The sequence below is a fragment of the Pandoraea sp. ISTKB genome (assembly GCF_001721285.1).
Lineage (GTDB): Bacteria > Pseudomonadota > Gammaproteobacteria > Burkholderiales > Burkholderiaceae > Pandoraea > Pandoraea capi.
This window is the reverse complement of record NZ_MAOS01000047.1, coordinates 1-57,671: the sequence shown is the minus strand read 5'-3', so window position 1 is coordinate 57,671 and position 57,671 is coordinate 1. Positions and strand designations below refer to the sequence as shown.

The 57,671-nt window shown below is 63.4% G+C and carries 48 protein-coding genes and 1 pseudogene (1 of these 49 running past the window's edge); 33 read left to right on the top strand and 16 right to left on the bottom strand.

Annotated elements, in window-relative coordinates:
* Positions 1-1,068: the 5' portion of an acyl-CoA synthetase gene (locus A9762_RS18365; protein WP_069343454.1), read on the bottom strand. 594 nt of this gene lie to the left of the window's left edge; only the first 1,068 of its 1,662 coding nucleotides appear in the window; the start codon lies at positions 1,066-1,068; the stop codon falls past the left edge of the window.
* A gap of 516 nt (positions 1,069-1,584) precedes the next feature.
* Between A9762_RS18365 and A9762_RS18360 the strand changes: the two genes are divergently transcribed.
* The 3 genes from A9762_RS18360 to A9762_RS18350 all read left to right on the top strand — a co-directional run bounded on the left by A9762_RS18360 (position 1,585) and on the right by A9762_RS18350 (position 4,658).
* Positions 1,585-2,718: an acyl-CoA dehydrogenase gene (locus A9762_RS18360; RefSeq protein WP_069343467.1), complete on the top strand. Its 1,134-nt coding sequence runs from the start codon at positions 1,585-1,587 to the stop codon at positions 2,716-2,718.
* Positions 2,719-2,773: 55 nt separating this feature from the next.
* The gene (locus A9762_RS18355; RefSeq protein ID WP_240493621.1) at positions 2,774-4,009 is read left to right on the top strand and encodes an enoyl-CoA hydratase/isomerase family protein; all 1,236 of its coding nucleotides are present in this window, start codon (positions 2,774-2,776) and stop codon (positions 4,007-4,009) included.
* A gap of 91 nt (positions 4,010-4,100) precedes the next feature.
* Positions 4,101-4,658, top strand: a complete 558-nt coding sequence (locus A9762_RS18350; RefSeq protein WP_069343453.1) for a YggT family protein — start codon at positions 4,101-4,103, stop codon at positions 4,656-4,658.
* Here the strand turns inward: A9762_RS18350 and A9762_RS29105 are convergent.
* Positions 4,632-5,105 carry a hypothetical protein gene (locus A9762_RS29105; RefSeq protein WP_069343452.1) on the bottom strand — a complete coding sequence of 158 codons (474 nt, stop codon included), beginning with the start codon at positions 5,103-5,105 and terminating at the stop codon, positions 4,632-4,634. The genes A9762_RS18350 and A9762_RS29105 overlap by 27 nt on opposite strands.
* A gap of 472 nt (positions 5,106-5,577) precedes the next feature.
* On the opposite strand from A9762_RS29105, the gene A9762_RS18340 reads away from it, so the two are divergent.
* From A9762_RS18340 to A9762_RS18275, 14 genes are all read left to right on the top strand, one after another.
* Entirely contained in the window at positions 5,578-6,903 is a 1,326-nt protein-coding gene (locus A9762_RS18340) for a MurR/RpiR family transcriptional regulator (protein ID WP_371443113.1), read from the top strand.
* Entirely contained in the window at positions 6,900-7,856 is a 957-nt protein-coding gene (locus A9762_RS18335; RefSeq protein ID WP_069343451.1) for an isoaspartyl peptidase/L-asparaginase family protein, read from the top strand. Before A9762_RS18340 ends, A9762_RS18335 begins: the two co-directional genes overlap by 4 nt.
* 98 nt (positions 7,857-7,954) lie before the next feature.
* Positions 7,955-9,841: a dipeptide ABC transporter ATP-binding protein gene (locus A9762_RS18330; RefSeq protein WP_069343450.1), complete on the top strand. Its 1,887-nt coding sequence runs from the start codon at positions 7,955-7,957 to the stop codon at positions 9,839-9,841.
* A 187-nt stretch (positions 9,842-10,028) separates the two neighbouring features.
* Positions 10,029-11,588 carry a glutathione ABC transporter substrate-binding protein GsiB gene (gene gsiB, locus A9762_RS18325; RefSeq protein WP_069343449.1) on the top strand — a complete coding sequence of 520 codons (1,560 nt, stop codon included), beginning with the start codon at positions 10,029-10,031 and terminating at the stop codon, positions 11,586-11,588.
* A gap of 141 nt (positions 11,589-11,729) precedes the next feature.
* Positions 11,730-12,650 (top strand): glutathione ABC transporter permease GsiC, encoded by a 921-nt coding sequence (gene gsiC, locus A9762_RS18320; RefSeq protein ID WP_069343448.1) that lies wholly within the window; start codon positions 11,730-11,732, stop codon positions 12,648-12,650.
* Positions 12,651-12,660: 10 nt separating this feature from the next.
* A complete protein-coding gene (gsiD, locus tag A9762_RS18315) occupies positions 12,661-13,575 on the top strand; it encodes a glutathione ABC transporter permease GsiD (protein WP_083254064.1) in 915 nt (304 codons plus the stop codon).
* Positions 13,576-13,595: 20 nt separating this feature from the next.
* Positions 13,596-14,726 (top strand): P1 family peptidase, encoded by a 1,131-nt coding sequence (locus tag A9762_RS18310; protein WP_069343464.1) that lies wholly within the window; start codon positions 13,596-13,598, stop codon positions 14,724-14,726.
* Between the two features lie 95 nt (positions 14,727-14,821).
* On the top strand, positions 14,822-15,640 hold the full coding sequence (locus A9762_RS18305; protein WP_069343447.1) for a M55 family metallopeptidase: 819 nt from the start codon (positions 14,822-14,824) through the stop codon (positions 15,638-15,640).
* A gap of 363 nt (positions 15,641-16,003) precedes the next feature.
* Entirely contained in the window at positions 16,004-16,957 is a 954-nt protein-coding gene (locus A9762_RS18300; RefSeq protein ID WP_069343446.1) for a DUF4118 domain-containing protein, read from the top strand.
* Between the two features lie 2 nt (positions 16,958-16,959).
* Positions 16,960-17,829: a carboxylesterase gene (locus A9762_RS18295; RefSeq protein ID WP_069343445.1), complete on the top strand. Its 870-nt coding sequence runs from the start codon at positions 16,960-16,962 to the stop codon at positions 17,827-17,829.
* Between the two features lie 305 nt (positions 17,830-18,134).
* Positions 18,135-19,367 (top strand): ABC transporter ATP-binding protein, encoded by a 1,233-nt coding sequence (locus tag A9762_RS18290; RefSeq protein WP_083254063.1) that lies wholly within the window; start codon positions 18,135-18,137, stop codon positions 19,365-19,367.
* On the top strand, positions 19,261-20,574 hold the full coding sequence (locus tag A9762_RS18285) for an ABC transporter substrate-binding protein (RefSeq protein WP_069343444.1): 1,314 nt from the start codon (positions 19,261-19,263) through the stop codon (positions 20,572-20,574). The genes A9762_RS18290 and A9762_RS18285 overlap by 107 nt, the downstream gene beginning before the upstream one ends.
* Before the next feature lie 101 nt (positions 20,575-20,675).
* The gene (locus tag A9762_RS18280; protein ID WP_069343443.1) at positions 20,676-21,551 is read left to right on the top strand and encodes a carbohydrate ABC transporter permease; all 876 of its coding nucleotides are present in this window, start codon (positions 20,676-20,678) and stop codon (positions 21,549-21,551) included.
* Positions 21,548-22,447 carry a carbohydrate ABC transporter permease gene (locus A9762_RS18275; RefSeq protein ID WP_240493620.1) on the top strand — a complete coding sequence of 300 codons (900 nt, stop codon included), beginning with the start codon at positions 21,548-21,550 and terminating at the stop codon, positions 22,445-22,447. The genes A9762_RS18280 and A9762_RS18275 overlap by 4 nt, the downstream gene beginning before the upstream one ends.
* 156 nt (positions 22,448-22,603) lie before the next feature.
* On the opposite strand, the gene A9762_RS18270 is transcribed toward A9762_RS18275, so the two are convergent.
* From A9762_RS18270 to rarD, 3 genes are all read right to left on the bottom strand, one after another.
* Positions 22,604-23,065, bottom strand: coding sequence for a universal stress protein (locus A9762_RS18270; protein WP_069343442.1), 462 nt, complete (start codon positions 23,063-23,065; stop codon positions 22,604-22,606).
* Positions 23,066-23,326: 261 nt separating this feature from the next.
* Positions 23,327-23,581 (bottom strand): hypothetical protein, encoded by a 255-nt coding sequence (locus A9762_RS18265; protein WP_083254062.1) that lies wholly within the window; start codon positions 23,579-23,581, stop codon positions 23,327-23,329.
* 10 nt (positions 23,582-23,591) lie between these two features.
* The gene (gene rarD, locus A9762_RS18260; protein WP_069343441.1) at positions 23,592-24,503 is read right to left on the bottom strand and encodes an EamA family transporter RarD; all 912 of its coding nucleotides are present in this window, start codon (positions 24,501-24,503) and stop codon (positions 23,592-23,594) included.
* Between the two features lie 289 nt (positions 24,504-24,792).
* Between rarD and hisN the strand changes: the two genes are divergently transcribed.
* Complete coding sequence (gene hisN / locus A9762_RS18255) at positions 24,793-25,620, top strand: histidinol-phosphatase (RefSeq protein ID WP_069343440.1); 828 nt, start codon at positions 24,793-24,795, stop codon at positions 25,618-25,620.
* 40 nt (positions 25,621-25,660) lie between these two features.
* Here hisN and A9762_RS18250 read toward each other — a convergent pair whose 3' ends face one another.
* On the bottom strand, positions 25,661-26,992 hold the full coding sequence (locus A9762_RS18250) for an MATE family efflux transporter (protein WP_069343439.1): 1,332 nt from the start codon (positions 26,990-26,992) through the stop codon (positions 25,661-25,663).
* A gap of 215 nt (positions 26,993-27,207) precedes the next feature.
* Here A9762_RS18250 and A9762_RS18245 point away from each other — a divergent pair, with 215 nt between their 5' ends.
* From A9762_RS18245 to A9762_RS18225, 5 genes are all read left to right on the top strand, one after another.
* On the top strand, positions 27,208-27,567 hold the full coding sequence (locus A9762_RS18245) for a YXWGXW repeat-containing protein (protein ID WP_170836274.1): 360 nt from the start codon (positions 27,208-27,210) through the stop codon (positions 27,565-27,567).
* A 663-nt stretch (positions 27,568-28,230) separates the two neighbouring features.
* Positions 28,231-29,919 carry an aspartate-alanine antiporter gene (gene aspT, locus A9762_RS18240; RefSeq protein WP_069343437.1) on the top strand — a complete coding sequence of 563 codons (1,689 nt, stop codon included), beginning with the start codon at positions 28,231-28,233 and terminating at the stop codon, positions 29,917-29,919.
* Positions 29,920-30,026: 107 nt separating this feature from the next.
* Positions 30,027-31,712 carry an aspartate-alanine antiporter gene (gene aspT / locus A9762_RS18235; RefSeq protein WP_069343436.1) on the top strand — a complete coding sequence of 562 codons (1,686 nt, stop codon included), beginning with the start codon at positions 30,027-30,029 and terminating at the stop codon, positions 31,710-31,712.
* Positions 31,713-31,830: 118 nt separating this feature from the next.
* Positions 31,831-33,444, top strand: a complete 1,614-nt coding sequence (locus tag A9762_RS18230; protein WP_069343435.1) for a bifunctional aspartate transaminase/aspartate 4-decarboxylase — start codon at positions 31,831-31,833, stop codon at positions 33,442-33,444.
* A gap of 612 nt (positions 33,445-34,056) precedes the next feature.
* A complete protein-coding gene (locus A9762_RS18225; RefSeq protein ID WP_069343434.1) occupies positions 34,057-35,199 on the top strand; it encodes a ShlB/FhaC/HecB family hemolysin secretion/activation protein in 1,143 nt (380 codons plus the stop codon).
* Here the strand turns inward: A9762_RS18225 and A9762_RS18220 are convergent.
* Complete coding sequence (locus A9762_RS18220) at positions 35,183-35,719, bottom strand: DNA-binding protein (protein ID WP_069343433.1); 537 nt, start codon at positions 35,717-35,719, stop codon at positions 35,183-35,185. The genes A9762_RS18225 and A9762_RS18220 overlap by 17 nt on opposite strands.
* Before the next feature lie 338 nt (positions 35,720-36,057).
* On the opposite strand from A9762_RS18220, the gene A9762_RS18215 reads away from it, so the two are divergent.
* Together A9762_RS18215 and A9762_RS18210 are read left to right on the top strand one after the other, a co-directional pair.
* Entirely contained in the window at positions 36,058-36,507 is a 450-nt protein-coding gene (locus A9762_RS18215; RefSeq protein ID WP_069343432.1) for a hypothetical protein, read from the top strand.
* A gap of 358 nt (positions 36,508-36,865) precedes the next feature.
* Entirely contained in the window at positions 36,866-37,714 is an 849-nt protein-coding gene (locus A9762_RS18210; protein WP_069343431.1) for an EamA family transporter, read from the top strand.
* Position 37,715: 1 nt separating this feature from the next.
* Here A9762_RS18210 and A9762_RS18205 read toward each other — a convergent pair whose 3' ends face one another.
* From A9762_RS18205 to A9762_RS18175, 8 genes are all read right to left on the bottom strand, one after another.
* Positions 37,716-37,949, bottom strand: coding sequence for a formate dehydrogenase subunit delta (locus A9762_RS18205; RefSeq protein ID WP_069343430.1), 234 nt, complete (start codon positions 37,947-37,949; stop codon positions 37,716-37,718).
* A gap of 265 nt (positions 37,950-38,214) precedes the next feature.
* Entirely contained in the window at positions 38,215-41,073 is a 2,859-nt protein-coding gene (gene fdhF / locus A9762_RS18200) for a formate dehydrogenase subunit alpha (RefSeq protein WP_069343429.1), read from the bottom strand.
* A gap of 13 nt (positions 41,074-41,086) precedes the next feature.
* Positions 41,087-42,673 carry an NADH-quinone oxidoreductase subunit NuoF gene (locus A9762_RS18195; RefSeq protein WP_069343428.1) on the bottom strand — a complete coding sequence of 529 codons (1,587 nt, stop codon included), beginning with the start codon at positions 42,671-42,673 and terminating at the stop codon, positions 41,087-41,089.
* The gene (locus tag A9762_RS18190) at positions 42,670-43,137 is read right to left on the bottom strand and encodes a formate dehydrogenase subunit gamma (RefSeq protein ID WP_069343427.1); all 468 of its coding nucleotides are present in this window, start codon (positions 43,135-43,137) and stop codon (positions 42,670-42,672) included. Before A9762_RS18190 ends, A9762_RS18195 begins: the two co-directional genes overlap by 4 nt.
* Positions 43,138-43,636: 499 nt before the next feature.
* Positions 43,637-44,350 carry a GntR family transcriptional regulator gene (locus A9762_RS18185; RefSeq protein ID WP_069343426.1) on the bottom strand — a complete coding sequence of 238 codons (714 nt, stop codon included), beginning with the start codon at positions 44,348-44,350 and terminating at the stop codon, positions 43,637-43,639.
* 29 nt (positions 44,351-44,379) lie between these two features.
* Positions 44,380-44,598, bottom strand: coding sequence for a hypothetical protein (locus tag A9762_RS18180; RefSeq protein ID WP_069343425.1), 219 nt, complete (start codon positions 44,596-44,598; stop codon positions 44,380-44,382).
* 200 nt (positions 44,599-44,798) lie between these two features.
* Positions 44,799-45,245, bottom strand: a complete 447-nt coding sequence (locus A9762_RS29100) for a hypothetical protein (RefSeq protein ID WP_139133285.1) — start codon at positions 45,243-45,245, stop codon at positions 44,799-44,801.
* A gap of 53 nt (positions 45,246-45,298) precedes the next feature.
* Positions 45,299-46,312 carry a 2-dehydropantoate 2-reductase gene (locus A9762_RS18175; RefSeq protein ID WP_069343424.1) on the bottom strand — a complete coding sequence of 338 codons (1,014 nt, stop codon included), beginning with the start codon at positions 46,310-46,312 and terminating at the stop codon, positions 45,299-45,301.
* A 764-nt stretch (positions 46,313-47,076) separates the two neighbouring features.
* Between A9762_RS18175 and oxlT the strand changes: the two genes are divergently transcribed.
* From oxlT to A9762_RS18145, 6 genes are all read left to right on the top strand, one after another.
* Positions 47,077-48,408: an oxalate/formate MFS antiporter gene (gene oxlT, locus A9762_RS18170; protein WP_069343423.1), complete on the top strand. Its 1,332-nt coding sequence runs from the start codon at positions 47,077-47,079 to the stop codon at positions 48,406-48,408.
* A gap of 223 nt (positions 48,409-48,631) precedes the next feature.
* Positions 48,632-50,410, top strand: coding sequence for an oxalyl-CoA decarboxylase (oxc, locus tag A9762_RS18165; protein WP_240493619.1), 1,779 nt, complete (start codon positions 48,632-48,634; stop codon positions 50,408-50,410).
* A gap of 27 nt (positions 50,411-50,437) precedes the next feature.
* Complete coding sequence (gene frc, locus A9762_RS18160; protein WP_069343422.1) at positions 50,438-51,688, top strand: formyl-CoA transferase; 1,251 nt, start codon at positions 50,438-50,440, stop codon at positions 51,686-51,688.
* 242 nt (positions 51,689-51,930) lie between these two features.
* A complete protein-coding gene (locus tag A9762_RS18155; RefSeq protein WP_069343421.1) occupies positions 51,931-52,371 on the top strand; it encodes a PAS domain S-box protein in 441 nt (146 codons plus the stop codon).
* 589 nt (positions 52,372-52,960) lie between these two features.
* Positions 52,961-54,208: a formyl-CoA transferase gene (gene frc, locus A9762_RS18150; protein WP_069343420.1), complete on the top strand. Its 1,248-nt coding sequence runs from the start codon at positions 52,961-52,963 to the stop codon at positions 54,206-54,208.
* A gap of 213 nt (positions 54,209-54,421) precedes the next feature.
* Positions 54,422-55,195 carry a fumarylacetoacetate hydrolase family protein gene (locus tag A9762_RS18145; RefSeq protein WP_069343419.1) on the top strand — a complete coding sequence of 258 codons (774 nt, stop codon included), beginning with the start codon at positions 54,422-54,424 and terminating at the stop codon, positions 55,193-55,195.
* A 160-nt stretch (positions 55,196-55,355) separates the two neighbouring features.
* Here A9762_RS18145 and A9762_RS18140 read toward each other — a convergent pair whose 3' ends face one another.
* Positions 55,356-56,312: a LysR family transcriptional regulator gene (locus A9762_RS18140; RefSeq protein WP_069343418.1), complete on the bottom strand. Its 957-nt coding sequence runs from the start codon at positions 56,310-56,312 to the stop codon at positions 55,356-55,358.
* A 316-nt stretch (positions 56,313-56,628) separates the two neighbouring features.
* Here A9762_RS18140 and A9762_RS18135 point away from each other — a divergent pair, with 316 nt between their 5' ends.
* The gene (locus A9762_RS18135; RefSeq protein ID WP_069343417.1) at positions 56,629-57,003 is read left to right on the top strand and encodes a hypothetical protein; all 375 of its coding nucleotides are present in this window, start codon (positions 56,629-56,631) and stop codon (positions 57,001-57,003) included.
* Positions 57,004-57,045: 42 nt separating this feature from the next.
* Positions 57,046-57,671 (top strand): annotated as a pseudogene (locus A9762_RS18130) (NAD(P)(+) transhydrogenase (Re/Si-specific) subunit alpha); the annotation flags it as partial.

Genomic DNA, 57,671 nt, shown 5'->3' with positions numbered 1-57,671 from the left:
ATGGCCGAGCGCATGGTGATTGCACACGACCATGCCGAGTTCCGTCTGACCGTAATGGTCATGGATGGTCACGTCGAGATGCTCGGCGAACCAGCGAATGACTTCAGGGTTGAGCGGCTCACCTGCGCTGGAAACGGCACGCAACTGTCCTTTGACCGGCGCGGCAGCCTTGTCGCCACCGGCGATCAGCAGACGGAACGCGGTGGGCGATCCGGCCAGATTGGTGATCCCGAGCTTCTTGATGATGCGATAGGTGCTTTCGACGTTGAACGGGCCGTCATAGAACGTGGTGGGAATGCCCATCGCGAGCGGCCCGGTGACCGCGTAATACAAGCCGTAAGCCCAGCCCGGGTCGGCGATGTTCCAGAACGTATCGGTCGGACGCAGATCGACCGCGTCGCGCATGTAGCCCACGAACGCCATGATCGCGCGCAGCGGTACCGCGACCGGCTTTGCCGCGCCCGTCGTGCCGGACGTGAACATCATCAGGAAAGGGTCGTCGGCACGGCGCATGACCGGCGCGAACTCGGCGCCGTGTTGTTCGACTTCATGCCAGAAGCTGAAGTCGCTGCGGTGTACGCCTTCACCGCGTGGCCCGCTGACGGTCACGACCGGCGGGCAGTGCTCCACTTCGTCGAGCTTGCTGCGGTTCGTGGCGTCGGTTATCACGAGCTTGCTCTGGGCACTTTGCAGACGATGCTCGATGGCTTTCGGGCCGAACGCGGTGAAGAGCGGTTGATAAACCGCACCTGCCCGCCACGTGCCGAGAATCGTGATCAGCAACTCCGGGGTGCGCGGCAGCAGGCCGCTCACGCGATCGCCCGGCTGCACGCCCTGTTCGCGGAGGAAGTTGGCAAAACGGGCGGAAAGCGCCTGCAAGTGCTTGAATGTCCAGGTCTGGCTCGTGCCGTCTTTTCCCTCCCAGAAGAGGGCGATGCGCCCGGGAAGCGCATGACGGTCGCAGCACTCGACGCAGGCATTCATGGCGTCGAGGTTGCCGTCGAGCGTGGCGCGTACCGTGGCGTCGAGGTCGAACGCCTCGTAGGCTTGGGCGTAATCCGCAGTCATGGGTTGTCTCCTGTAGTCGGATGCCGGCCGACGGCGCGCCGATGATGCAATGGCCTCGAAAGGCATTGGGCACTCGGCGTGCGATGTCGGCCGCTCCCCGGCGCCGTCTATAAGGAACATCGGACGCGGCGCTCATGGGCAAGGGTGAAAATCATCCTAATGCGGGGCGTCGGCGGCAGGCAATGTCCAAACGGTTCAGAGTTCGTGAGGGATTTATCCACTCCGCAGACAGGGTATTTCGCGGTGCAGCAGAGTGCTCGGGCGCGTTGTCGGATATCGGGGGAACGGCGCAGCCCGCACCAGCAAGGGTTTGTCCTGATCGGAATACAGACGATTCCGATGGCAATTCTGCTCATCCAATTTGCCGTTTTTGGCTATGGTGCCAACGCGCTGCGATCCCTACACTGGATCCATCGACAGGCACAGATGTCGGCGACGCTCGCCGGGGCATTCCTAACGTGTCCGATCGGGTTCGACGAGATTGGGGGCGACGAGATAACGACGCAGGAGACAGATATGGATTTCTATACCGAAGACCAACGCATGATCCGCGACATGGCGCGTGCGTTTTCCTCCGAGCAGTTGGCGCCGAACGCTGCGCAATGGGATCGCGAGTGCGCGCTGCCCGACGCGATGGTCGCGCAGATGGGCGACCTCGGCCTGCTCGGCATGATGGTGCCTGAGCAATACGGCGGGTCCTACACCGACTACACGGCGTACGCGCTCGCGATGGAGGAGATTGCGGCGGGCTGTGCCTCGACGGCGACGATGATGTCCGTCCACAACTCGGTCGGGTGTGCGCCGATTCTGAAATTCGGTACGGACGCACAGCGTGAGCGCTGGTTGCCCGATCTGGCGGCCGGCAAGAAGATCGGCGCATTCTGTCTGACCGAGCCGCAGGCCGGGTCGGAAGCCAACAACCTGCGAACGCGCGCGGAGCGTCGCGGCGACAAGTGGGTGCTCAACGGTAACAAGCAGTTCGTGACGAACGGCAAGCGTGCCGCCGTGGCCATCGTTTTCGCCGTCACGGACCCTGCGGCGGGCAAGCGCGGTATTTCGGCATTCATCGTACCGACGGACACGCCGGGTTTCGAAGTCGGGCATCCCGAACACAAGCTCGGCATCCGCGCGTCGGACACGTGTCCGATCACGCTCGTTGATTGCGAGGTCGGTGACGAGGCCATGCTCGGTGAGCCGGGGCAGGGGCTGAAGATTGCGTTGTCCAATCTCGAAGGTGGACGCATCGGGATCGCGGCACTCGCGCTCGGTGTGGCGCGGGCCGCGTTCGAGGCCGCCCTGCAATATGCGAATGAGCGTCAGCAGTTCGGCAAACCGATTCGGGAGCATCAGAGCATTGCGAACATGCTGGCCGACATGACGACGCGCATCAATGCGGCACGCTTCCTGATTCTTCACGCGGCGGCGCTTCGCACACAGGGGCTGCCGTGCCTGTCCGAAGCGTCGCAGGCGAAGCTCTTTGCCTCCGAACTGGCCGAGTGGGTCTGTACCCACGCGATCCAGATCCATGGCGGCTATGGCTACCTCGAAGACTACCCGGTCGAGCGTCACTATCGCGACGCGCGCATCACGCAAATCTACGAAGGCACCAGCGAGATTCAGCGGCAAGTCATTGCCCGCGCGCTGGACTGATGGCGCGGTCACACGGTTTGACGATGGCCGATCGTTGCGATCAGGAGGAGATAGGGTGAGCTTGCAAAAGAGCGGTATCGATATACGCAGCACGCATGACAGGCATAGCGCACGCGACGTACGAGATTCCCACGACGCCGGAGACGAAGTCCTGTTCGACGTGATCAACGGATTCGGGGTGATCACGCTCAATCGTCCCAAGGCGCTTAATGCCATTACGCATGGCATGGTGCGCGCGATGTGGCAGCAACTCAATGCGTGGGCCGACGATCCTGCCGTGCGTGCGGTGCTGGTCGAAGGGGCAGGGGAGAAGGCGTTTTGCGCCGGTGGCGATGTCCGCGCGCTGTACGAAAGCCGGATAAGCAACGCGAATCACCATCAGGCGTTCTTCATCGACGAATACCGGCTCGATTACCTGATTCACCGATATCCGAAGCCGTATATCGCACTGCTCGACGGCATTGTCATGGGCGGTGGCATGGGCATTGCACAGGGCGCAGCGTTGCGGATCGTGACCGACCGGACACGGTTGGCGATGCCTGAGACCGGGATCGGACTGTTCCCTGACGTGGGTGCCAGTTGGTTCCTTGGGCATCTGGCCCCCACGCTCGCCCGATACCTCGGACTGTCCGGGGTGACGATCACGGCCGCCGACGCGCTGTACTGCGGGCTGGCGGACGTCTGGCTGGAAGGCGATGCCCCGGCACAATTGCGCGAGATGTTGCACCGTTTCGAATGGCCGGACGACATGCCGGACAGCGCGGATCGCTCGATGCCTCACACTGGCATGCGAATCGCGGGCGGTAACACGCAAAATACCGCCGACCTGCTGGCATCGCTTCGCGCCGCCCTCGTGCCGCTGGGCCGCACGTGGACCGACGCCGCGCCGCTCTCCCGTGTCAGAGCCACGCTGGACAGACACTTCAGCGCATTGGACGTGCCGGGCATCGTGGCATCACTAGGAAGTGATACCGACAATGCATGGTCTGCCGAGACACTCGCGCTCTTGAACCAGCGCTCGCCGCTCAGTCTGTGCGTCACGGACCGGCAATTGCAGACAGGTCGCCGTCTGGATCTGGCCGATGCCTTTCGCATGGAGTTGGTGTTGGGGTATCACGCGTTCGCATCGGGTGATTTCGTCGAAGGCGTTCGCGCACTGCTGATCGACAAGGACAAGCAACCCCGGTGGCGCTACGCCGCGCTCGCCGATGTGCCGGCGGCTCAGGTCGATGCCTTCTTCGTGAGTCCATGGCCGCAAGGCGCGCATCCGTTGCAGGACCTCGGGAGATAAGCCAACAAGACGACACACAGGGATTGAACTCGGGCAAACGCATGCGACAATGCCGATCTTGCGGGGCACCGCACAATCCGTTGGAGTCCAGATGCTCGTCGAAATCGCCCGCCTGCTGCTAGATCTTGTTTTCTCGCTATTCGGCGCTTTGTTGTTATTGCGTGTGTGGATGCAGGCGACCCGGCTGCCCCCGCGAAATCCTCTCTCCCAAGGGGTGTTTCAGTTCACCAACTGGATCGTGTTGCCGTTGCGGCGCGTGGTGCCGGGCGTGGGCGGCATCGACTGGGCGTGCGTGATCGGCGCATGGCTGGCCGCCATTCTCTATCTGGTGCTGATCACTGCGGTGGTCGGGGTGTCGCCGGTCACGGTGTTCCCGCGTGGCTTGCTGGTCGCGCTGGTGCTGGTGGCCAAGTGGGGCGCCAATCTGGTGATGTGGCTGACGCTGCTCATGGCGGTGCTGTCGTGGGTGAATCCGCGTGCCACCGCAATGCCGATTCTTCAGCACCTGCTCGATCCGCTGCTGCGCCCCATTCGCCGCGTCATCCCGATGGTGGGCGGCTTCGACCTGTCGCCGTTGGGGCTGTTCCTGCTGATGCAGATTCTGCTGATCGTGCTCGCGCGCTTAAGCCTCTTCTTCGCGATGCTCTGACGGGTCTGACGTCGTTCCCGGGGAACGAATCCCCGAAGCATCCGCAGGCAGCGATGCTGCCTGCTGCATATCGATCGGCCGCGATACGTCGCGGCCGATTTGCATCGTAGCGACAGTTAGCCCTCCAGTGGCGGACGCTGCCACATCGGCAACCGAGCGCTCACTTTCCATTCGTGCGGTCTCAAGCCGCGGGCGTTGGGCTGGCGCGATCGTCAGGTGCGGCGCTTGCGCGCGCTCGCCGCCCGAGCGTTCCAGTCCCAGACGACGCAATACTCGGTGACCGTCTTCGGTCACGCTCACTTTGGTGTGCCCCTCGTCCACCGCCACATGCACCAGACGCGCTTGCTCCAGCGCGGCGAGATCGGGCGGTTCGAGGGCATCGGCATCGATGGGGCCAAGCGAGGCGGCCGCCAGCAACAGCGTGGCGATTTCATGCGGACTCAGCATGGTCAGGCTCCTTGAGGCGAATAGCTTTCACGTCGACGTCGTCAGGGTAAGGGGCAGATGTAAGCCCCTGACTACGCCATGTTTACTGCACGTTACGACTCGCCTCCGACCTAGCCTCCCCAGGCGGTCCCGCCACTCTCGCGTGGCTGTCCAGTGAATCTGCTGCCTGTCTGATCAATGACATCCAATGACTTCGTCGACCGGGCAAAAAAACACCGGGGCGATGTCACCGTACTTCAGCATCGGATCGCAAAGCCTCCGGCAAGTTCGTGCATTCGGGTTTCCCCTAGTATGCCCGTTTTTTGCGTACGACGGGGACCGAACCCCCTTGTTTTGACGGGGTTTGCGGGGTGTGTAAGGGAAATGCGATGGCGATGGCAGATCGCTCGGCAGCATTTGAACTATTTTTTTTCTTTTGACGGGGTGCTGATGAAAATATACTTTCCTTCACTCCGAAGGATGACTGCGATCCATGACTGACGCCGACTCGTTGCCCGCCGACTTGCCGCTCACCGAGCGCATCGTGCGAGCCATGCCCGAACTGACGCCTGCGCAACAGCGCATGGCGGCGTTCGTGCTCGACAACACGTTTCGTGCGGCCACCATGCGTATCGACGAATTTGCCGACGCGGTCGGCGTCTCGCTGGCGACGGTCAATCGCTTTGCCCGCGCGCTGGGCTTCGATGGCTATCCGCAATGCCGCGCTGCGATGGTGCGCGGTTACGAAGCGACGCTCGCGCCGATCGAGAGCCTGCGCACGAGCAAGGCGCAGGCAAGCGCCAGTGCCGATGTGATGGCGGCGTCGTTGGCGCAGGCCATCGAGAACCTGGACTGGACACGTCGGGCGCTCGATGCCGGTACCTGCGAGCGCGCCGTCGAGTCGATCTTGCAGGCGCATCGCATCTACGTGCTCGGCCTCGGCGCGAGTGGCTACCTCGCGGGCTTGTTGCACCACGGCCTCGATCCGTATTGCGAAAACGTGCAATCGGTCGTCGGGGCGGGCGGGTCGACGCATGCCGCACGTCAGTTGTTCAAGCTGCGCGAGGGCGATCTGGTGATCGCACTCGGTTTCCCGCGCTACGTCTCCGACACCGTGACGCTCTGCCGCCGCCTGCGTGGTCGCGGCGTGTCCGTGATGGTGCTCACCGACAGCCCCACGTCGCCGTTGGCGCCTTTGGGGGACATCGTGATCTTCGTGCGGAGCAAACCGCGCCTGTCGAGCAACTCCGAAGCGAGCGTGCTGGCCATGATCGATGCCATTTGCGATGCCGTTGCGCAACGCGCCAAACACGCTGTAGATCGCGCGACCGAACTGACCGACTTCCTGCTGCCGTGGCTTGACTCTGCGTCGTTGACGCTGCCGAATGCGCCCGCCAATGCACCGGCAGGCGCCGCAAGCCCGGTGATGCGCCGTGCCGCAGCATCACAGCGCACCGCAAGCACCGCAAACGCTGCCACGACGAAGACCGCCGCCGTCGCGACCCCGCTCCCCGAGGCACTGGGCGCCACGCTGACGCAGGCGCTGGCCAAAACGGCCAACAAAACGCTTCCCGAGTCGCGGGATACCGCGCTGACCGACGCCATCGTCGGAGCAACCGCCAGCACGCTGGGAACGCCGGGTTCGGCTCACGCAAACCCCGCGAGCCCCATGCATCTACCGAATCATTCGAACGCGTCGGCGGCACCCCGCAACGCCGGTCGTTCCGCCACCTCGGCCACCGCCGCCACCAGTGTTGGCACCGGCACCTCGTCCGGCACGGTGACAGGCGGCAACGAAAGAAAGGACAAAGCCTCATGAGTCATGCCCAACGTGCCGTCATCGCCATTCACGGCGGTGCCGGAACGATCAGCCGCGACACGTCGCCCGAAGAACTCAAGGCGTATCACGAGGCATTGGCCGACGTGCTGCGCGCCGGTCAGGCCGTGCTCGCCGCCGGCGGCTCCGCGCTCGACGCCGTGACCGAAGCCGTGCGTCATCTCGAAGATTGCCCGCGCTTTAATGCCGGTCGTGGCGCCGTGTTCACGCACGAAGGCACGCACGAACTCGACGCTGCGATCATGAACGGCACCACGCTCGACGCGGGTGCCATCGCTTGCGTCCATCGCGTGCGCAACCCGATTTTGGCGGCGCGGTCGGTGCTCGAACACAGCCCCCACGTCCTGCTTGTGGGCGAAGGCGCCGAAGCGTTCGCTGCGGCGAACGGCGCCGAGCTGGTCGAGCCCGAGTACTTCTTCACCGAAGCGCGCTACGCCCAGTTGCAGCGTGCGCTCGCCAGCGCAGCCGTTTCGCTCGATCACGACATGCCGCTCAAGAAAGAGCCCATCGACCCGGACACGAAGTTCGGCACGGTCGGCGCGGTTGCCTGCGATATGCACGGTCACATTGCTGCGGCCACATCGACGGGCGGGATGACGAACAAGGCCGTCGGCCGCGTGGGCGATTCGCCGCTCATCGGCGCGGGCTGCTATGCCAACGACGCGACAGCCGCCGTCTCCGCGACGGGCACGGGCGAAGCGTTCATTCGTGCGGTCGCCTGCTACGAAGTCGGTGCATTGATGGCCTACGCGGGGCTCTCGTTGAAAGACGCCGCCGAGCGTGTCATTCAGGATCGTCTGCCGCGAGTGAATGGCCGTGGTGGTCTGATCGCGGTGGATGCGCAAGGCAACGTGGCGCTGCCGTTCAATACCGAAGGGATGTATCGCGGCGTGGCCCGTGTGGGCGAAACGCCGGTGACGGCCATTCACGAGTAAGACCGAACGTCCCGGGATGCTCGGGCAAGACGGCGCGGGCCATCCCGGCGGCGCGCACCAGTACCAGATTCAGCAAGTGAAGATTAGCGAGGACAGGCGTGGCTGAGCGTAAGACAACCCCTACGATTTCGTTGCCCGACGAGCGCGTGCTCGACGTGAGCGGCATTACCGTGCAGTTCGCGACGTCCGAGCGCGTGGTGACGGCCGTGCGCGATCTGTCCTTCCATGTCGACCGTGGCGAGACGCTCGCCATCGTGGGCGAATCGGGGTCCGGCAAATCGGTGACCTCGCTCGCGGCCATGCGTCTCGTCGAGAACGGCGGCGGGCGGATCACCGAGGGCTCGATGGTCATGCGCCGCCGCAACGGCAAGCTCGTCGACCTCACGCGTGCCAGCGGCCGCACCATGCGCAGTATTCGTGGCGCGGACATGGCGATGATCTTCCAGGAGCCGATGACCTCGCTCAACCCGGTTTTCCCGGTGGGCGAGCAGATTGCCGAATCCATCCGTCTGCATCAGGGCAAGGATGTCGCCGCAGCGCGCGCCGAGGCGCTGCGCATGCTCGAACTCGTGCGAATTCCAGAAGCGAAGCGCGTGCTCGGTCGTTTCCCGCACCAACTGTCGGGCGGCATGCGTCAGCGCGTGATGATCGCCATGGCGCTGTCCTGCAAGCCGGGCCTGTTGATTGCCGACGAGCCGACCACTGCGCTCGATGTGACGATTCAGGCACAGATCCTGCAACTGATTCGTGCGTTGCAAGACGAAATGCGCATGGGCGTCGTGTTCATCACGCACGACATGGGGGTGGTGGCCGAAGTTGCCGACCGCGTGCTCGTGATGCATCGCGGCGACAAGGTGGAAGAGGGCCGCTCGGCGGAAATTTTCGCCGCCCCGCGCGAACGCTACACGCAGGCGCTGCTCTCGGCAGTGCCGCGTCTCGGTTCGATGCAGGGTACCGACCTGCCGGCGCGCTTCCCGCTGCTGCGCTACGACGCCCCGGCGGATGCCAAACCCGTCGCCGAAACCCCGCAACCGACGGTCAAGACGGAGGCCGGTCCGATCCTGCGCGTGAAGGATCTCGTCGCGCGCTTCGACGTGCCGTCCGGTTTCTTTGGCCGTGTGAAGCAGCGCGTGCACGCCGTCGAGCGGGTGAGTTTCGATCTCTATCCCGGCGAGACGCTGGGCCTCGTGGGCGAGTCCGGTTGCGGCAAGTCGACGACCGGCCGTGCGCTGCTGCGTCTGGTCGCCAGTCAGGGCGGCTCCATCGAGTTCGGCGGCAAGCCGATTCACGATCTCGCCGGTCGCGCCTTGCAGACGCTGCGCCGTGATATCCAGTTCATCTTCCAGGACCCGTTTGCCTCGCTCGACCCGCGTCTGACGGTGGGGTTCTCGATCATGGAGCCGCTGCTGGTGCATGGCGTGGCGAGCGGCGCGGAAGCCGAAAAGCGCGTGGCCGAACTGCTCGAACGTGTGGGGCTGCCTGCCGATTACGCGCAGCGCTACCCGCATGAGTTCTCGGGCGGTCAGCGTCAGCGTATCGCCATCGCCCGCGCACTGGCGCTCAAGCCGAAGGTCGTGATCGCCGACGAATCCGTCTCGGCGCTCGACGTCTCCGTGCAGGCGCAGATCATCAACCTGATGCTCGACCTGCAAAAGGAGTTCGGCATCGCGTTCCTGTTCATCTCGCACGACATGGCGGTCGTGGAGCGGATCAGCCACCGTGTGGCGGTGATGTTCCTCGGGCAGATCGTGGAGATCGGTCCGCGTCGCGCGATCTTCGAAAACCCGCAGCATCCTTATACGAAGAAGCTGATGTCGGCGGTGCCGATTGCCGATCCGGCGCGCCGTCACGCCAAGCGGGAGTTGCTGACGGAAGAGATTCCGAGCCCGATCCGCGCGATCGGCGACGAACCGCAGGTGCAGCCGCTCGTGGAAGTCGGGGCGGGGCACTTCGTGGCGCGTCATCGCGTGGCCGGCGCTTATTGAGGGCCGATTGACCGATCCGTCGGCGTTACGTCCGGCACCGGATTTCGCATTCCCCGGGGACTCGCGTTCCCGGCAGTTTCAGGCAGTACCCAAGTTGCACGTCTCGTTGTAGCCATAATGCCCGCCAAGTGGCGCAGTCGAAGGACTGGCCCGCGGCGACCCCGTCAGACCAGAAGGAGAAAGACAGATGTCGAAAAACGTTTTGTTGGGCGCTCGCTGGAAAACCGCGCTCGCGTCCGTCGCTGTGGCGTCCGCCGTGTTCGGTGCAGCCCCGGCGTTCGCCGCCAAGGATGTCGTGATGGCCGTGCAGTCGACCTTCACGACGATGGATCCGTACGACGCCAACGACACGCTGTCGCAAGCGGTCGCGAAGTCGTTCTACGAAGGCATGTTCGGTTTCGACAAGGACATGAAGCTCGTGAACGTGCTGGCCGACAGCTACACGGTCTCGCCGGACGGCCTCGTCTACACAATCAAGCTCAAGTCCGGCGTGAAGTTCCAGGACGGCACGACCTTCGACGCTGCCGCCGTGAAGGCGAACTTCGACCGCGTGACGAACCCGGACAACAAGCTCAAGCGCTACAACTTGTACAAGGAAATCGCCAAGACGGAAGCGGTCGATGCGCACACGGTGAAGTTCACGCTCAAGGAGGCGTTCTCGCCGTTCATCAACACGCTGGCGCACCCGTCGGCCGTGATCATCTCGCCTGAAGCGCTGAAGAAGTACGGCAAGGACATCGCCTCGCACCCGGTCGGCACGGGCCCGTTCGAGTTCGTCGAATGGAACCGCACCGATTACGTGAAGGTGAAGAAGTTCGACGGCTACTGGAAGAAGGGCTATCCGAAGGTCGACACGATCACCTTCAAGCCGGTGGTGGACAACAACACGCGCGCTGCCGTCATGCAGACGGGCGAAGCGGGTTTTGCCTTCCCGGTGCCGTATGAGCAGGCCGACGGTCTGAAGGCCAGCGGCAAGGTCGACGTGATCGCCGGTCCGTCGATCATCCAGCGCTACGTGAGCTTCAACACGAAGCAGAAGCCGTTCGACGACGTGCGTGTGCGTCAGGCCATCAACTACGCCATCAACAAGGAAGCGCTGGTGAAGGTGGCCTTCGCGGGCTACGCCACCCCGGCCGACGGTGTGGTGCCGAAGGGCGTGGACTACGCGGTCAAGACCGGCCCGTGGCCGTATAACCCGGCCAAGGCGAAGGAACTGCTCAAGGAAGCCGGTTACCCGAACGGTTTCGAGACCACGCTGTGGTCGGCCTACACGTACACCACCGCACAGAAGGTGATCCAGTTCGTGCAGCAGCAACTGGCGCAAGTCGGCATCAAGGCGCAAGTGCGCGCGCTTGAAGCCGGCCAGCGTGTCGAGCTGGTCGAATCGGCCCCGGATCCCGACAAGGCGCCGGTGCGCATGTACTACGTGGGCTGGTCGTCGTCGACGGGCGAAGCCGACTGGGCACTGCGCCCGCTGCTGGGCTCGGAGTCGTTCCCGCCGAAGCTCTTCAACACCGCCTATTACAAGAACGAGGCCGTTGACGCCGACTTCAACAAGGCGCTGCTGACGACCGATCGTGCAGAGAAGACCAAGCTGTACACGGACGCCCAACAGAAGATCTGGAACGATGCGCCGTGGGCGTTCCTCGTGACGGAAAAGCTGCTGTACGCACGTAACAAGAACCTGTCGGGCGTGTACACGATGCCTGACGGCTCGTTCAACTTCACCGATATCTCGATGAAGTAATCGCCGGACCCATCGCGCCCCCGTCAATGGTCGGGGGACGGCGATGGCCTGCGAGTGTGATGTTCCCCGCGCCGCCGGCTCCGGCCGACGGCGCGGTCTACCGCAAGACATGGTTTAGGCAAGACGTTCGGCAAGACTGCGATGCTCAATTACTTTCTCAAACGCCTGCTCGGCCTGATCCCCACGCTGCTGATCGTGGCGGTGCTGGTGTTCGGCTTCGTGCACATGTTGCCGGGCGATCCGGCGCGTCTGGCGGCCGGTCCGCAGGCGGACGAGGCGACCGTGGCGCTGGTGCGTCAGGATCTCGGCCTCGACAAGCCGCTGCTGACCCAGTTCACGACCTTCATCACGCACGCGGTGCGCGGCGACTTCGGTCTGTCGATGCGCAGCAAGCAACCGGTCTCGGAGGAAATCTCCAGCCGCTTCATGCCGACGCTGTGGCTCACGCTGGTGAGCATGATCTGGTCGGTGGTGATCGGCATGGGGCTCGGTGTGGCGTCTGCCGTCTGGCGCAACCGCTGGCCCGACCGGCTCGGCATGACTTTCGCGGTCTCGGGCATCTCGTTCCCCGCATTTGCGCTGGGCATGTTGCTGATGCAGATTTTCTCGGTGCAGCTCGGCTGGCTGCCGACCATCGGCGCCGATTCGTGGAAGAGCTACATCCTGCCCTCGATTACGCTGGGCGCGGCGGTGGCCGCCGTGATGGCCCGCTTCACACGCTCGGCGTTCGTCGAAGTGCTGCACGAAGACTTCGTGCGCACGGCCCGCGCCAAGGGGCTCAACGAAATGCGCGTGGTGTTCAAGCATGCGCTGCGCAACGCCATGATCCCCGTCGTCACGATGATGGGGTTGCAGTTCGGTTTCCTGCTCGGCGGCTCGATCGTCGTCGAGGTGGTATTCAACTGGCCTGGACTCGGACGCCTGCTGATCGACTCGGTCGAGATGCGCGACTATCCGGTGATTCAGGCGCTGGTGCTGTTGTTCTCGCTTGAGTTCATTCTGATCAACCTCGTGGTCGACGTGCTGTACGCCGTCATCAACCCGACCATTCGCTACAAGTGAGGCACGCATCATGAGCGCAAGCCAACCGACAACCCAACCGACGACGGCCACTGCGGCGGCCGCCGGCGGCAATCGCGTGCGCACGCCGTGGCGCGAATTCTGGCGCAAATTCAAGAAGCAGCACATCGCGATGGTCGCAGGCGCCTTCGTGCTGGTGCTGGTCGTCATTGCGATCCTCGCGCCGCACCTCGTGCCGTTCGATCCGGAGAACTTCTTCGACTACGACGCCCTGAATGCCGGGCCGTCAGCGAAGCACTGGTTCGGCGTGGATTCGCTCGGACGCGACATCTTCAGCCGTGTGCTCGCGGGCACGCGCATCTCGCTGGCCGCCGGCTTCGGCTCGGTGGCCCTCGGTGCGGTGATCGGCACGGTGCTGGGCCTGCTGGCGGGTTACTACGAAGGCTGGTGGGACCGCATCGTCATGCGTATCTCCGACGTGCTGTTCGCCTTCCCGGGCATTCTGCTCGCCATCGGCGTGGTGGCCGTGCTGGGTAACGGCATGATCAACGTGATCGTGGCCGTCGCTATTTTCTCGATTCCGGCGTTCGCGCGGCTCGTGCGCGGCAACACGCTGGTGCTCAAGCATCTGACGTATATCGAGGCGGCGCGCTCCATTGGGGCGTCGGACTGGACGATCATCATGCGGCACATTCTGCCGGGCACGGTGTCGTCCATCGTCGTGTACTTCTCGATGCGTATCGGTACGTCGATCATCACGGCGGCGAGTCTGTCGTTCCTGGGGCTTGGCGCGCAACCGCCTACGCCGGAGTGGGGCGCGATGCTCAACGAAGCGCGCGCCGACATGGTCAACGCGCCGCACATCGCCATCTTCCCGAGCCTGGCCATTTTCCTGACCGTGCTCGCTTTCAACCTGCTCGGCGACGGCCTGCGCGACGCGCTCGATCCGAAGCTCGACCGGCATTGATGACCCCGCAGGAGCGCGAAATGATCCCCCCGTCAGACTTTCGCGAAGCCTCGTTCGGCGCCCCCCACGTCGGGCTGCTGCCCGCCGGGCCGCGCGATGCCATCTCGGACGTGCCGGGTGTTTTCGTCGGACACGTGACGCTCGCCGACGGGCCGGTACAAACGGGCGTCACCGTCGTCTGTCCGACGCCCGCCACGACAATGGATCCCGGCGGCGCGGCCCCCGGAGCGTCGGCGCCCAGCGCGCAGTGGGATCCGTTTCGCACCAAGATCCCTGCGGGTGCTGCGGTCATCAACGGCTTCGGCAAGAGCGTGGGTCTGATGCAGATCGACGAACTGGGCGTCGTCGAAGCGCCGCTGGCGCTCACCAACACGTTCTCCGTCAGCCATGTCGTACTCGGCCAGCTACGCGCGGCCATAGCGGCGAATCCGGGCATCGGGCGGGGCGCTCCCTCGCTGAACCCCACGGTGTTCGAATGTAACGACGGTTATCTGAACGACATGCAGGCGTTCACGGTTACCGAAGCGGATTACGCGCAGGCGCTGACGAACGCATCGTCCGACTTTGCGCAGGGCGCGGTCGGCGCCGGACGCGGCATGTCCAGCTTCGGACTGAAGGGCGGCATCGGCTCCGCGTCGCGGGTCGTGGAAACGGCCGGGGCCACGTTCACGGTCGGCGTGCTGGTGCTCTCAAACTTCGGCCGCCCGTCACAGTTGACGATTGCCGGGCGTCACGTCGGGCCGGTGCTCGACGAGCGCCTCGCACAGCCCGAGCAAAGCGCGGCGCCCGAGCGTGGCTCGATCATCATGCTCGTGGCCACCGATGCGCCGCTCGACGCGCGGCAGTTGCGCCGTGTCGCCACGCGCACCGGCGCCGGACTGGCGCGCACCGGTTCCGTCTACGGTCATGGCAGCGGCGACGTTGCCCTTGCTTTCACCACCGGCTACACCGTAAGTCACGACGCGATGGGACGGGTGGCGCCAGCGGCGCTGGTCCCCGACGCATTGCTCGACCCCATTTTTCAGGCGACGGCCGACGCCACCGAGCAGGCCATTCTGCACGCGCTGTTTGCGGCCGAGTCCGTACTCGGGCGCGACGGTCATGTGCGGCGCGCACTCGCCGACGTGCTGCCCGACTGGGCGGCGCTGTAACCGGAGGCTGCCATCGGGCGCCGCCACCGTCTGCCCCGTCAGCGCCGGCATGGCGCCGCGCCCGTAGCCCCTTACGACTCTATCGACACGACACTATGCGAATTCTGATCTCCACCGATATCGAAGGCGTCGCGGGCGTCTTCCACGCCGAACAGACACGCGCCGGTAACGGTGAGTACGAACGCGCGCGCCGCTGGATGACGCGCGAAGCCAACGCCGCCGTCGAAGGTGCCTTCGCTGGCGGGGCGACCGAAGTGATGGTCAACGATTCGCACGGCGGCTTTCGTAACCTGTTGCCGGACGAACTCGATCCGCGCGCGCGTCTGGTGCTGGGCAAGCCGCGCTATCTCGGCATGGTCGCCGGGGTGGAAGCCGGGTGTGACGCGCTTTTCATGATCGGCTATCACGGCAAAGCCCAGAGCGCGGGCATTCTGGCGCACACGATCAACAGCTTCGCCTTCGCCCGCGTATGGCTGGGCGGCGTGGAGGCGAGCGAGGCCATGCTGTATGGGGCGCTCGCCGGTGAGCGGGGCGTGCCGATGGTCATGGCCAGCGGCGATGACGTCTTCTGCGAAGAAACGCAGTTGATCTTCCCCTCCGCCCATTTCGTGCAGACGAAGGCGGCGTGGGGGCAGGGCAGCGGCATGACGCTCAGCCCGTCACAGTCGTGCGAGCTGATCCGGGAGGCGGCGAAGACATCGCTCGAAGACTCGCGCAAATGGCATACGTACAAGGTCGAAACCCCGGTCGAAGTGCGTCTGCAAGCCCAGAGCACGGCGCTCGCCGACCTGTTCTGCCAGTGGCCGACGCTCGAACGCGTGGACGGTGTCACCCTGCAATACGTCGCGCCGAGCGTGGAGGCGGCCGTTCGGGTGCTCAACTGCCTGTCCGCCATGTCGTTCATGCTGCGCTGAGCCGGGCGCGTGGCCGCTCGCCAGCGCCCGACGGGGCGCTGAAATCGGCCGTAAGACGGACTTTTGACCCGGCAAACGCGTGCCGGACCCCGCCAAAAGGGCTCTGTAACCTGTTGGTTTGCAGGGTTTTGTCGAGTTTTGTCACCGGTATTTCCCTGTCAACCGAACCGGCACTGCCCGCTTAGCCGCGCCAGTGCTGGATCTGCGTTTTCCATGTTGTTGCGGCGCGACTTTCTCAGGGTTCACCGCGCCAAAACGTCAAGGTCGGACGTGCGATAATCCGTAATATTTTGTAACAGCAGCACCGCACTATGGGTGCCGTAACGGTTTATTGAGCGTCGGCAGCGATGTCGGCGGTGAATCATGGATATCAGAAACGCCCGACGTTGGGCGGAGCCCGGCGCGAAACGCTACGTCGGCGCACTCATGGTGGTACTTGCTGCGTTTCTTGTTCGCAGCCTCCTGCATCCGGTGCTCGATCACTCGATGCCGGGCGTCTTTTTCGTCTGCGCGGCCATCATCGTCGAATTCACCTGGGGGCTGGGACCGGCCATCATGGCGATGATCGTGAGCATCCCGATTTTCGACTTCTTCTTCGTGCCGCCGTTTCGCGACATCGCGGAGCTCGATCGTCGGGACGTGCTGATCGTTACGGGCTTCATGCTCATCACGCCGTTGGCGGTTGCCCTCATCGAACGCCTGCGCCGCGCGCAGTACCGCGCCGAACTTCTCGCGGAAGTCGCCCAGACGCGTTACGAAATGCTGCTGCGCGCCGAGAACGAGCGCATGGTGCTGTCGGATTCGGTGCAGTTGGGCAATGCGCTCATGACCTATCTGACGAAACACCTCGACTCGATCTTCTATCTGGCCAACCCGGCCACGCACTACCAATTCATCGACGAGCATTTTCGTCGCGAGACGGGCGTGTCGCCGGATGTCGTCCAGCGCGACGGGTTGCGCGCGATGTTGCACCCGGAAGACGCGCAACGTCTGGCAGGGTTGTTCTCGGCGGAAGGCGAGCCGCCGCCGCCGGGCGCCTACAACCTGCGGGTGCGCACGCACGATGGCGACTTCGACGTGATTCACTGCGAGTTGCAGCACTTCCGCGCCCATGTCGGCACGTATGTGATCCTGCGTCTGCATGCAGGGCCGACGGTGCGTCCGGTGAGTACGGTCACGCCGTTGCATGCTGCCGTACCGGCAGCGAGTGCGTCCAATACGTCCAACACGTCCGGTGCGTCCAGTACGTCTTCCACGGCCAACGCGGCCAACAAGCTTGAAGTTACGCAGACGTCCGGCGTCTGTGGCGGGGTTTGACCATGTTTCAACAAGACATCTTCTACAAAGGCGGCGAGCATGCCGTGCTGCTGCTGCCGGGGCTCTCGAGCACGCCGCTCGAAATGCGTCCGGTCGCCAAGGCGCTGCATCGCGACGGCTACACCGTGTCGGTGCCGCACATCGAGGGTTACGGCCTCGGTGCGCCGTGCACCCACTGGCGCGAGTGGATCGCCGCGGCGCGCGTGAAATACCGTGAACTGCGCGACACCCATCAGACCGTATCGCTGTGCGGCCTGAGCATGGGAGCGACGCTGGCGCTTGCGGTGGCGGAAGAGGAGCCCGATGTCGCGGCCATCTCGGTGCTGGCCGTCACGCTGGTGTACGACGGCTGGACCATTCCGCTGGCTTATCCGCTGCTCGATTTGCTGTATCACCTGCCGTTCGGCCATCGCTATCGCTATTACGAGAAGGCGCCGTTCGGGCTGAAGAATGAAGCGTTGCGTGCCCGGGTGCAGAAGTCGATGTCGCTGCACGACGCGTCCGAGATCGGTTCGGCGTCGCTGCCCATCGCCCACTTGTATAACGCGCGCCGGCTCGCGTCTCACGTGCGCAACCGGCTCGATCGCGTAACGGCAGACTGCCTGATCGTGCACGCGGTGGACGACGATACGGCCAGCCCGCACAACGCGCGTATCGTCTACCAGGGCGTGTCGTCCGACGTGAAGCAGAAGTGCCTGCTCGGCGAGAGCTATCACATCCTCACGATGGATAACGAGCGCGAGACCGTCGCCGACGAGACGCGCCGCTTCTTCCGCGACGCCGTCGCGCGTCGCACCGGCGGCGCCACGTCTGAAACGCGCATCATCTCCAAGGCGCTGCTGCGCGCCAAGCGTCGTCAGGTCGCTGCCTGAACGGTGCATCTCCAGGGGCGAGGGCGGGTGATCTGTCGCCAGCCTCCCCTGTCTTCCCATGACGTTTTTTCGTGGTCGCGTGATCGCGAGAGAGCGTCGTTCGTATCCCTAAATTCTCATTCTCTGCGAACGACATCGGTATCCGGTCGCCTGACGTCGGCCTGATATCGGACGGCCCTGTGAGCCCCGCCGGTATTGGTGCACACGATGTCATCAAACTGCCATCGATGGCCGGTTAAGGTCTGGGTTTTCCGATCCAGACGTCGATCCGATCACGCTCGGGACGGCGCAGCGCACACCAGGTCATGTCATCGCTCGTCATTGAATCCGTCAGCAAACAGTGGGGAGACACGCACGCGCTTCAGGACGTGAGTTTCACCGCCGACGCAGGCTCGCTCGTGGTGCTGCTCGGCCCGTCGGGGTGCGGCAAGTCGACGTTGCTGCGCATGATCGCGGGTCTCGACACGCCGACAAGCGGACGCATTCTGTTGGGCGCCGACGACGTGACGGCCTTGCCGCCGGCGCGTCGCAAGCTGTCGATGGTGTTCCAGTCCTACGCGTTGTTCCCGCATCTTTCCGTACGCGAAAACCTGCTGTTCGGCCTGCGCGTGCGTCGTGAGCCGACGCGCGACTATCCGCAGCGTCTGGCGCGCGTGGCGTCGCTGCTGGGACTTGAGCCGTATCTGGATCGCAAGCCGTCGCAACTCTCGGGCGGACAGCAGCAGCGTGTGGCGCTGGGCCGCGCGGTGATCGCCGAGACGTCCGTGTGCCTGATGGACGAACCGCTGTCGAATCTCGATGCACAACTGCGTCAGGAGATGCGTCGCGAAATCCGCGCGCTGCAACAGCAGCTCGGCATGACGCTCATCTACGTGACGCACGATCAGACCGAGGCGATGAGCATGGCCGATCAGGTCGTGCTGCTGCGCAACGGTCGCATCGAGCAGCGCGGTGCACCTCACACGCTCTACGCCACGCCGTCGACGCGCTTTGCCGCGAGCTTCATCGGCACGCCGCCGATGCAGTTGCTGCGTCTCGTGCGTCATGCCGACGCGCTCGTACCCGCCGGTCAGACCGGCCCGGCGTTGGCCCCGGCCGGTCAGCTCGACAGCGCATGGCTCGGCCTGCGCCCGGAGCACGTGCGTGCGGTGGCGCCCACGTCCGTGGGTGCCGTGCTCGCCAAGGTGAGCGCCGTCGAATATCTGGGGGCCGACACGCTCGTCGCCTGCACGCTGGGCGACGCGGGCGAGATCGCCACGCGCGTGCCGGGTCACCGGCCATTCCTGCCGGGCGACGCCATCGGGCTCCAATGGGACGCCGCCGATCAGCATCTGTTCGATGCGACGTCGGGCATGCGCATGGCGGATACGACATCGGCCACGGCGCCCGAAGAACACATCACCACCACGCTTACACGGGGAATCCAGGGAAATGCGACGCACGATTCTGAAAACGTTTGCGGCGGGGCTGGCAACGGCCGCCGCAGTGTCATTGGGCGGCCTGAGCAGCCCGGTCTTCGCGCAACAGAAGCCGGTTGAGCTTCAGTTTTACTATCCGGTCGCCATTGGCGGTCCGGTCACGAAGATCATCAACGATCTGGTGGCGGACTTCGAGAAGGATCATCCGAACATCAAGATCAAGCCGGTGTACGCGGGGTCGTATCAGGATTCCGTGGTCAAGGCGCTGACGGCCGCGAAGGCCGGCACCCCGCCGCAACTGGCCGTGCTGGCTGCGGCCGACGTCTTCACGCTCATCGACGAAGACGCCGTGGTGCCGATCGACAGCATTGCGAACACGCCGGCCGACAAGCAATGGCTCGACGGCTTCTACCCCGCGCTGATGCTGAACTCGCGCATCAACGGCCACACGTGGGGCGTGCCGTTCCAGCGTTCGACCATCGTGATGTACTGGAACAAGGACGCCTTCCGCGAAGCCGGTCTCGATCCGGATCACGCACCGGCAAACTGGGACGATCTCGTGAGCTACGCACAGAAGCTCACCAAGCGCGATGCGTCGGGCAACGTGACGCAGTGGGGCATCAAGGTGCCGTCCGTCGGCTTCGCGTACTGGTTGTTCCAGGCGTTCACCACGCCGGCCGGTATCGAGCTGATGAACCCGGCCGGTACGAAGACGTTCCTCAACGCGCCGCAGGCCGTGCAGTCGCTGCAATACTGGGTCGATCTGACGACGAAGTACAAGGTCATGCCGACGGGCTCGATCGAGTGGGGCACTACGCCGAAGGACTTCCTCGAGAAGAAGGCCGCCATCGTCTACACGACGACGGGCAACCTGACCAACATCCGCACCAACGCCACGTTCCCGTTCGGCGTGGGCAAGATGCCGGCCAAGGTGCGCGGCGGCAGCCCGACGGGCGGCGGCAACTTCTACGTCTTCAAGAAGTCGACGCCGGAAGAAAAGCAGGCCGCGATGACGTTCATCAAGTGGGCCACCACGCCTGAGCGTGCCGCACAGTTCGGCATCGACACGGGTTACGTCGCCGTGACGCCGGCCGCGTGGGACACCCCGGCGATGAAGCAATACGTGCAGAAGGTGCCGGCGGCAGCCGTGGCACGCGACCAACTGAGCGTGAGCGTGGCCGAGTTCTCGACGCACGACAACCAGCGTGTGACGAAGTCGCTCAACGACGCGATTCAGGCTGCCGTGACGGGCACCAAGTCGCCGAAGCAGGCGCTCGACGACGCGCAACGCGAAGCCGATCGCATTCTGCGTCCGTATGCGCGCTGAGTCTCGCTGACAAGTCTTACCGCAACACATTAGTCTCGTAGCAACCGGTCGTCGCACGGCAGTCAGCGTGCGGCGACCGGTGCAGAATCGATGGACCGCCGATGAACCGTCCCTCCGCCTCCTGGGTGCCCTGGCTGCTGCTGTTGCCGGCGTTGCTGCTGCTCGTCGCCTTCACCCACTATCCGGCCGTCGCCACGTTGTGGCACAGCGTCTTTTCGACGGCTCGTGCAGGCGCGCCGTCGGTGTTCGTCGGCACCGAAAATTATCAGTTGCTGCTCGACGACCCGGTGTTCTGGCAGGCGTTGCGCAACAACGTGCTGTTCGCGTTGATTACCGTGCCCGCCGCCATTGTGCTGTCGATCGTGATGGCGCTGTGGGTGCATCGTCAGGTGCCGGGGCGCGCGCTGCTGCGCCTCGCGTACTTCACGCCCGCCATTCTGCCGATGATCGCCGTGGCGAACATCTGGCTCTTCTTCTATACGCCGCAATACGGTCTTGTCGCGCAGATCACGCAGGCGCTTGGCTGGGGCGACCACAACTGGCTCGGTCAGCCGGGCACTGCGCTGCCTGCACTGATGATCGTGACGATCTGGAAGGAAGCCGGGTTCTTCATGATTTTCTATCTGGCAGCGTTGCAGCAGATCTCGCCGACGCTCGCCGAGGCGGCGGCGCTCGAAGGCGCGTCGCGCTGGCAGTTCTTCCGGCGCGTGCAATGGCCGTTGCTCATGCCCACGACCGTGTTCGTGGTGATCAATGCGGTAATCAACGCGTTTCGTCTGGTCGATCACGTGGTGGTCATGACGCGTGGCGGACCCGATAACGCGACCCAACTGCTGCTCTATTACGTCTATCAGGTGGCGTTCAGCTTCTGGGACACGTCGTACGCGGCAGCGCTGACAGTGGTATTGCTCACGCTGCTCGCCATTGTCGCCTTCGTGAAATTCCGTCTGCTCGACTCACGCACGCACTATCAATGACGACCTCCGCCAATACGACTTCCGCTGCGCAGGCGACGGCACCCGACGAGGCGCGCGGCGCGCGATCTTCGCTTCCCGCCTTCAGCGCGACGGGCCACGCGAATCTGCTCGACGTCACCGGCGCGTGGCTGCTCGGTCTGCTGTGGTTGCTGCCGCTGCTGTATGCCGTGTGGAGCGCGTTCCATCCGTCGGCGTACGCCACACGCTTCTCGCTGAGTGCGCCGCTCACGCTGGAGAACTTCGTCAATGCGTGGCAGGCGGCGCCGTTTGGGCGTTATCTCGTCAACACATTCATTCTGGTGACGGTGATTCTCGCCGCGCAGCTTGTGCTCGCCACGCTCGCGGCCTACGCGTTCGCCCGCTTCACGTTCCGTGGCAGCGAAGTCGCGTTTATGATCGTGTTGCTGCAACTGATGGTCATGCCCGATGTGCTGATCGTCGAGAACTACCGCACGATTGCATGGATGGGGCTGCGTGACACGATTCTCGGCATCGCGTTGCCGTATTTCGCATCGGCGTTTGGCATCTTCCTGTTGCGTCAGGCGTTCAAGACCGTGCCGCGCGAGCTGGACGATGCGGCGCGTGTCGAAGGGGCCAATGCGTGGCAGGTGCTGTGGCGCGTGTATGTGCCGCTCGCGCGCCCGGTGTATGTGGCGTATGCGCTGGTGTCGATCAGCCACCACTGGAACAACTTCCTTTGGCCGCTGATCGTGACGAACTCGGTGCAGACGCGTCCGCTCACGGTCGGCCTGCAAGTGTTCGCGGCGACCGATCAGGGCATCGACTGGTCGCTCATTACGGCGGCCACGCTTATGACGGCCGCGCCGTTGTTCGTCGCCTTCCTGCTGTTCCAGCGTCAGTTCGTGCAGTCGTTCATGCGGGCTGGCATTCGCTGATCGGGCGTTGCCCGGCAGAGAGCTCCAAAGCAAAACGGCACGCTCTGCAGCGTGCCGTTTGACGGGTCATCGTCGGCGGACGTAGCGGCCTTTTCGTCCAACCTGGACTGTCCGGGTCGCCGGTCGCGAAGACGATGAGGTGCGTAGCGTCCGGAGTTATTTGTCGGCCGCCTTCACGAGCAGCACCGGCACCGTGGTGATGCGCAGCAGCGTTTCGGCCACGCTGCCGAGCAGCAGGCGGTTGATGCCACGGCGGCCATGGGTGCCGAGCACGATCACGTCGGCGTTCCACTCCTGGGCTTCGCGCAGCACGGCGTCGGCGATTTCGTCGTTGCCGGCTTCGAGCGTGATCATCTTCGTCTCGGCATCGACGCCGCGCTTCTTCAGATCGGCCTGCGCGTTGGCGAGAATTTCGTCCGTTTCCTTCTCGAACGACTCCTGGCTCTCCAGCGGCACGAAGCCGCTGTAGGCGCCGGCGGCATAGGCGTTGGCGAGCGATGGGACTACCGATACCAGGCGAATCTTGCCCTGGCTGAGTGCAACGAGCTTGACCGCTTCGTCGATGGCTCGGTTCGAGGGAGTGCTGCCGTCGATCGAAACCAGAATGCGTTCGTACATGATGGTGTCCTCTTGGGGCTGAAAATGCGTGAAAGCTCGCGTTTTGCCATGGACTTCCGCCGGACTGGCAATACGACCCGGCGCCCGGTCTGTGGCAATTCGTCGGGGGTGATTTTCATTCTCGCACTGCGTGCTCAGGAAGTCATCCCGCGCAATGCACGGGAATTGACCGCACGCAATAACGCATCGTAATGCCAACGGCCGGCGCGTGCACACCGGGGTGTGCGGTGCGGGTGATCAAAACGCGTCGTGCGAGACCGCTCAGTTCGGGCGGCAGGCGATCACCAGATTGGCGACGCTGCCGTTCACGTCGCGCGTGAGGACGTCGTAGCCCTTCTGGGCGCATTGGGTGCGGGCGCGCTGCTCGCAGTCTCCGGCATTGGTCGCGGAGCACTGGATTTGCTGCGTCGGGCGTCCGTCGGAAGTGAACAGCGGAGCAGAGGAGCCGCAGGCGGACAGCGTAACAGTGAGAAGCCCCGAGGAAAGCAGAATGGCGATCTTGGCGAGATTTTTCATAGTGGTCGTCTTACAGGCTTTCGCGAGTATAACGTGCGGCTCGCTGACGGCGTAGCGTGCGAACGCTGTCGAACACGATGAGCGTCACACCGATCCAGATCGGCACGTAAGTCCCCAATCCCTGAGCGGTGAACGGTTCGCCGAGCAGTAGGATCGAGACGGCAAACAGCAGCACCGGTTCAACGTAGCCGAGAATGCCGTACAGCCCGATCGGCAGCAGGCGCGCCGCCGCGAAGGTGCTCGCCAGCGCGCCGGCGCTGAGCAGACCCAGCGCAGGCAGCCAGAACCAGACGCGCGGCTCGGCGAGCACCGGGGCGTTGTGCGTCCAGGCGCTCCAGATCAGGAACACGGCGACCGGGGCCATCGCCAGCATCTCCATGATGAAACCGCTCAGTGAGTCGAGGTGCAGTCGGCGGCGCAGCAGGAAGTAGGGGGGATAGCCGAACATGATCAAGGCCGTCACCCAGGAGAGCGCGCGCGTGACCCACAGTTCATGGGCCACACCGAACGCTGCGAAGACGACTGCGGCCGTTTGCAGCGGGCTCAGACGTTCCTTGTAGAAGGTGCGGCCCGCCAGCACCATCGTGAGCGGCAGGAGGAAGTAGCCGAGCGATACGTCGAGCATGCGCTGTTGTAGCGGCGCCCAGACGAAGAGCCATAGCTGGACGGCGAGCATGGCCGCGCAGAGCAGCACCGAGCCGAGCAGCGCCGGCCGATGCAGCACGTGGGAAAGGGTACGGCTGAGTACATCCCAGCGCCGCAGCGCCGTGACGATCACCAGCGTGCCGGGCAAGGTGAGCAGGATGCGCCAGGCGAAGACGTCCAGCCCCGAGAGGGGCGCCAACTGCGCCACCAGCGCGGGCATGACGGAAAACATGACCGACGCCGAGACGGAGAGCATCACGCCGCGACCGGAAAGCATGAGAGTCCTGTGAGAAATGCGAGGGGACCAATGGGATGGTCGGGACCTGCGAGACGAAAAAGGGGCGGAGCAAGGCTCCGATCAGGCCGCGAGCATAGCGCATTTGCACCACTTTAGGGCGTTCACGCGCGCTGGCGAGGTCCTCCCGGCCGTAAGTCGCCGCTGGCACAAGGGCCTCGGCTGTCGTCGCGGCGTCACTGGGGAACGCGTATCATCGCGACTGATCGAGTGTTTTCCCTGCGCTCCCTAATTTGCCGCTGCATGCGGCCCTCTTGCCGGAGATTCGTGCATGTCGTCTTCCCCCGCCGTCACTGGTACTGCTGCTGTCTCGGAGTACGCTGCCTTTGCCGATTTCGCCGCCTCGCTGGCCGACGCCGTGCGTCCGCTGTCGCTGGGCTGGTTCCGCCGACGTCTCGCCGTCGACGACAAGGCCGACGAAAGCCCCGTGACGATCGCAGACCGCGAAGTGGAGACGGCGTTGCGCGAGAAGATCGCCGAGCGCTATCCGTCTCACGGGATCTGGGGCGAGGAATTCGGCAAACGGGGCGTGGACGCCGAATTCGTCTGGTCGGTCGACCCGATCGACGGCACGCGCAGCTTCATCACCGGCCATCCCTTGTGGGGCACCTTGCTCGCGCTGTTGCACAACGGCCAGCCGGTCGTCGGCCTGATCGACATTCCGGCGACGGGCGAGCGCTGGATCGGCGTGAACGATGTCGCCGCCGGCGTGCGCGAAGCCCGCTTCGGCACGGAGCGCTGCACGACCAGTCCTGTCACGTCGCTCGCGGATGCGACCGTCTACGCCACGTCGCCCGACATCTTCGACGCCGCGGAATACGCCCGCTTCGACCGTCTGACGAAGGCGGTGAGCCGTCGTCGTTTCGGCGGCGATTGCTATGCCTATGGGTTGCTGGCGAGCGGGCACATCGAACTGGTGATGGAAGCCGGTTTGCAGACTTACGACTATCTGGCGGTCGCCCCCGTGATCGAAGCGGCGGGCGGTGTCATTACCGACTGGGACGGCAAGCCGCTGACGCTCACCTCGCAGGGGCAGGTGCTGGCCGCCGCCAACGCGGAACTTCACGCGGCGGCGCTCGCCAGCATTCGCGCAGAGTGACGGAACGCAGGCTGGTTGGCCGACCCGATGCCTGACGTCGTCAGGCCGTCTGGCGGGGTAAGCCTCGCCAGATTCGCGGCAACAGCACACCGAGCACAATGCCGCGCGTGGCGAGAAACGCCATGAGCGCGACCCACAGCCCGTGATTGCCCCACGCGTCGAGCGTGAGCGGCATCACGGCGCCAAACACCAGCAAGCCGATCAGCGACGACGTCAGCAACTCTCGCGTGCGCGTGGCGCCGATGAACACGCCATCCAGTTGGAAGCACCAGACGGCGACGATGGGCGATAGCACGGCCCATGGCAGGAATTCGCGCGCGGTCTCGCGCAGTGCGGGCTGATCGGTCAGGGTGTCGATGATCGCACCGCCGGCGACGGCATAGACCAGCGCGAACGAGACCGCACAGGCAAGTGCCCAGCCCAGCGACAGCCGTATGGCGTGCAACAGCGCCTGCCGCTGGCGAGCGCCGACATAAGCGCCGACGAGCGCCTCGGCCGCGTGGGCGAAGCCGTCGAGACCATAGGCCATGAACGTCTGAAAATTCAACAGCAGGGCGTTGGCTGCCAGCGTCGTGTCGCCGAGCCGTGCGCCCACCCGGGCAAACCACGCGAAGGCGAGTTGCAGAAACAGCGTGCGCAGGAAGATATCGAGATTCAGACGCAGCAGGCGCCACAGCGCGCTGCGTTCCACCAGCGTGGCCCATCGCAGCGGCGCCAGCCCGGGCGTGCGTGCGAGCCACAGCAGCCATGCCCCGAGCGCGAAGCCCAGCACATCGGCCAGCGCCGTCGCCCATGCAATGCCCGCCACGCCCCAGTCGAAGCCGCGCACGAACGCGAGCACGGCAACGATGTTCACGACGTTGATGAACACCTGCACAGCGAGGCCTTGCCTGACCCGCTGACACGCGAGCAGATAGCCGAGCACGACGTAATTACCGAGCGCGAACGGCGCGGCGAGAATGCGGATGCCCGCGTACTCGCGTCCGAGCGACTGCACCTGATCGCTGCCGCCGAGCCACGATACGCCCAGCGACACTAGCGGTACGCGCAGCATGAGCAGCACAGCGCCGATCGCGAAGGCCAGCGCCAGCGCACGGGCCAGCGTGTCGCGCAGACGTGCTGCGTCGCGCGCGCCGAACGCCTGTGCGGCCAGTCCGGTGGTGCCCATGCGCAGGAAGGAGAAACCCCAGAAGATGAGGTTCAGCAACAGCCCGCCGAGTGCGACGCCGCCGAGATATGCAGGGCCTGGCAGATGGCCGGCCACCGCCGTATCGACGGCCGAGAGCAGCGGTTGGGTGAGGTTGGCGAGCACGATCGGCACCGCCAGACGAAGCAATTGCCGGTGACCGGCGGCCGCAGGGGCAGGGTTCATGAGTGCGCTGTGCGGCGGCCGTTCATGGCGGCGCCGTCGGATGCCGCGCGGTGCGGCAGGTTATGAGTGGAGTGTGCCGATTATAAGGCCTGAGGTGAGGTGAAAAAGAGAGCGTTCGCGGCAATCTCCCATCATCCACCATTACAATGAGTCACTTCTGTGCCTTCACCCACCGTCCACGTATGTCGTTCTCATCGCTTTTTGCGGTCTCGTCCGTGACAACTTTTCTTCGTGTGCATCGACCGCATCGACGTTATGCGTTCGCTGCCGTCCTGTGTCTCGCCAGTCTGCCCGTGCTTGCCGAGGTGACGCTGCAACGTGGCCCGCCGCCGCCGCGCTTCGAGGATCCGCACGCTGCTCCCAAGGGGGAGTTCTGGGTGCCGGGCTACTGGCAGTGGAAGGACGGTCGCTACGACTGGGTCGACGGTCACATGGAAGCGAAACGTCCCGGCATGCGCTACACCGCGCCGCACTGGGAAGAGACGGGCGAGCATCAATGGACGTTGCGCGACGGGAAATGGGACCCGACCGGCTGGGGTCCCGGCACGATCCACGAGATCCGTTCGCCAAAGTGATGCAGGCCGACGTCGTCGGCCCGGCGACGCTCACATCTCCATGAGTCCCCGTCGCACGTCCTCTATTTCATACGGCAATACGGCAATACGGCAAGCCTGTGACACTGCGCCGCAGTTTGTCGATGCGCCGTTTGAAAGATTTTCATCTATGCCCGTTGTAATTTTTGTCGATGACGACAACGCCAACGTGTCGCACATCGATGGCCATGGTCCTCCCGCCTGTGTAGCCGACGGCTCGCATTAAATTAATAAGCACTCCAATATACTTGGTGTAAATAAGGACTTGACGCGCGCAAGCCTGAGACCTTACGCGAAACCTGTTGACACGTCAGGAACGTTGAACAACACTATGCCCACACCGCGTCACCACGAGATGCGGAACAGTCGCAGATAGCGTAATTTTAATTACTTGTGTTACCGCGATGCGCGACGAAAGCGTCATTTGCACAAGTGATTCAGTGCGCCGTGTGCGCCCCCCAACACCAACGCCCGGCGGTTCACGCCCGGGTGCAAAACGTACGACCGGATCCCGGTCTGCAGTCCTTCGGTGTGCGTGACAGACACCGCGTAGCCAAGCCGTTTCCTGAAGTCTAGTGTGCCGGACGTCGACCGCCGCAGAGCGGTCAGCCCATCACGATAGTGTGACCTGTGGCAGGAGCCTGTATGCAGTGTTCAGTTCCGCTGTTCGATGCCGTGCCGTTGATCACCGTGTTCGTCTGCGTCGTCCTGGGCCAGTTGCTCGGGCGAATCAAGTTTGGCCCGATTCAGTTGGGCGGTGTGTGCGGCGCATTGCTCGTCGCGTTGCTCGTCGGGCAAACGGGCTGCATGGTCGAGGGCTCCCTCAAGGATTTCGCATTCGCCCTGTTTATCTTCGCGATGGGCTTTTCCGCCGGGCCGCAGTTCGTTGAAAACCTGAACCTGCGCGGCTTGCGCTTTGGCGTGCTGTCCATCATCGAAGTGGTCTTCGTGTTCGGCATCGTCATGCTGGCCGTGAATTTCCTCAGTCTCGATCCGGGCACGGCGGGCGGTCTTGCCGCAGGCGCTGCGACCGAGTCGGCGATGGTCGGCACGGCCATCGAGGCGCTGAACCGTCTGGGGCTCGATCCGGCCACGTTCAAGGCACTACAGGCCAACGTGGTGACCGCTTACACGCTCACGTATGTGTTCGGTCTGATCACCATCGTGCTGTTCACGAATCTGCTGGCCCCGCGTCTGCTGGGCATCGATCTCAAGGCGGAAAGCGCGCGTCTGTCCAAGGAGATGGACGACGAGAACGGCGAATCGCTCGGCACGCCCGCTGCGCCCGATCTGGTCGGGCGCAGCTATCGCGTTGCGCACCCGGGATTGACGGTCGCGTCGCTCGAAGCCTCGCTCGACGGACGCGTCGCCGTGGAGCGTGTGCGGCGGGCAACGGCGCAGGTGCCGGTCGCGCAGGACCTCGCGTTGATAGCCGGCGACGAACTCCTGCTCGTGGGCCGGCGCGACGCCATGCTCGACGCCCATGCGCTCGTCGGCCCGGAGGTTGCGGGCACTGAAACGAATGACATCGTGCTCGTGGAGCGCGAGTATGTCATGACGAACAAGGAAGCCGAGGGCCGCACCGTCGCCGATCTGCGACGCGAGGCGCCGGTCGAGCTGCGCCACGGCGTGTTCGTCAAATCCGTCAAACGCATGGGCATGCAGTTGCCCTCGCTCAACAAGATTCCGCTGCAGCGTGGCGACATGGTGACGCTGCAGGGGCTGGCGGAAGACGTCGAGCGTGCCGGCGCCGTCATGGGCAAGCCCGTGCCGCACGGTAACAAGACGAGCCTCGTTTTCGTCGGTCTCGCATTGATCGTCGGCCTGTGCATCGGCCATATCTCCGTGCATATCGGCGGCGCGCCCATGACGCTGGGCTCGGGCGGTGGCGCGCTGGTCTCGGGATTGGCGAGCGGCTGGCTGCTCTCGCGCCGCCCGACATGGGGCACGTTCCCGCCCGCCGCTTACGAACTGCTCAAGGATCTCGGGCTGGCGGTGTTCGTCGTGTGTGTCGGGCTGTCGGCAGGGCCGCAGGCGGCCGTGCTGCTGCGTGAGCACGGCATGGCGCTGCCTGTCGTCGGGATCTGTGTCTCGCTCATTCCGGCGCTGGTGTCGCTTTGGGTAGGACACAAATTGCTGCGCATCGATGGCCCGATTCTGATCGGTGCGATCGCGGGCCAGCAGGCGAGCACGCCTGCCATCAGCGCAGTGGTGCAAACGGCCAACAGCGCATTGCCGGTCGTGGGGTACACGGTGACGTACGCCCTGTCGAACGTGCTGTTGCCATTGATGGGGCCGGCCGTCGTATTCGTCGCCCATCAGTTTTCGCGCTGAAGACGCCTGAAGAGGCCCATCGCGCTGTCGTATCACGTTGCGTTTGAGTCGTCGCGTGCCGGCTCCCCCGCCGGTCGCCGCAATTCTCTTTTGACGGAGGTTCTGCCGTGGAACTGGTGCATACGATTCTCAACCATGTCCCGGAGGTCGCGATTTTCCTGTCGCTCGCCCTCGGGTACGCAATCGGGGCGATCAAGTTCGGCTCGTTCCAGCTAGGCGGCGTGGGTGGTTCGCTGCTGGTGGCCGTGGTCGTCTCTCAGATCGGCATCTCGGTCGACGCCGGCGTGAAGAGCATCATGTTCGCGCTGTTTATCTACGCCGTGGGTTACGAAAGCGGCCCGCAATTCTTCAGCTCGCTCTCGCGCAAGACACTGCGTGAGATCGGCATGGCCGTGTTCCTCGCGGCGTCCGGTCTGGTGACGGTGCTGATCTGCGCCAAGATCTTCGGCTTCGACAAGGGGCTGGCCGCCGGTGTCGCCGGTGGCGGGCTCACGCAGTCGGCCATCATCGGTACGGCGGGCGATGCGATCGCGCGTCTCGGATTGCCGGCCGACGAGGTGAAGCGGCTGCAATCGGAAGTCGCCATCGGCTACGCGGTGACGTACATCTTCGGTAGCCTGGGCGCCATCATCGTGTGCGCGTCGCTCGTGCCGAAGCTCATGGGCCGCACCCTCAAGGAAGATGCCAAAAAGGCCGAACTCGCCATGGCCGGTGGCCACGCCGTGCTCTCGGCCGATCAGGTCGACTCGCTGCCGGCGCTCGTGGGCCGTGTGTACCGCGTGACGACCGGCGCGGGCAAGCGCGTGATCGAGATCGAGAAGCAACTGACCGATGGCGTGACCATCGAGCGGTTGCGCCGCAACGGCAAGATCATCATCGCGACCGACGATCTGGTGCTCGAAACGGGCGACGACGTCATGCTCATTGGCCGTCGCGAGGCAGCGACCGAAGCGTGGCGCCTGCTCGGCGACGAACAGCGTCCGTCAGCCGATCTGGATATCCCGTTGCGCATGCAGGAGGTCGTCTTCGCGCGCAAGGGCGGTAACGGCAAGACGCTCGGCGAGTTGAAAGCCGGTGTCGAGCGCGACGTCAAACACGGGGTGTACATCGCCAAGATCATGCGGATGGGGCAGCCGGTGCCGATTCTCGACGACACGGTCGTGTATCACGGCGACGTCGTCACGTTGTACGGCGCGGACAGCGACGTGCAGCGCGCGGCCAAGGAAGCGGGCTACCCGGTCGCGTACTCGGTCAAGACCGACTACGTGTACATGGGCATCGGCATCGTCTTCGGTTTGCTGATCGGCTATATCGTGGTCAAGGTCGGTGGTATTCCGCTCACGTTGGGGAGCGGCGGCGGTGCGCTGCTCGCGGGGCTGGTGTTCGGCTGGCTGCGCGGCAAACATCCGACCTTCGGGGCGATGCCGCTCGCGGCAAGCTCTTTGCTCAAGGAGTTGGGGCTGGCGACGTTCGTGACCTGCGTGGGCCTCTCCGCCGGTGCCCAGGCCTGGCAGACGTTGCAGCAAAGCGGTATCTCGATCTTCGTGGCCGGGGTGATCGTCACCATCGTGCCGCTGTTGCTCACGTACCTGTTCGGGCGCTATGTGCTGCGCTACGACAACGTGGCGATTCTGGCTGGTGCGTTGTCCGGCTCGCGCAGCGCCAACCCGGCGTTCGGCGAGATTCTGGACAAGGCCGAGAGCAACGTCCCGACGGTGCCGTTCGCCATCACCTACGCCATTGCCAACGTGCTGCTCACGCTGCTGGGGCCGCTGGTGGTGTCGCTGACGTGACGTGGGGCGTCACGCAATGTATCTGAAGTTTTCGTCCCGATTGCCCGTTGCTGTCATGCGTCCCCCCGCAGCACGGAATCGAAATTGGTTGTAAGTGGTTGTTCATGGAGAAATCGCTATGAAATCGAAGGAACTCGACGCACTCGCCAAACTCAGCCCGTTCGAATTCAAGGACACGCTGATCGAACTCGCTCAGGACAATGGCGCGCAGCGCTCGATGCTCAATGCCGGTCGCGGCAACCCGAACTTCCTTGCGCTCGAACCGCGTCATGGCTTCTTCCAACTGGGACTGTTCTCGCTGTCGGAGGCCGAACGCCAGTTCACGTACATGCCGGAAGGCGTCGGCGGCATCCCGCCGGGCAAGGGTATCGAAGCCCGCTGGCAGGACTTCGCCCGCGATAACAAGGACGCCGCAGGCGTGAAGTTCCTGGAGAAGTCGATCTCGTACGTGCGCGACCAGATGGGGCTAGTCGTCGAAGACTTCCTCACGGAGATGGTGCACGGCATTCTCGGCTGTAACTATCCGGTGCCGGACCGCATGCTGCGCAACACCGAGAAGATCTCCGCGAAGTACCTGAAACGCGAAATGGTCGGACGTCATCCGTTCGTGGGCAACTTCGACCTGTTCGCGGTCGAAGGCGGCACGGCAGCCATGACGTATCTGTTCAACACGCTCAAGACGAACCATCTGCTGCAAGCCGGCGATTCCATCGCGCTGGGCATGCCGATCTTCACGCCGTACATCGAGATTCCGGAACTGGCGGACTATCAGCTTCACGAAGTGAATCTGAACGCCGATCCGGAACTGGGCTGGCAGTATTCGAAGAAGGAACTCGACAAGCTGCTCGACCCGAAGATCAAGGCGTTCTTCCTCGTGAACCCGAGCAACCCGCCGTCCGTCAAGCTCGACGACGCGTCGCTCGATCACCTCGCCGCCATCGTCAAGAAGCGCCCGGACCTGATCATCCTCACCGATGACGTGTACGGCACGTTTGCCGACGACTTCCGCTCGCTGTTCGCGATTGCGCCGTACAACACGATCCTCGTCTATTCGTACTCGAAGTACTTCGGGGCGACGGGCTGGCGCCTCGGCGCGATCGCCACGCACGAGAAGAACGTGTTCGACGACAAGATCGCCAAGTTGCCCAAGGCGCAGCGCGAAGGGCTCAATGCGCGGTACTCGTCGATCACGACCGAGCCGGAAAAGCTCAAGTTCATCGACCGCCTGGTGGCCGATAGCCGCGCCGTGGCGCTCAACCACACGGCGGGTCTGTCCACGCCTCAGCAGGTGCAACTGGCGCTGTTCTCGCTGTTCTGCCTGATGGACGAGCCGGATGCCTACAAGCATGCGGTCAAGCGCATCATCCGTCGCCGCAAGACGGCCATGTATCGCGCTGCGGGCATTGCGGACGAGGTCGGGCCGAACACCGTCGACTACTACAACATCCTCGATCTGGAGGTGTTGGGTACGAAGATCTACGGCAAGGCGTTCGTGGACTGGTTCATGAAGAACATCGATCCGTCGGAGGTGCTGTTCCGTCTGGCGAAGGAAAGCGGCGTGGTGCTGCTGCCCGGTCGCGGCTTCGGTACGCTGCATCCGTCGGGGCGTGTCTCGCTCGCGAACCTCAACGAGCCCGACTACATCCAGATCGGCGCGACGGTGCGCAAGCTCATGGACGAATACAACGAACGCTTCCTCGCCGGCGGCAGCAAGGGCGGCAAGAAGAAGTAACGCCCGATAGCGCGATGTCCTGATGTCAGGACATCGCCGGACGATCACGATGTCGCGCTCTTCGTCCTCCGACGAGGGGCGGCGGCATCGGCTGGCCCCCCCTCGATCGCCCCTCCATGGCGATCGACCATTGCCCGGGAACCACCTTCCCGGGCTTTTTTTTGTGATGTGAAATCACAAAATAAAATGCCCGCACGAGGCGGGCAAAAATCACTACAGGGGAAGTCACGCGATATGAGTGGCAATCGGGTGAAAGAGTTCCCCGATCTTTTGCGTGTTTCGTGACTGGCAGAGCGTGGTCCGATCGACGTAAAATAGCCCCTTGTCGCTACAGCACCCCCTCATGTCGAATGCGGCGCGCACCGCCGGCGGACGGCATCAGCGTGGGGTGGGATTTTCGGGTGTCGAATGTCGGAAAAGCCGGTCGTGCGGAGTCGCCTCCTGCTGGCCGCGTGCCTGAGTACCGGGGTATCGGTGGGTGCGCACGCACAATCTTTGTTCTCGGATCCTAATCCGCCATGTTTCACTGAGCAGAACGCTGTGTCCTACGGATTGTGGGACCGCGGGCTGGCACCTCAGTATTTCGTACCGCCGGCTGCCCCGGCGCAGCCTGTGACCCAGGACCCTGGCGCGGCGACCGATCCCATTGCCTTGTTTGCGGGTGACGATCCGAGCGCGGTCGCGGCGACGCTCGACCGCGAGGCCGCACAACGTGCAGCGGCCGCCGCCGCTGCCGCAGCGGTGCTGTCCGTCGCTTCCGGCGCGGCTGCCGATCCGTCGCAAGCGGCCGCCAGTGCCGCCAGCGGGGACGAAGTCGCCAGTGCGGCCACGGCCGAGGTTCAGCCACCCTCGCCACCTCCGCCACCACTTCCCGCCGCCGACTTTGCCGTCGCTCCGGAACTGAGCGCGGACGGCACGGCAATCTCCGCGGTGGACATCGACGCCGCAGCCTCCGCTGCTGCCGCCGCGCCCGAGACACCCCCGCCGGCCCCGGACGTCGCTCCGCCCAACGCGTTTCTTGCGCGCGCTTCATGCCTGCGCGGCATGCCGCGTCACGAGAGTTTCGCGAACCGCAATATCCGCATGCTGATGCGTCGCGGGCTGGTGGTGCGCGACGACCAGTTGCCGCTCATCGCCACGCGCAGCCGCACGCCGGGCGAAGGGGCGGTTGGCTTTCAGGTGCTCAACGAGCGTCCGTACCAGTTCAACCTCGGCATGAACAACAGCGGCATGACGACCACGGGCAAGATGCAGGGCACGGCGAACCTGCTCATGAACAACCCGCTCGGCATGTACGGCAAGTTCAATACGACCGTCAGTCAGGATCTTCAGAATGCGCGCCGCGACGCGACCAATCGCGACCTGACGGCGAACTACTCGGTGCCGCTCGATGCCGACTGGACCGTCGGCGTGACGGGCACGACCAACGCCGCGACGGATCAGATCGCTACCGGCACGACACAGACGCAGACGTTGCAATGGCGGGTGCGCCGGGCGTTCGATGTGACGTCCAACGGCACGACGGGCGTGGAGCTGCGCTACAACCGCAGCCGTACGGAAGATCCGAACGCGCTTCACACCTATGACAGCTACGCGGAAGTCGGGCTGAGCCATACCCATTATCTCGGGACGTCGAAGCTCGACCTGTCGGTCATGCAGCGCCTGAACGCGCCCTGGATGCCGTCGTCAGGCGGCCCGCCGGGGTGGTCCTATCGCTTCCAGTCGATCGACGCGAAGCTCACCGTGCCGTTCTGACGAAGTCCATCACGGTATCGAGCGATACCGTTCTCCTGAGCGTTGCCGGCATGTCCGCGAAATGCTCGTCCTCCCCGAACAGAATCACGGGCTTGCCGTAATGCACGGCGAGCCCGATCTCGTTGCGCGTGCCGTGATTGCCGGGCAGGGCGACGATGACGTCGCTCGACATCACATTGATGTGATTGCGCGAGAACGTGCCCGGCGGCGCATCGGGCAGATGGCGCGGGAGCGGACTGACGATCGTGACTTCGACGAAAGCATTCGGATAGCCGGGCAGGGCGCGGAAGATGCCGTTGTCGTCCGCCTGTGTCGGCACGACGCCGATGCTGCGCCCCACGCGCTGCGGCACGGCGCAGAACGCTTCGCTCACGCTGGTCATCACCCCTTGTCCGCCGCCGGTGAGCAGATGGTAGCCGGCGAGCGCGAGCGCACGTCCTAGCGGCACCGCAAGTTCGGGCCACGGCTGTTTGCCGGAGCCCATGACACCGATGGTCTTGGGATGTAGGGAAGGGGGCATGTCGATGAGAGAGAAGGGCAGCGTGGACAGGGGCTGAGCGTTGCCGATGATAACCGAGCATGACCGGGGGATGGGGGCAGACCGGATGCCGAATCGACGCGGAAGGTGCAGGGGCGCGATACCCGTACAAAGCGAGCGGGCAAAAAAAACCCGCCGGGTTGGCGGGTGAGGAAGCAGGCCTCCCACGGGGAAGTGAAAGCCTGGTCTCGCGAGGTGTTTGCAAGACCCGTGTAGTATCGTGATCCAGACGTCTGTTGGCTATGGGCTAAGTCCTAAAGTGCGTGTAAGACGCTTTCCAATTCCGTTTCCTAACCTTTCTGACGTTCCCGGGGCGATAGATGACCGAACCGACCGAAACCACACCGGCCAGTGCCGCCCAGATTGCCGCCATGAAGGCGCTGCGCACGGCGCTGCTTGCCCAGCACAAGGTGCTGATCGACTATGACCGTCAGCAATACGAAGCAGTTTTCGGTCCCGTACCGACCGGCCGCTTCGTGCAACTGTTCACCGAGGACCCATGGTTCCGCTGGCTCGATCCGCTCTCGCGACTGATCGTCGCACTTGACGAGTGGCAGGAGCAGGAGCCGCCGCAGCACGACGCGGGTATTGCCCTCGCCGACGAAGCGGCGAAGCTGTTCCGCCACACGGACAAGGAGTTCGGTGAGCGATACCTGCTGGCGTTGCAGAAGGCGCCGGAGGCCGGGTTTGGTCAGGGCAAGGTGGTCGCAGCGCTGCGCGCGGTGCCGCAGTCGCCTGCTGCAAAGGACGATGCAAAGGGCGATGCATGAGTGTGCTTTGTCCCACAGAAAGTAAGAAGGAGCCCGATCTGTCGGCAAACGAGGGATCAGGCCGTTGAGCAGGGAGGGGGCAGACCGTCAAGCCGAATATTTGTTCCGCGCCTGATCGTTTTTTGAGCAAGGCTCTTGACAGCCCCTGTTCACGGGGCGTTCGGGAAGACGGTGTCAGGTTATCCAGTGGGTTATCCACAAAGGGTGTGGACAACTTTCTGTGGTGTCTGGCCCGGCGGGAATCGAGACGGCTGGCTCTATGGCAAACACGCGAGCGCTGCGACAATGACGCCTTTGCCCCCGGTCGGACGCCGACGTTGTCAGTCGTTTTCCGACATCCCGCCGCGTTCGGATCGACATGACCACCACACCCATCGTGCTACTGGTGCTGCTCTCAGCGCTGATGCACGCCACCTGGAACGCCTTCCTCCACGCAAGTCCTGATCGTGTCTGGCAAGTCGGCATGATGGCGGTGCCGCAGTTGATCGCCGCGCTCATCGGTATCGCCTTGCTGCCCGCACCGCCGATGCAGGTCTGGCCGCTCATCGCACTATCCGCGTGCGCGCAGGTGGCGTACACGGCGGCGCTCATTCGTGCGTATCGCGTCGGGGAGTTCGGGCAGATCTATCCCATCGCGCGCGGCATCTCCCCGTTGCTCATTTCGGGGGCGGCGCTGCTGCTGGCCGGAGAGATGCCTCGCTGGATTGCCGTCGCGGGCATTGTCTGCATCTGTGCGGGCATTCTCTCGCTTGCCTTGCGCGGGCGGCGCTTCTCCGGCGATAGCGTGCCCGCCGCCTTGCTGACCGGTGTGTTCATCGCGGCCTATACCATCATCGATGGCTTCGGCGTGCGCCTGTCGAACGGCAACGGTTTCGCCTATATCGCGTGGGCGTATCTGTGTGCAGGGGTGCCGCTCGTGGGGGCGGTGTGGACGTTACGCGGCGGATGGCGCGGCATGTTCCTCGCGCCGCCACGCAGGGTGGCCGAGGCGCTGGGCGCGGGGATCGTCGCGCCGTGCGCTTACGGCATGGTGGTCTTCGCGCTGCAATACCTGCCGATGGGTGTGGTGTCGGCGCTGCGCGAGTCGAGCGCCATCTTCGCGGTGCTGCTGGGCTGGCTGTTCCTGCGAGAAAAACTCAACGCCCGCCGGCTCGTGGCTTGCAGCCTCGTGGTCGGCGGTGCGGTACTCATCAAGCTCGGCGCCTGACTCAGGCACGCGGCCACAGTTCGGCGCGATGTGCGGTGATCGCCGCCACGACGATCTCACGCATGCCGTGGCCGTCGGTCGCTTCGAGGTGTTCGAGAATCGTCATGCGCATACGCGGCGCCCAGAAGCGGCGCAGGTGGCCCGCGATGTTCTCGAGCGCTTCGCTGCGATCGGGCATCGTCTCGAAAAAATCCCCGATCTGATTGGCCATCTTGACCAGATTGTCGGTGTCCATGTGCTGTCTCGTCCCCTGTGATCGTTCTGCTGCGAAGTGTTGGCGTGCGTTTGCGTGCGCTTGCGTGAGTCCCTGCGGGTATGGCCAATCTCGCGTCCGCCGCACCGTCCGTTGGCATTCGACGGTGAGGCTCGCCGGCACTATGCAGCCCTCCCGGCGTCGGACGCGGATTGTTCCTTGCCGCGCGCGGCATCGTCATTCGACGAGACCGCGCGCTTTGTTGCGTCACTACATGACTGCGTAAGTTGCGACGTTCGTCGCGTCCTCAGTTCGGGCTGGCTTCCGTTTGCGCGTGACCGAGGAAGGCTTCCTGCTGACGGTTGAAGTCCGAGTACCGACGCTGCCATTCCGACGGCTGCGCCACCGGCGTGACCTGCACGGCCGTGACCTTGTACTCGGGGCAGTTCGTCGCCCAGTCCGAGTTGTCCGTGGTGATAACGTTTGCCCCCGATTCCGGGAAGTGGAACGTCGTGTACACCACGCCCGGCTGCATGCGGTCGCTCACGATCGCGCGCAGCACCGTCTCGCCCGCACGGCTCTGGATGCCGACCCAGTCGCCGTCCTTGATACCGCGCTCTTCGGCGTCGTGCGGATGCACTTCGAGACGGTCTTCGCCGTGCCAGTAGTTGTTGTCCGTACGACGCGTCTGTGCCCCGACGTTGTACTGCGACAGAATCCGCCCGGTCGTGAGGATGAGCGGGAAGCGGCGCGTGACCTTTTCGTCCGTCGGCACGTACTGCGTGATGAGGAACTTGCCCTTGCCGCGCACGAACTCGTCGATGTGCATGACGGGCGTGCCTTCCGGCGCTTCCTCGTTACACGGCCATTGCACGCTGCCCAGGCGATCGAGCTTTTCGTAGCTCACGCCCGTGAACGTCGGCGTGAGACGCGCGATCTCGTCCATGATTTCCGACGGGTGCGAGTAGTTCATCTCGTAGCCCAAACGCTTCGCGAGCTGGATCGTCACTTCCCAGTCGGCGTAACCGGCGCGCGGCGGCATGACCTGACGCACGCGCGAGATACGACGCTCGGCGTTGGTGAACGTGCCATCCTTTTCCAGGAACGACGAACCCGGCAGCAGCACGTGGGCATACTTCGCGGTTTCGTTCAGGAAGATGTCCTGCACCACGATGCACTCCATCTGCTCAAGCGCATGCGTGACGTGTTGCGTGTTCGGGTCCGACTGCACGATGTCTTCGCCCTGGCAGTACAGGCCCATGAAGGTGCCTGCGAGCGCGGCGTCGAACATGTTCGGAATGCGCAGGCCCGGCTCGGCTTGCAGCTCGACGCCCCATTCGGCTTCGAACAGCGCACGTGCGCTCGAATCCGACACGTGACGGTAGCCCGGCAGTTCGTGCGGGAAGGCGCCCATGTCGCACGAGCCCTGCACGTTGTTCTGACCGCGCAGCGGGTTCACGCCCACGCCTTCACGACCGATGTTGCCGGTGACCATCGACAGGTTGGCGATGCCGATCACCGTCGTCGAGCCTTGCGCGTGCTCCGTGACACCCAGACCGTAGTAAATCGCTGCGTTGCCGCCGGTGGCGTACAGACGCGCCGCACCGCGCACGAGATGCGCCGGCACGCCGGTCTGGACTTCCGTGGCTTCCGGCGAGTTCTCGGCACGCGAGATGAAGTCGCGCCATTGCTGGAAGGCACGGTCTTCGCAACGCTCGGCGATGAAGTCGTCGGCCATCAGGCCTTCGGTGACGATCACGTGCGCCAGCGCGTTGACCATGGCGACGTTCGTGCCCGGGCGCAGTTGCAAGTGATACTCGGCCTTGATGTGCGGGCTCTTGACCAGATCGATACGGCGCGGGTCGATCACGATCAGCTTTGCGCCTTCGCGCAGACGCTTCTTCATGCGCGAGCCGAACACCGGGTGACCGTCAGTCGGGTTCGCACCCATCACGAGAATCACGTCGGAATGCTCGACCGACTTGAACGTTTGCGTCCCGGCCGATTCGCCAAGCGTGGCCTTCAGGCCGTAGCCGGTCGGCGAGTGGCAGACACGGGCGCAGGTGTCGACGTTGTTGTTGCCGAACGCGGCGCGCACCAGCTTCTGCACGAGGTAGTCTTCTTCGTTCGTGCAACGCGACGACACGAGGCCGCCGATGGAGTCACGTCCGTACTTGGCCTGAATGCGCTTGAATTCGGATGCCGCGTAATCGAGCGCTTCGTCCCACGACACTTCCTGCCACGGATCGGTGATCTTCTTGCGGATCTTGGGCGTGAGAATGCGGTCCTTGTGCGTGGCGTAGCCCCAGGCGAAGCGGCCCTTCACGCAGGCATGGCCTTCGTTGGCCTGACCGTCCTTGTGCGGCACCATGCGCACGACTTCGTTGCCCTTCATCTCCGCCTTGAACGAGCAGCCCACGCCGCAATAGGCGCAGGTGGTGATCTTGGCGTGCTCGGCCTGACCGAGATGGATCACCGACTTTTCCTGCAACGTCGCGGTCGGGCAGGCGGCCACGCAGGCGCCGCACGACACGCATTCCGAATCCATGAACGGCTGGTCCTGACCCGGCGAGACGCGCGCTTCGAAGCCGCGACCCGAGATCGTCAGCGCGAACGTGCCCTGGGTTTCCTCGCAGGCGCGCACGCAGCGGTTACAGACGATGCACTTCGAGGCGTCGTAGGTGAAGTAGGGGTTCGACTCGTCCTTCTCGCTGTCGAAGTGGTTCGCGCCGTCGAAGCCGTAGCGCACTTCGCGCAGGCCCGTGACGCCGGCCATGTCCTGCAATTCGCAGTCGCCGTTGGCGGCGCACGTGAGGCAGTCGAGCGGGTGATCGGAGATGTAAAGCTCCATCACGCCCTTGCGCAGTTCCTGGAGCTTCGGCGATTGCGTGCGCACTTTCATGCCGGGTTCGACCGGCGTGGTGCACGACGCGGGGAAGCCGCGACGGCCTTCGATTTCGACCAGACACAGACGGCACGAGCCGAACGGTTCCAGCGAGTCGGTCGCGCACAGCTTGGGGACGTTCACGCCGCCTTCGGACGCCGCGCGCATGATCGACGTGCCCGCAGGCACGGTGATCTGCTCGCCGTCGATCTCCAGCGTGACTTCCTTCGTCGATTCACGGCGCGGGGTGCCGTAATCCTTCTCAAACATCGGGTCCATCATGATCGGGGGTCTCCTAGGCGGCCTTGGTCGGCAGGTTCGACGATTCGGCCGCGCCGAAGTCTTCTGGGAAATGATTCAGCGCAGATAGCACGGGGTAGGGCGTCATGCCGCCCATGGCGCACAGCGAGCCGTTGAGCATCGTGTCGCACAGGTCGCGCAGCAGCTTGATCTGCTTGGGACGGTCGCGACCGTCGATGATCTTGTCCATCACTTCGACGCCGCGCGTCGAGCCGATGCGGCACGGCGTGCACTTGCCGCACGATTCGATGGTGCAGAACTCCATCGCGTAGCGGGCGAGCTTGGCGAGATCGACGGTGTCGTCGTGCGCCACGATGCCGCCGTGGCCGAGCACGGCCCAGTGCGCAGCGAATGCTTCGTAGTCGAGTGGCGTGTCCCACTGCGATTCGGGCAGATAGGAGCCGAGCGGGCCGCCGACCTGCACCGCGCGCAGCGGGCGTCCGGTGATGGCGCCGCCGCCGTAGTCGTACAGGATTTCGCGCAGCGTCACGCCGAAAGCCTTCTCGATGAGGCCGCCGTATTTGATGTTGCCTGCGAGCTGGATCGGCAGCGTGCCGCGCGAGCGGCCCATGCCGAAGTTCTTGTAGAAGTCGGCGCCACGATCCATGATGATCGGCACCGACGCCAGCGAGATCACGTTGTTGATGACCGTCGGCAAGCCGAAGAGGCCTTCGATCGCGGGCAGCGGCGGCTTGGCGCGCACCACACCGCGCTTGCCTTCGAGACTCTCGAGGAGCGCCGTTTCTTCGCCGCAGACGTACGCGCCGGCCGCCTTGCGCACTTCGAGGTGGAAGGTCTTGCCCGAACCGAGAATGTTCTCGCCGAGATAGCCCGCCTTGTTGGCGTTGACGATGGCTTCGTTCAACACGTCGATCGAGTGCGGATACTCGCTGCGAACGTAGATATAGCCGCGAGTCGCACCCACGGCGACACCGGCAATCGTCATGCCTTCCACGAGCACGAGCGGATCGCCTTCCATCAGCATACGGTCGGCGAACGTGCCCGAATCGCCTTCGTCGGCGTTGCAGACGATGTACTTTTGCGCAGCGGGCGTGTTCAGCACCGTCTTCCATTTGATGCCGGTCGGGAACGCTGCACCGCCACGACCGCGCAGGCCGGAGTCGGTGACTTGCGTGACGATGGCCGCGCCGTCCAGTGCAAGGGCGTTGCGCAGACCGCGATAGCCGTCGTGCGCGACGTAGTCGTCGACCGAGACGGGATCGGTGATGCCCACGCGGGCGAACGTCAGACGTTCCTGCTTCTTGAAGTACGGAATCTCTTCGGTCAGGCCGAGGGCGAGCGGGTGATCGCCGCCGGCGGTGACGTTGGCGTCGAACAGGCTGGCGACATCATCGACCTCCACCGGACCGTAAGCGACACGACCGGCGGGCGTGACGACTTCGAGCAGCGGTTCGAGCCAGAGCATGCCGCGCGTGCCGTTGCGCACCAGCTCGATGTCGATGCCGCGCTGTGCAGCTTGTGCCGTGATGGCCTCGGCGACTTCGTCCGCGCCCAGCGCGAGGGCGGCAGAGTCACGCGGCAGATAGAGGCGCACCTTGCTGGCGTTCGGGGACTGGCTCATACGGCATCCTTGGCGCGGGCGACCAGACGGTCGAATTTCTCGGGGGTGACGCGCGCGTGCAGCTTGTCGTCGATGGTGATGGCGGGGGAGGTGGCGCACTGCCCGAGGCAAAACACGGGTTCGAGTGCGACATCGCCGCTGTGGCTGTGCATCGCGCAACCCAGCACGCGTTCGGCGTGCGCCACGAGTGCATCGGCGCCCATGCTCTGACATGCCTCGGCGCGACAGATCTGAACGACGTGTCGCGGCGGCGGGCTGGTACGGAAGTGGTGATAGAACGTGATCACGCCATGCACTTCGGCGCGTGACAGGTTGAGGGCGTTGGCGATGACGGACACGGCATCCGGGGGAACGTAGCCGAAAGCTTCCTGAACGTCATGGAGGATCGGCAGAAGGGGGCCTTCCTGAGCTGCATGAGTGTCCAGAATCGCTTGCACCGTCGCGATGGAAAAAGCCTCGCGCATGGCTGATGTCTCCTGTTTGGTGCACTGAGGGGACCGCGCACCTGAGGGTGGTTATATGTTCTTTTCCTGCCCCGGGGCGAGAGACCCATTGGTCGCATGCGGCGACGCTGCTCGGGTCTAGCGATCAGCGCGACGCCGTATGAACGTGCGACACATAGCCCCCACCATATGTCGCACGGGCTCGGCCTCTCGCCCGTTGCTTACTTCGTCAACCTTCGGTCAGTATGTGAAACACGATATATCATATACGGTATACGTGCAATAGCTCGACAAGTGGATTTGCGGGATCGTTTACCCGGAGTTCCGGGAGGGAGAAATACGGGGGAAAAGCGGTGCGCGACAAGGGATGGCGACGGTGCAAACGTCATGCCGCAGAGGGACGCGAACGCGTGCGGCGAGCCAAAGAAAAAAGCCAGCGACCGTGAGGTGTCGCTGGCTTTCTTACGCGGCGCGCAGGTGCGCCGCTTGAGCGCTCGGAGCGCTCAGCGCGGTCAGTCGCTTATTCGAGGAAGTCGCAGTGTTCTTCGACGAAGGCGGCCAGCCCGAGGGTGTGGTCGCGCGCGAGCTTCTCGGCGAGTTCCGTATCACGCTTTTCGAGCGCGGTGATGATCTTCAGGTGATCGACGATCGAGCGCGCTGCCCGGTCGTTCTGAGCGATCGTCACCTTGCGGATGGCGCGCACGTGAATGAACAGGTTCTTGATCGTGTTGGCGATCGCTTGCGAGCCGCCGAGATTGATCAGTGCCTGGTGGAAGTCGATGTTCGCGTCCGAATACTCTTCGATGTGATCGGTCGGCGGCGCATTGACGAACTCGTCGAACAGATGACGCAGCTTGGCGATCTCTTCGTCGCTCGCATTCAGCGTGGCCAGACGCGCGGACATCCCTTCGAGGGCGGCCCACATCTGAATCATCTCCACGATTTCGCGCTTGGTCTTGCGGATGATAAAGATGCCCCGGCGTGGCACCGTGCGGAGAAAACCTTCTTGTTCCAGCAAGGTCATGGCTTCGCGAATCGGGGTGCGTGAAACGCCAAGCACCTGGATGAGCTGGCGCTCATCCAGGCGAATTTCTTCCTTCTGGTTATAGATGTCCGCGTCGGCGATGGCTTTTTTCAGCAGCGCATACGCCTGATTACGAAAACTCGTAGTGGTGTCGATCGGCTCCAGTGCGAGTGGCGTCACGCGCACCGGAGTTGGGGTGATCAGGGACATGCAATAGTCTCCTAGGTATTACGGCCCCTTCAGAGGCGCAATGCTTGCTGCCCCACGATGGTGGCCGGCTTCGTGACGAGTTTACCCGATTCGTTTGCCTGCGTGGTTTCCGCCAGGTAAGCGAAACGGCCATTCGTTTCGGCCTTTTCGAGCATCTTGGCGGGCAGAGCGACGAACAGATGAACCATCGCGACACCGGCGGCGAGGGCGGAAGCCAGGGCAAGCAGAGTAAGGGCAGCGACTAACATGGTGAGACTCCAGATAAAAGTTGACGAGTAGTAATGTGGGGGAGAACTTGCTTTGCATTGTATGTCGCGCCGCAACAAGTCTCAAGATATACTACATACCGAATATCAAAATTTATCGTTTTTCGGGACGTTCTTCACGTCACACTGCGCTTACACGGCTCGGATTTGTCTCTTTTTCCGATAGTGCTGGGCGGGTCGGATCAGGTCGGTGATGGCGATGAACCTCCTCGGAAGGCCGTCAGGCTTGCAATGGTGCGGATTTCGGGACGCCAGGGGCGCACGCAGTTTTTCATGGTTCGGATCACGCTTTCGGGGTGGGGCGAATGCACGTTATTGCGTTGCCGCGAAACCACATCCGGTAATGCCTGCATGTCCCGGACAACGGCCGTGTTTCCGGCAAAAAATCGGCCGCGACCGGAGGTCCGGTGGCGGCGCGTGTGAGCGATTGCAGGGTGGGGGTGCGCGGGATTTTTCGGTCCCGCCGCATCGCCCTCTATATAAATAGTCAGTGAGTCATCCGGTGAGGCGCGATGACTTGCCTTGCGCGTCCGGTGTCTCCTGGAAACAACGCCGGCGTCGACCGACGCCGGGAAAAGCAGACTTGCCTGCGTTGGCGCGATATCACGGGTGATGTCGACGATGACCAAAATGCCGAGATACCACTCACGACGGACATTGCCGCTTACTTCGCTTATGCCTCTTAAGCCGCTTTGGCCAGACGCTCCTGCGCCGCCGCGACCGCATCGGGTTTCGTCATGAATTCGCGCTGCTTGATGAGGGCCAGCACGACGTCGAGCGTCGGCGTGGGCACATTGGCCAGCCGCCCCATCTCCTGCACGACGGACACCAACGGATCGATTTCCATCGCGCGATCACGTTCGAGATCCTGAAGCATCGACGTCTTGTGCGCGCCGACGGCGCCCGCGCCATTGATGCGGCGCTCGACATCCACCCGGAAGTGCACGCCGAACTTGTCGCCGATGGTTTTGGCTTCGAGCATCATGGCGCGCGCCACGGCGCGGGTACCCGGATCGCTGGCGATGATGTCGAGCGTGCCATGCGTGAGCGCGGAGATCGGGTTGAAGCAGAGGTTGCCCCACAGCTTGAGCCAGATCTCGTCGCGGATGTTTTCGCGAATCGGGGCATCGAGCCCGCCGGCGATCATCATTTGCGAGAGCTTTTCCACGCGCTCGCTGCGCTCGCCGCTGGCTTCGCCGAGCGGGAACTTGTTGCCGTAGACGTGCTGGATCACCCCCGGTGCGACGACTTCCGTGGCCGGATAGACCACGCAGCCGATGGCGCGCTCGGGGCCGAGTTCGCGCCACTGACGACCGCCCGGATCGATGCTTTCGAGCGTCGTGCCTTCGAGCGCACCGCCGTGCTTATAGAAGTACCAGTAGGGAATGCCGTTCACGGCCGTGACCACGGCCGTATTCGGACCGATCAACGGCTGCATTGCGTCGAGGACCGACGGGACCGAGTGTGCCTTGAGCGCGATGATCACGTAATCCTGATGCCCGAGCTCGCGGGCATCGTCCGTGCAGCGCAGATGGGCGACACGCTCTTCGCCATCGATAAGCAACTTGAGTCCGTTCTCGCGCATGGCCGCCAGATGCGGTCCGCGCGCCACCAGACTGACATCGGCTCCGGCGCGCGCGAGTTGCACGCCGAGATAGCCGCCGATGGCGCCAGCGCCATAGATGCAAATCTTCATGAAGTCTCTCCCTCCAAAGTGAATCGAAACCTGGGCCTGGTACTGGCCGCTTGTGTTCTCTTTATTCTTCTAATACCAAATGTTGTATATCGTATATCACAAGGAGAATAGCGCCAAGCCTTGTTGGGGTATTGGGCCTCATGGTTTCCCCGCAGACGCCCGAAAAACGGCGTTCCGCATGTGTGAGCGTTGCGGTGATCAATTGCATTTATGAAATGCCCGGTGCGGGCTGGCAAACGAATTATTACGGCGTGTTACAGCAGGTGCGATGGAAGAGGGAGGTGCATGTCTTGTGAGAAAAAATAACAGGAATATCGCCTTGTGCTCGTTTTAAAAAATCCCAAGGAGCCCGATATAAAAGGCTTGAGGGCCTTATTGGGTAAGGTTCCCGGATCAGGTTAACTCCTTAGTGTTTTCGCATTGCGTTGTTGCGCCGCTCCGTCCTACAGTTGCGTTACTGTATCTAGCCGCCACTTAGGACAGTGCCTCGCGTGCCGGAGTTGTTGTCGCTGCAATGGACGAAAACGACTTCGGCACGCGAGGAGGAAAACGAGGACAGCAATAAATTAGTGTTGACTTATATCTGATATATCGTATATTTCGTTCGGTATATTTACGGGAAATGCAATGGACCCGTAAGCATCAGAGACAAGTCGACGAGGCCAAGACCTCGTAAAGCATACCCAGGGGGCATAGACCCCATCCGGAAGGTGTTGTTGTTGTGAAGCTGCCAAACAACTGAAAACCGATGGAGGAGGTACAAAGTGGAGACGACAAATCAACACGGCAAACAATCCGTGTTCGCGAGCCCTTGGGTTCAGCTCGTGTTCGGCGTGATTTGCATGGCGATGATCGCCAACTTGCAGTACGGGTGGACGCTGTTCGTCAACCCGATCGATGAGAAGTATGGTTGGGGCCGTACGGCCATTCAGGTGGCGTTCACGATTTTCGTCGTGACGGAAACCTGGCTGGTGCCGATCGAAGGGTATCTGGTCGACAAGTTCGGCCCGCGCCCGGTGGTCGTCGGTGGCGGTCTGTTGTGCGGTATTGCATGGGTGCTCAACGCCTATGCGTCTTCGCTGCCGATGCTGTATTTCGCAGCGGCCGTGGGCGGTGTCGGCGCTGGTGCGGTGTATGGCACCTGCGTGGGTAACGCACTGAAGTGGTTCCCGGATCGCCGCGGTCTTGCCGCGGGCCTGACCGCTGCCGGTTTCGGCGCGGGTTCGGCGCTGACCGTGGTACCGATCGCCAACATGATCAAGTCGAGCGGCTACGAGAACACGTTCCTGACCTTCGGTCTGGGCCAGGGGATCATCGTGCTGTTGCTGGGTCTGGCGCTTGCCAACCCGCCGGCGTCGATCGAAGCGCTCAAGAAGCTGGCACCGGGCGCGATGCGCTACAACGCCAAGCCGACGGAAGTCATGCGCTCCCCGGTGTTCTGGATGATGTATCTGATGTTCGTGCTGATGGCCGCAGGCGGTCTGATGGCCACGGCTCAGCTCGGCCCGATCGCCAAGGACTACGGCCTGGATCAGGCACCGGTCTCGATTCTCGGCCTCACGCTGCCCGCACTCACCTTCGCACTGGCCATCGACCGTGTGCTCAACGGGGTGACGCGTCCGGTGTTCGGCTGGATCTCGGACAAGATCGGACGGGAAAACACGATGTTCATCGCCTTTGCGATGGAAGCCGCAGGGATTTACGCACTGGCGAAGTTCGGCCAGCACCCGGTGGCGTTCGTGATCCTGACCGGCCTGGTGTTCTTCGCCTGGGGTGAGATCTACAGCTTGTTCCCGGCGACCTGTGCCGATACGTATGGTTCGAAGTACGCCGCTACCAACGCGGGGATGCTGTACACCGCGAAGGGGACCGCCGCGTTGCTGGTGCCTTTCTCGAGCATCATCACCACGTCGACCGGTAGCTGGCAGGCCGTGTTCATGATCGCTTGCGCCATGAACGCCTTCGCTGCCTTCCTTGCCTTGTTTGTCCTCAAGCCGATGCGTGCCCGTCTGGCACAGCGTTACGCCAGCGACTACAAGGCGGAGTCGAACGAGCCGACCGCTCGTGCCGCGGACCTGAGCCGCAGCACCACGTAAGGCGAACTCGATACGTCAGCTTGACGTTAAGCAGTACTAAGCAGGAAGCAGACTGGCTGGCTTGATTAGCAACATGTCTCACCGGCGTGCAATCAGGGCCCTGAATGACTGAAGGCCCGATTGCACGACCGGAAGGACAAGTAGAGAAGCAGTACAGGAATACCCACTAATCGTCAGACAAGACGACGCAACACTGAAACCGGAAAAATTGGAGGAGAGAATTATGTCCATTGCGATGACCGTGCCAGTCGGCAAGGCGGAAAACGACACGCTCGAAGACAACAGCCGACACGCGAACATCGTGTCCGAGGCAGCAACGACCGATGGCTTCCATCTGGTCATCGATGCCCTGAAAGCGAACGACATCGACACCATCTTCGGTCTGGTGGGGATTCCCATCACCGATCTGGCTCGCCTCGCGCAAGCCGAAGGCCTGCGCTTCATCGGCTTCCGCCATGAACAGCACGCAGGTCACGCCGCCGCTATCGCCGGCTACATGACGCAAAAGCCGGGCATTTGCCTGACGGTGTCCGCACCGGGCTTCCTGAACGGCCTGACGGCACTCGCCAACGCGACGACCAACTGCTTCCCGATGATTCTCATCAGCGGTTCGAGCGAGCGTGAGATCGTCGACCTGCAGCAGGGCGACTACGAAGAAATGGATCAGCTCAATGCGGCCAAGCCGTATTGCAAGGCCGCTTACCGCGTGCTGCATGCCGAAGACATCGGCGTCGGCCTGGCCCGTGCTATCCGTGCTGCCGTGTCCGGTCGTCCGGGCGGCGTCTATCTGGATCTGCCGGCCAAGCTGCTCTCGCAGACCATCGACGCACAGAAGGCCAAGGATTCGCTGATCCGCGTGATCGACGCCGCACCGCGTCAGATCCCGGCGCAAGACGCCGTCCAGCGCGCGCTCGACGTCATCAAGGGCGCCAAGCGTCCGCTGATTCTGTTGGGCAAGGGCGCTTCGTACGCTCAGGCCGACGAAGACATCCGTGCACTGATCGAGAAGACTGGCATTCCGTACCTGCCGATGTCGATGGCCAAGGGCCTGCTGCCCGACACGCATGAGCAATCGGCATCGGCCGCGCGCTCGTTCGTGCTGCAAGAAGCCGACGTCGTCGTGCTGATCGGCGCGCGTCTGAACTGGCTGCTCGCGCACGGCAAGGGCAAGACCTGGGGTTCGGCACCGAAGAAGTTCGTGCAGATCGACATCTCGCCGACGGAAATCGACAGCAACGTGGCGATCGCGGCACCCGTGATCGGTGACATCGGTTCGTGCGTCAAGGCGCTGCTCGCCGGCGTGGATGCCAACTTTGGCAAGCCGTCGACCGAATGGACCGGCGCGATTGCGGAACGCAAGAACAAGAACCTGGCGAAGATGGCGGCAACGCTTGCCCAGAATCCGTCGCCGATGAACTTCCACAGCGCGCTCGGCGCGATCCGCGACGTTCTGAAGAAGCACCCGGACATCAACCTGGTCAACGAAGGCGCGAACACGCTCGACTATGCCCGCGCGATCATCGACCAGTACCAGCCGCGCAAGCGCTTCGACTCGGGTACCTGGGGCGTGATGGGGATCGGCATGGGCTTCGCCATCGGCGCGGCCGTGACCAGCGGTCTGCCGGTCGTGGCCATCGAAGGTGACAGCGCCTTCGGCTTCAGCGGCATGGAACTCGAAACCATCTGCCGTTACGACCTGCCGGTCACCACCATCATCTTCAATAACAACGGTGTGTATCGCGGCACCGACGTCAACCCGACGGGCGGCAAGGACGTGGCCCCGACGGTGTTCGTCAAGGGCGCGCGCTACGACAAGATGATCGAAGCCTTCGGCGGCATTGGCTACAACGTGACCACGCCGGCCGAGCTGATCAAGGCGCTGGAGGAATCCATCGCTGCGGGCAAGCCGAGCCTGATCAACGCTGTGATCGACGAATCTGCCGGTACCGAAAGCGGTCGTCTGACGAATCTGAACCCGCAAAGCGCGGCGATGAAAAAGTAAGTGCTGAGTCAATCAAGGAGACATGACATGAGCAAACCCCTCGAAGGAATCAAGATCATCGACTTCACGCACGTGCAGGCTGGCCCGGCCTGTACCCAGCTGCTGGCATGGTTCGGCGCTGACGTGATCAAGGTGGAACGCCCGGGTTCGGGCGACGTGACGCGTAACCAGTTGCGCGACATCCCCGACGCCGATGCCTTGTACTTCACGATGCTCAACAGCAACAAGCGCTCGCTGACGCTGGACACGAAGACGCCGGAAGGCAAGGAAGTGCTCGAGAAGCTCGTGAAGGAATCGGACGTTCTGGTCGAGAACTTCGCCCCGGGCGCGCTGGACCGCATGGGCTTCACGTGGGAGCGTCTGAACGAACTGAACCCGAAGCTCATCGTGGCATCGGTCAAGGGCTTCTCGGACGGCCACCACTACGATGACCTGAAGGTCTACGAAAACGTGGCGCAGTGCGCAGGCGGTGCCGCTTCGACGACGGGTTTCTGGGACGGCCCCCCCACGGTGTCGGCCGCAGCGCTCGGCGACAGCAACACCGGCATGCACCTGGCCATCGGTATTCTGACGGCACTCATCGGCCGTGGTCAGACGGGCCGTGGTCAGAAGGTGGCCGTCTCGATGCAGGATTCGGTCATCAACCTGTGCCGCGTGAAGCTGCGCGACCAGCAGCGTCTGGACCGTGTCGGCTACCTCGAAGAGTATCCGCAGTACCCGCATGGCGAGTTCAGCGATGTCGTGCCGCGTGGCGGTAACGCCGGCGGTGGCGGTCAGCCGGGTTGGGTGCTCAAGTGCAAGGGCTGGGAAACGGACCCGAACGCTTACATCTACTTCACGATCCAGGGTCACGCCTGGGAGCCGATTTGCCGCGCACTGGGCAAGCCGGAGTGGATCAGCGATCCGAACTACGCCACGGCACAAGCCCGTCAACCGCACATCTTCGACATCTTCGCGACCATCGAAGCCTGGCTGGCCGACAAGACGAAGTACGAAGCGGTCGACATCCTGCGCAAGTTCGACATTCCGTGCGCACCGGTGCTGTCCATGAAGGAAATCGCCAACGATCCGTCGCTGCGCGCTTCGGGCACGATCGTGGAAGTGCCGCACAAGGAACGTGGTTCGTACCTGACCGTCGGCAGCCCGATCAAGTTCTCGGGTCTGAAGCCGGAAATCACGGGCTCGCCGCTGCTGGGTGAGCACACCGACGAGATCCTGTCCGAGCTGGGTTACAGCAAGGACCAGATCGCGAATCTGCACGCAGCACGTTCGGTCTGAGTTCGCTCAGTCGTTAGCCGTCAGGCAAACGCTGTCATGTCGCACCCACCGTTACTGCCTTCGGGCGGTGACGGTGTGGGCGGCCGCAGGTGAGGTGTCCATGGGTGCGGTTCCGTGCGGAGCTGCACCCATTTTTATTTTCGGGACCGTGCTGTCCTCTAATTGATGTAATTTATTGGCATGTTTGGCATCGATGCCAATCGTGACCATCGCATTTCCCCCACAAGATTATTGGAGACACCATGAGCGCATCCGTCGACGTCAATCAATTGGTGCAGGTCGTAGGCGACGCCATTGTCGTGGCCGACCCCACGAACATCATCACGCTGTGGAATTCGGGCGCGGAGAAGATGTTCGGCTTCTCGGCGGCGGAGGCTGTCGGGCAGCCGCTCGACATCATCATTCCCGACCGGCTGCGCGCGCGTCACAACGAGGGCTATGCCAAGACGATGGAAACGGGGCAGACGAAGTACGGTAGCGATCTGCTCAAGGTGCCGGCTGCGCACAAGGATGGCCGGGCCATGTCGATTGCGTTCACCGTGGCCTTGCTGCATGGCGCGGCGGGTGAGGTGACCGGCATCGTCGCCGTGATTCGCGACGAGACGGCGCGTTTTCAGGAAGACCGTCAGCTGCGCAAGCGCGTGACCGAACTCGAAGCGAAGCTGGCCGCGACGGCGAGTTGATCCTCGTGACGATGACGAGCCCGCGCAAGTCGTGAGCCTGGCGACGCGCATGAGACGGCGTTAGCCGATGTAACTCGTCCGCCACGGATGGAAAAGAAGCACCGATGCGTAGATGCGCACCGGTGCTTTTTTGCTTTTTAAGCGAAGGAACGGGCGAGCTGAGCGATTAATAGGTATTTTGTATTCAATATATTTAAAGGGTATTGATAACTCTCCCTGATCGACCGCCTGACTTTCATCGCGGTGACACATGCCTGTAAACCCCTAGCCCGATGGGGTAATTTCAGACTTGTTGCAATGCGGAGTCCCTTTATTCATAGGCTTCTCGGCGATTTTGATCCAGAAATGTCGCGACACAGCAAAACGCATCGGCAACAAAAAGCCGTTGATAAAATATCGTGTATGAAATACCGTATATCACAAGATTCGATCGATGCAGATGATGGCGCCCGAAGAGGCGACGACCTGCGTCAGATCCGGCGAGGCTCGCGATATTGCTGCAATCGGAAGGCATGGCGCTCACGTGTTTTTCGCGGCGCACCTCGCATACCAATTACATAAACGCCGTCGCATCAGGAGGAGACAAACCATGGGAAAGGCACTCGAAGGTGTGCGCATTCTCGACTTCACACATGTGCAGTCCGGGCCAACGTGTACGCAGTTGCTGGCCTGGTTCGGCGCGGACGTGATCAAGATCGAACGCGCGGGTCACGGCGACGTTACGCGCGATCAGTTGCGCGACATTCCCGACGCGGACAGCCTTTACTTCACGATGCTCAACAGCAACAAGCGTTCGATCACGCTTGATACGAAGCATCCGGAAGGTAAGGCGGTGCTCGAGCGCATGATTCGCGATTGCGACGTGCTCGTGGAGAACTTCGCACCGGGCGCCCTCGATCGCATGGGCTTCACCTGGGAACACATTCACTCGCTCAACCCGCGCATGATCGTCGCCTCGGTCAAGGGTTTCGGCCCCGGTCCGTATCAGGACTGCAAGGTGTACGAGAACGTGGCGCAGTGCGTTGGTGGCGCCGCATCCACGACCGGTTTCGACGACGGCCCGCCCATGGTGACGGGCGCGCAAATCGGCGATTCCGGCACGGGCCTGCATCTGGCGCTGGGCATCGTCACGGCGCTGTATCAGCGCACGATGACCGGTCAGGGCCAGCGCGTGCTCGCCGCCATGCAGGACGGTGTGCTGAACCTGTGCCGCGTGAAGTTGCGCGATCAGCAGCGTCTGGAGCGTGCGCGCGTGATGGAAGAGTATCCGCAGTACCCGAACGGCGAATTCGGCGACGCGGTGCCGCGCGCCGGTAACGCGTCGGGTGGCGGCCAGCCGGGCTGGATCCTGAAGTGCAAGGGCTGGGAGACGGACCCGAACGCCTACATCTACTTCATCACGCAGGCCCCGGTGTGGGGGTCGATCTGCAAGGTGATCGGCAAGCCCGAGTGGGTCGAGCATCCGGATTACGCCACGCCGCGCGCGCGTTTGCCGCGTCTGCGCGAGATCTTCGACACCGTCGAACAGTGGACCGTGACGAAGACCAAGTTCGAAGTCATGGGCATTCTCAACGAGTACGACATTCCGTGCGGTCCGATTCTCTCGATGAAGGAAATCGCCGAGGACATGTCGCTGCGCGAGACCGGCACCATCGTCGAAGTCGATCACCCGAAGCGCGGCAAGTACCTGACCGTCGGCAACCCGATCAAGCTCTCGGACAGCCCCACGCAAGTGGAACGTTCGCCGCTGCTCGGCGAGCACACCGACGACGTGCTCTCGGAGTTCGGCTACAGCGCGCAGCAGATCTCGGCGCTGCGCGAAGTCGGCGCGGTCTGACGCACGCGGGGGATTCGACCTCTCGACCTCACGCCCTTAAGCACGCAACCTTAAGCACGCAAGCGGGCGCGGCAAAGGACAAGTGGCCGCCCCGAATCGAAAGTGTCGCAAGTGTCTGCAAGAGGCAGATGTGAATGACTTCAAGACATCGTGTGAGGCGCGCGCCTGGCAGCCGCTGCCGTGCCGCCTCACCGCTACAGGAATGGCAAACGCATGAAGCTCTGGACCCGTTTCAAGACCGCACATGGCCGCATCGGCTTTGGCCTGTTGCAGGGCGATCACATTCTCGAACATCGCGGCGATCTTTACGATCAACCCGTCGCTACGGGCGCAACGATTGCGCGCGACGCGGTCGATCTGCTGTGTCCCTGCGAGCCCTCGAAAATCGTGGCGCTCTGGAACAACTTTCACGCGCTCGGCGCGAAGCTCGGCAAGGCCGCGCCGTCGCATCCGCTGTTTCTCATCAAGCCCGCCACCACGCTCAACGGTCCCGAGGGCGTGATTCGCCGTCCGGCGTCGTATGCCGGGAAGATCGTCTTCGAGGGCGAGCTGGGCATCGTGATCGGCAAGCGCGCGAGCCACGTGAGCGAGGAAGCGGCACGCGACTACATCCTCGGCTACACGCTGGTCAACGACGTCACGGCCGCTGAAATCATCGAGCAGGACGGCAACTTCGCACAGTGGACGCGCGCCAAGGGCTTCGATACGTTCGGCTGCCTCGGCCCGGTCATCGCCGAAGACTTCGACTGGCGCGAGGCGGAGCTCGTCACGACGCTCGACGGCACCGAGCGTCAGCGCTATCCGCTCGCCGACATGATCTTCAATCCGTGGCAACTCGTCGTGCGCCTGTCGCAGGACATGACGCTGTTGCCCGGCGACGTGATCGCGGTCGGTACGTCGATCGGCGTGGGCTCGATGAAAGAGGGCGCGCTGGTGGAAGTGAGCATCGACGGACTGGGCACGCTGGCCAACCGCATGGGCGGCTGAGTCCGGCATACAAACCGCAGATGGCAGATCGCAGGGCGCGATCTGCATCGCGAGCAACCGATTTCACGGTGGTCGGCCGGGGTGGCAATGGCCTGAGTCGATCGCCCTTTTTCATTCGGCAGACCGGAACGATCTGCCCGGGCATGACAAGTGATGGGACCTATTTCGTGTCGCTGCCTGCGGGCGGCGGCACGGAGCTTTTGTAGGCCATCATGCCGTCGATCAATGCGGCGCCTTCGGAGAGCAGGAACTGACGGAAGGCGAGCGCGACCGGCGGCAATCGTTTGCTGCGGCGATGTACGACGTACCAGCTTTGCCACGCCGGAAAGCCCTGCACGTCGAGCACCGTCAACTGGCCCGTCTGCAATTCCATGCCGACGGTATGTGCGGACAGGAAGCTGACGCCCATGCCCGCAATCACCGCCTGCTTGATGGTTTCGGTGCTGGCGATCTCCATCGCGATCTTCAGTTGCTGGGTGCGATGACCGAAGGCGTCTTGCAGGGAATTCCAGGTGTCGGACCCGCGCTCGCGGCTGATGAACGGTTCTTGCGCCAGCCGTGAAAACGGAATCTGTTTCTGACCAGCCAATGCATGGCCGGGCGGTGCCACGATGATGTACGGGTGCGGCGCGAAGGCTTCGTTGATCGTATCGATTTCGTGGGGCGGACGCACCATCACCGCCAGATCGGTCAGGTTTTCGGTGAGTTGATGCAGCAGTTCCTCGCGGTTATGCACCGTGAGATTGAGGGTGACGCCGGGGTGGCGCACGGTGAATGCGGCGAGCAGGCGAGGGAAAAAGTAGTCGCCTGCGCTGATGACAGCCACGTTGAGCTTGCCGCCCGTAATGCCCTTGAGGTGATCCATCGCCTCTTCGGTTTCGCGGAACAGGGCAATGATCGCGCGGCTGTAGTGAAGCATCTCGTTGCCCGCCGGCGTCAGGAAGATCTTCTTGCCCAGTTGCTCGAAGAGCGGAAGTCCGGCGTGTGTCTCAAGTTGCTTGACCTGTGTCGAGACGGCCGGTTGCGTGAGGTGAAGTTCTTCGGCGGCGCGCGAGAAGCTCAGATGGCGCGCCACGGCTTCGAAGACTTTCAACTGGCGGAGCGTGGCGTGTTTCATGCGGCGGAGGTTCGTTTGGGAAGGAGGTGAGCGATGCGCTACGACGTGTCGTGTGTTCGCACCACCGTCTTCGCGAAGTATAAGTAATCGTTGATGGTTTGCATAATTAACTTTAACTGTCTTTTATATGTCGGGCTGCGTAATCTGCAATGGCAGCCCGCATGAAAGTGGTGTGACGACAAAGCGAAAAATGTAGAAGCAGCGCGTAACAGCCGGTGAAGCGTCAGGCAAATTGCCCGGCGAGAACCAGCAAAGGCAACGCGCTCACGTCAGGCGCCACGCGGGTTTGGACGATCACTCTTTGGGAGACGCCATCATGTCGGTCATCGAAACGCACATCAAACCCGCCGCCCTGGCACCGGTTGCCAACGCTCATCTGCATGCGTTCAACAACGCATTCGTCGAACTGGGTCTGGACTGGTATTGGGATAACCACACCTACACCCGTTTGTTGCACACCACCGGTAACCAGGATTTGCCGCTGGCGTATCTCGAAGGCGCTTCGGCGCAGGCGTTGCGCATGGCCGAGCTGGTGTTGATCGGGGCTTACCTCGACGGCCATCAGCCGCACCTGCTGCGCGCCTACGAACCGGAATTCCTTTGCGACCTGATTCACTGCACCAAGGTGCGTTGCTTCGAAGCGGCCAATGAAGGTCGTTCGATGCTGGCGCCGAGAGCCGTTGCGGCCTGAGTTTCACAACACGACAGGGGCTCAGACCCCGAGACAATAACTATGCATATTGGCATTCCAAAGGAGACGGCCGGCGGCGAATCCCGCGTCGCGGCCACACCGGAAACGGTGAAGAAGCTGGTGGGCGCAGGGCATCGCGTCACCGTGGAGCATGGCGCCGGAGAGGCGGCTAGCGTACCCGATGCGGCATATGTCGCGGCGGGCGCGTCGAGCGGCACGGCTGCCGAAGCGTTCGGTGCGGAGATGGTGCTGAAGGTGCGTGCCCCGTCGGTCACGGAGATCGGCCAGATGCGCCGCGGCGCCGTGGTCGTGGGCATGCTCAATCCGTTCGATGCCGAGAACAACGCGCGCATGGCGGCCGCTGGCATCATCGGCTTCGCGCTCGAAGCTGCGCCGCGCACTACGCGTGCGCAGAGCATGGACGTGCTCTCATCCCAGGCCAACATCGCCGGTTATAAGGCCGTGATGCTCGCTGCGAACCTCTATCAACGTTTCATGCCGATGCTCATGACGGCTGCGGGCACCGTGAAGGCCGCGCGTCTGGTCGTGCTGGGCGCTGGCGTTGCAGGCTTGCAAGCCATCGCGACGGCCAAGCGTCTGGGTGCGGTCATTGAAGCGTCGGACGTGCGTCCGGCCGTGCGCGAGCAGATCGAATCGCTCGGCGCGAA

What these genes read in the sequence shown, in the direction of transcription:
- A9762_RS18175 (WP_069343424.1), bottom strand. Translation starts at nt 46,312, where the DNA reads ATGAAGATTTGCATCTATGGCGCTGGCGCCATCGGCGGCTATCTCGGC.
- A9762_RS18265 (WP_083254062.1), bottom strand. Translation starts at nt 23,581, where the DNA reads ATGAAAAATCTCGCCAAGATCGCCATTCTGCTTTCCTCGGGGCTTCTC.
- A9762_RS18185 (WP_069343426.1), bottom strand. Translation starts at nt 44,350, where the DNA reads ATGTCCCTGATCACCCCAACTCCGGTGCGCGTGACGCCACTCGCACTG.
- A9762_RS18270 (WP_069343442.1), bottom strand. Translation starts at nt 23,065, where the DNA reads ATGTACGAACGCATTCTGGTTTCGATCGACGGCAGCACTCCCTCGAAC.
- A9762_RS18310 (WP_069343464.1), top strand. Translation starts at nt 13,596, where the DNA reads ATGATCCCCCCGTCAGACTTTCGCGAAGCCTCGTTCGGCGCCCCCCAC.
- A9762_RS18360 (WP_069343467.1), top strand. Translation starts at nt 1,585, where the DNA reads ATGGATTTCTATACCGAAGACCAACGCATGATCCGCGACATGGCGCGT.
- A9762_RS18295 (WP_069343445.1), top strand. Translation starts at nt 16,960, where the DNA reads ATGTTTCAACAAGACATCTTCTACAAAGGCGGCGAGCATGCCGTGCTG.
- A9762_RS18190 (WP_069343427.1), bottom strand. Translation starts at nt 43,137, where the DNA reads ATGCGCGAGGCTTTTTCCATCGCGACGGTGCAAGCGATTCTGGACACT.
- A9762_RS18195 (WP_069343428.1), bottom strand. Translation starts at nt 42,673, where the DNA reads ATGAGCCAGTCCCCGAACGCCAGCAAGGTGCGCCTCTATCTGCCGCGT.
- A9762_RS29105 (WP_069343452.1), bottom strand. Translation starts at nt 5,105, where the DNA reads ATGCTGAGTCCGCATGAAATCGCCACGCTGTTGCTGGCGGCCGCCTCG.
- A9762_RS18180 (WP_069343425.1), bottom strand. Translation starts at nt 44,598, where the DNA reads ATGTTAGTCGCTGCCCTTACTCTGCTTGCCCTGGCTTCCGCCCTCGCC.
- frc (WP_069343422.1), top strand. Translation starts at nt 50,438, where the DNA reads ATGAGCAAACCCCTCGAAGGAATCAAGATCATCGACTTCACGCACGTG.
- A9762_RS18300 (WP_069343446.1), top strand. Translation starts at nt 16,004, where the DNA reads ATGGATATCAGAAACGCCCGACGTTGGGCGGAGCCCGGCGCGAAACGC.
- gsiD (WP_083254064.1), top strand. Translation starts at nt 12,661, where the DNA reads ATGAGCGCAAGCCAACCGACAACCCAACCGACGACGGCCACTGCGGCG.
- gsiC (WP_069343448.1), top strand. Translation starts at nt 11,730, where the DNA reads ATGCTCAATTACTTTCTCAAACGCCTGCTCGGCCTGATCCCCACGCTG.
- A9762_RS18285 (WP_069343444.1), top strand. Translation starts at nt 19,261, where the DNA reads ATGCGACGCACGATTCTGAAAACGTTTGCGGCGGGGCTGGCAACGGCC.
- fdhF (WP_069343429.1), bottom strand. Translation starts at nt 41,073, where the DNA reads ATGATGGACCCGATGTTTGAGAAGGATTACGGCACCCCGCGCCGTGAA.
- A9762_RS18335 (WP_069343451.1), top strand. Translation starts at nt 6,900, where the DNA reads ATGAGTCATGCCCAACGTGCCGTCATCGCCATTCACGGCGGTGCCGGA.
- A9762_RS18145 (WP_069343419.1), top strand. Translation starts at nt 54,422, where the DNA reads ATGAAGCTCTGGACCCGTTTCAAGACCGCACATGGCCGCATCGGCTTT.
- oxc (WP_240493619.1), top strand. Translation starts at nt 48,632, where the DNA reads ATGTCCATTGCGATGACCGTGCCAGTCGGCAAGGCGGAAAACGACACG.
- A9762_RS18250 (WP_069343439.1), bottom strand. Translation starts at nt 26,992, where the DNA reads ATGAACCCTGCCCCTGCGGCCGCCGGTCACCGGCAATTGCTTCGTCTG.
- rarD (WP_069343441.1), bottom strand. Translation starts at nt 24,503, where the DNA reads ATGCTTTCCGGTCGCGGCGTGATGCTCTCCGTCTCGGCGTCGGTCATG.
- A9762_RS18205 (WP_069343430.1), bottom strand. Translation starts at nt 37,949, where the DNA reads ATGGACACCGACAATCTGGTCAAGATGGCCAATCAGATCGGGGATTTT.
- A9762_RS18290 (WP_083254063.1), top strand. Translation starts at nt 18,135, where the DNA reads ATGTCATCGCTCGTCATTGAATCCGTCAGCAAACAGTGGGGAGACACG.
- A9762_RS18210 (WP_069343431.1), top strand. Translation starts at nt 36,866, where the DNA reads ATGACCACCACACCCATCGTGCTACTGGTGCTGCTCTCAGCGCTGATG.
- frc (WP_069343420.1), top strand. Translation starts at nt 52,961, where the DNA reads ATGGGAAAGGCACTCGAAGGTGTGCGCATTCTCGACTTCACACATGTG.
- A9762_RS18340 (WP_371443113.1), top strand. Translation starts at nt 5,578, where the DNA reads ATGACTGACGCCGACTCGTTGCCCGCCGACTTGCCGCTCACCGAGCGC.
- A9762_RS18230 (WP_069343435.1), top strand. Translation starts at nt 31,831, where the DNA reads ATGAAATCGAAGGAACTCGACGCACTCGCCAAACTCAGCCCGTTCGAA.
- gsiB (WP_069343449.1), top strand. Translation starts at nt 10,029, where the DNA reads ATGTCGAAAAACGTTTTGTTGGGCGCTCGCTGGAAAACCGCGCTCGCG.
- hisN (WP_069343440.1), top strand. Translation starts at nt 24,793, where the DNA reads ATGTCGTCTTCCCCCGCCGTCACTGGTACTGCTGCTGTCTCGGAGTAC.
- A9762_RS18155 (WP_069343421.1), top strand. Translation starts at nt 51,931, where the DNA reads ATGAGCGCATCCGTCGACGTCAATCAATTGGTGCAGGTCGTAGGCGAC.
- A9762_RS18350 (WP_069343453.1), top strand. Translation starts at nt 4,101, where the DNA reads ATGCTCGTCGAAATCGCCCGCCTGCTGCTAGATCTTGTTTTCTCGCTA.
- A9762_RS18275 (WP_240493620.1), top strand. Translation starts at nt 21,548, where the DNA reads ATGACGACCTCCGCCAATACGACTTCCGCTGCGCAGGCGACGGCACCC.
- A9762_RS18215 (WP_069343432.1), top strand. Translation starts at nt 36,058, where the DNA reads ATGACCGAACCGACCGAAACCACACCGGCCAGTGCCGCCCAGATTGCC.
- aspT (WP_069343437.1), top strand. Translation starts at nt 28,231, where the DNA reads ATGCAGTGTTCAGTTCCGCTGTTCGATGCCGTGCCGTTGATCACCGTG.
- A9762_RS18220 (WP_069343433.1), bottom strand. Translation starts at nt 35,719, where the DNA reads ATGCCCCCTTCCCTACATCCCAAGACCATCGGTGTCATGGGCTCCGGC.
- A9762_RS18305 (WP_069343447.1), top strand. Translation starts at nt 14,822, where the DNA reads ATGCGAATTCTGATCTCCACCGATATCGAAGGCGTCGCGGGCGTCTTC.
- A9762_RS18140 (WP_069343418.1), bottom strand. Translation starts at nt 56,312, where the DNA reads ATGAAACACGCCACGCTCCGCCAGTTGAAAGTCTTCGAAGCCGTGGCG.
- A9762_RS18280 (WP_069343443.1), top strand. Translation starts at nt 20,676, where the DNA reads ATGAACCGTCCCTCCGCCTCCTGGGTGCCCTGGCTGCTGCTGTTGCCG.
- A9762_RS18135 (WP_069343417.1), top strand. Translation starts at nt 56,629, where the DNA reads ATGTCGGTCATCGAAACGCACATCAAACCCGCCGCCCTGGCACCGGTT.